Source organism: Streptomyces sp. NBC_00631, assembly GCF_045206895.1.
Taxonomy (GTDB): Bacteria; Actinomycetota; Actinomycetes; order Streptomycetales; family Streptomycetaceae; genus Streptomyces.
In genome coordinates this window covers 3,880,145-3,937,815 of record NZ_CP107734.1, presented here as the reverse complement: position 1 = coordinate 3,937,815, position 57,671 = coordinate 3,880,145, and the positions used below count along the sequence as shown (strand labels likewise).

Genomic DNA, 57,671 nt, shown 5'->3' with positions numbered 1-57,671 from the left:
CGCCGGGCCCACCTCCGAGGAGGGCCCGGCGCTTTCGCGTGCGTGCGTGTGCGCGTGCGGGTGTGCCCGCCGTGCCTACTTGGCGACGCGCACGTCACCGCGCACATCGGCCGCGATCTTCGCCGACTCGTCCAGGGTGTACGTCTTCACACCCGCCGTCGGCTCCACGATGCCGATGGTGCTGTAGTCCGCCCAGATGCACATGTACGCCGTCTGGTCCTTGCCGGTGAGCTGGCTCTTGCCCTTCGCCTGCTGGCACTTCATCACCGCGCCGTCCAGACCGGTGGGCGAGACGGACCGCGCGTCGCCGACCAGCTTCACGTCGTCGTCGGAGGAGCTGTTCGCCTTCATCTGCGCGAAGGTGGTGTCAAGTGCCGCCTGCGGGTCCTTCACCGAGCCGTAGACGCCGAAGAAGGTGAAGTTCTCGGCGGTCTGCGCCTTGGCCACACTCGTCGGGTCGCTGGTGTCGAGGGAGTTCAGGTCGAGTGTCGAGTAGACCGCGCCGACCGAGGTGGCGTCGGTGACACCGGCCTTGGCGAGGTCCTTCGCATCGCTCGAACTGGCCTTCTCCTGCGAGGAGTCGCCGTACCGCTTGTACTTGCCGGACAGCACTGAGGCCGGCGCGGTCAGCTTGTGCGGCCCGTCGTCCTTCAGCGCGCCGGATCCGGTCCCGCCGAGCACGAAGTACGCCCCCACGCCGATCGCCGCCACCACGGCCACCGCCCCGATGATCAGCCCCGTCTTCTTCTTCCCGCCGCCCGGAGCGGGTGGCTGCGGAACGCCGTAGGGAGGCTGGCCGTACGGGGGCTGCTGGCCGTACGGGTTCGGCTGCGGGGGAACGCCCTGCTGCGGGTAGCCGTAGCCCGGCTGCGGGGGCTGCGGCGGCTGACCGTAGGGCCCCTGCTGCGGCGGCGCCGCCGGCGGAGCCTGCTGCGGGTAGCCGTAGCCGGGCTGGGGCGCCTGCGGCGGCCGGCCGTACGGACCAGGCTGCGGCCCGTAGGGTCCCGGCTGCTGCGGCGGCGGCCCGCCGTACGGGCCCGGCTGGTTGTGGCTCATCTCTGGGTTCCCCTCCAGATGCTTATGTGTTCCTGACATCCTGGCTCAGTCACAGGGGACTCATGGCGCGGGTGTGCCCACCGTTACAGAACAAACGCGTTTCGGGACAGCGTCGGGACACCTCTAAACTGAGCCCCGTGACCGAGAATGCTCAGCAGCAGCCCACAGCGCCCAGCACCGAACTGCCGACCCAGTACGCGCCGGCCGACGTAGAGGGGCCGCTGTACGAGAGCTGGGTAGAGCGCGGTTACTTCGCGGCCGACGCCAAGAGCGACAAGCCCGCGTACACCATCGTCATCCCCCCGCCGAACGTCACCGGCTCACTGCACCTGGGCCACGCCTTCCAGCACACGCTGATGGACGCGCTGACCCGCCGCAAGCGCATGCAGGGCTTCGAGTCGCTGTGGCTGCCCGGCATGGACCACGCCGGTATCGCCACCCAGAACAAGGTCGAGCAGCAGCTCGCCGAGGAGGGCAAGTCCCGTCAGGACCTCGGCCGGGAGGCGTTCGTCGAGCGCGTCTGGCAGTGGAAGGAAGAGTACGGCGGCAGGATCCTCGGCCAGATGCGCCGGCTCGGCGACGGTGTCGACTGGGACCGCGAGCGCTTCACCATGGACGAGGGCCTGTCCAAGGCCGTCCAGACCATCTTCAAGAAGCTCTACGAGGACGAGCTGATCTACCGCGCCGAGCGCATCATCAACTGGTGCCCGCGCTGTCTGACGGCCATCTCGGACATCGAGGTGGAGTACCAGGAGGACGACGGCGAGCTGGTCTCCATCAAGTACGGCGAGGGCGACGAGACGCTGGTCGTCGCCACCACGCGTGCGGAGACGATGCTCGGTGACACGGCGGTCGCCGTCCACCCGGACGACGAGCGGTACCGGCACCTCGTCGGCAGGCGCATCAAACTGCCGCTGACCAACCGCACCATCCCGGTCGTCGCGGACACCCACGTCGATCCGGAGTTCGGCACGGGCGCCGTCAAGGTCACCCCGGCCCACGACCCGAACGACTTCGCGATCGGCCAGCGCCACGGCCTGGAGTCCATCACTGTGATGGACGAGCGCGCGGTCATCACCGTCCACGGCCCCTTCGAGGGTCTGGACCGGTTCGAGGCGCGCTCCGCGATCGTCGCGGCGCTGCGCTCGCAGGGCCGGATCGTCGCCGAGAAGCGGCCGTACGTCCACAGCGTCGGCCACTGCTCGCGGTGCAGCACCACCATCGAGCCGCGGCTGTCGATGCAGTGGTGGGTCAAGGTCGGCCCGCTGGCGAAGGCCGCCGGTGACGCGGTCCGCGACGGCCGGGTCAGGATCCACCCCGAGGACATGTCGAAGCGGTACTTCGACTGGGTCGACAACATGCACGACTGGTGCATCTCGCGCCAGCTGTGGTGGGGCCACCGCATCCCGGTCTGGTACGGCCCCGAGGGCCAGGTCGTCTGCGTCGGCCCCGACGAGGAGCCGCCGGGTACCGAGGCGGAGGGCTGGAAGCAGGACACCGACGTCCTCGACACCTGGTTCTCCTCCGGCCTGTGGCCGTTCTCCACCCTCGGCTGGCCCGAACAGACCGCGGACCTGCGGAAGTTCTACCCGACGGACGTCCTGCTGACCGGCCACGACATCATCTTCTTCTGGGTCGCCCGGATGATGATGTTCGGCCTCTACGCCATGGACGGCGAGGTCCCCTTCAAGACCATCGCGCTGACCGGTCTGGTCCGTGACGAGCGCGGCAAGAAGATGTCGAAGTCCTTCGGCAACGTCGTCGACCCGCTGGACTGGATGGACAAGTACGGCTCCGACGCAGTCCGCTTCACCCTGGCCCGCGGCGCCAACCCGGGCACCGACGTGCCGATCGGCGAGGAGTGGGTCCAGGCGTCCCGCAACTTCGCCAACAAGGTCTGGAACGCGACCCGCTTCGCCCTGATGAACGGCGCCACGGTTGACGGCCCGCTCCCGGACCCGTCGGAGATGTCGGCGACGGACCGCTGGATCCTCTCCCGTCTCAACAAGACGGTCGCCGAAGTCGACGCGTTCTACGACGACTTCCAGTTCGCGAAGCTCTCCGACTCGCTCTTCCACTACGCGTGGGACGAGGTCTTCGACTGGTACGTCGAGCTGTCCAAGACCACCTTCCAGGCGGGCGGCCGGGGCGCCGAGGTCTCGCAGCGCGTCCTGGGCGAGGTCCTGGACGTCACCCTGAAGCTCCTCCACCCGGTCGTCCCGTTCGTCACGGACACCCTGTGGACGACGCTGACCGGCGGCGAGTCGGTCGTGATCGCGCAGTGGCCGTCCGACAGCGGCTTCCGTGACGAGGCGGCGGAGAAGGAGATCGAGGCCCTCCAGTCCGTCATCACCGAGGTCCGCCGCTTCCGCGCCGACCAGGGCCTGCAGGCCGGCCAGCGGGTCCCGGCGCGCCTCACCCTCGACGGCACGGCCCTCGCCCCGCACGAGGCCGCCATCCGCCAGCTGCTGCGCCTCCAGCCGGAGGGCGACGCCTTCGCGGCGACGGCCACCCTCCCGGTGGCCGGTGCCACGGTGGCCCTCGACCTGTCCGGCACCATCGACGTGGCGGCGGAGCGCAAGCGTCTGGCCAAGGACCTCGCCGCCGCGGAGAAGGAGAAGGCCCAGGCGACGGCGAAGCTGGGCAACGAGGCGTTCCTGGCGAAGGCCCCGGACAACGTGGTGGACAAGATCCGCACCCGGCTCGCCAAGGCCGACGACGACATCGCGCGCATCCGGACCCAGCTGGACCGCCTTCCGCAGGCGTAGCCGAAGCGGCGCCCTCGCAGGCGTACCGAGGCGTTCTCGCAGGCGCCCGGCGACCCCTTCCCACGGGGCTGCCGGGCGCCTGCGCGCAGCGTCCCGCCCTACAATCCAAAAGTAGGAACATGACCTTAATGTTCCGTTTTGGTGCTTTGTGGCGGAGGGAACGCCCACATGCAGCGCAGGGGCCGAACGAGGACACCTCCGCACCGGGGGCTGGTCCCCCTGACGACTGTCGCGGGCGCCCTGCTCGCCGTGCTGATGGGCCTCGTCTTCCTCATGCTGGTGCTGGCCATCCAGGACGCCCGGCACTCCCTGCTCTCCGCCCGCAGCGGCCGGCCGGCCCTGGACCAGGTCGGGGTGGTCCAGGGGACCGTCCTCGACATGGAGGGTGGCCAGCGCAGCTACGTCATCACCCGGCAGGACGAGTTCCTCACGCCCTGGCGGGCCGCGAGGGCCGCGTTCCCCGCGCAGGCACAGCGGCTCGTGGAGGTGAGCACGTCCCCCGCCCAGCGGCAGCTCGCCCGGCAGATCCAGCGGGCCGGGCAGTCCTTCGTCGACGACTACTCGGTCCCGCTCGTGGCCGCGGCCCGGCGCGGCGACCCCGACGCCGCCAGCACGGCACGGACGCTGGAGGGCAAGCAGCGGCTCGACGCGCTCCGCGCCCAGCTCTCCCGCTACCTCCGCGACGAGCGCCTCGCGATCAACCAGCGCGAGAACGCGCTGGAGGCCCGGATGCGGACGCTGACGATCGCCGCGTCCGCCGGCGTCGGCGTGGCCGTCCTCCTGATCGTCGGCTTCGGCGCCTATGTCACCCGGGTGATCGTCTGGCCGGTGCGCAGGATGGCCCGGTTCGCGACCCGGCTCGCCGCCGGGGACCTGGGCGCCCGGGTACCGCTCTCCGGGCGCCGGGAGATCGGGCAGCTGGAGGCGGCGTTCAACACCATGGCCGGCTCGCTGGAGAAGAGCCACCGGCGGCTGCGGCTGCTCTACGACGCCGGTACCGCCGTCGGCAACACCCTGGACATCGGGCGGACCGCGGACGAGCTGGTGCGGGTGGCCGTGCCCCGCTTCGCCGACTTCGTCACCGTCGACCTGGAGGAGTCCGTGCTGCTGCTCGGCGAGGAACCGACGGCCAGCGAGACCGTCCTGCGGCGCGTCGCCCGGGGCGGCCTCCGCGACGACTCCCCGCTGGACGCGGCCGGCGCTCTGATCGCCGTGGAGCCGCCGCCCGGGGTCGCCCGGAACCCGCGCACCGGCGCGGCTCTCATCGCCGATCTGCGGGCCGCCCGGGGCGCGGCCTTCCCCGACGCGCTCCACACCGACCGGCTCCTCGACTACGGGATGAGCTCGCTGATCACCGCGCCGCTGTCGGCCCAGGGCGTCCTGATGGGCGTCGTCGTCTTCTGGCGCACCCGGGACTCGCCGCCGTTCGAGGAGGACGACCTGTCCGACGCCCGGGAACTCGCCGCGAGGTCCGCGACCGCCATCGACAACGCCCGGCGCTACACCCGGGAGCGCGAGACCGCGCTGGCGCTCCAGCGCAGCCTGCTGCCGCACGTCCTGCCCGACTGCCCGAGCGTCGACTTCGCCTACCGCTACCTCCCCGCCGGCACCCGCGCCGGCGTCGGCGGCGACTGGCTCGACGCGATCCCGCTGTCCGGCACCCGGGTGGCCCTGGTCGTCGGGGACGTCGTCGGCCACGGCATCCAGGCCTCCGCCACCATGGGCCGGCTGCGCACGGCGGTCCGCACCCTCGCGGACGTCGACCTGCCACCCGACGAACTCCTCACCCACCTGGACGACCTGGTCCTGCACCTCGACGACGGCGCCGGGGAACAGGCCGGTGAGGTCGGTTCGACCTGCCTGTACGCCGTCTACGACCCGGTCTCGCGCCACTGCTCGCTGGCCAGCGCGGGCCATCCGCTGCCCTTCGTGATCTCTCCCCGGGGGACGGTGGAACCGGCCCCCGGCCAGGCCGGACCGCCGCTCGGGCTCGGCGGGCTGCCGTTCGAGACCACCGACCTCGTCCTTCCCGAGGGCGCCACCCTCGCCCTGTTCAGCAACGGCCTGGTGCACTCCCGCGACCTCGACCTGAGCCACGGTCTCGACCGGCTGCGCCGCGCGCTGGCGGCGTCCGGGGAGGGGGAGTCCCTGGAGGCCGACTGCGACCGGGTGGTGGCCGCGCTGCGCACCGGCGAACCCGCGGACGACGTCGCCCTGCTGCTCGCCCGCACCCGTGCCCTGCCCGACGACCAGGTGGCCACCTGGGAGATCCCCGCGGACCCCGAGCAGGTCGCGCACGCCCGGACCCTGACCACCGGCCGGCTCGGCGCGTGGAAGCTGGACGAGCTGTCGTTCACCACCGAGCTGGTGGTCAGCGAACTCGTCACCAACGCCATCCGCTACGGCGGCTCCCCGATCCGGCTGCGGCTCATCCGCGACACCCGGATGCTGATCTGCGAGGTCTCCGACGGCAGCAGCACCGCCCCGCATCTGCGGCGGGCCCGGGTCTTCGACGAGGGCGGCCGGGGGCTGCTGCTGGTGGCCCGGCTCACCCGGCGGTGGGGGACCCGGCAGACCGCCGCGGGCAAGACGATCTGGTGCGAGCAGGCGCTGCCGGTGACCGACGCGTCCACGCGTTCACCGGGCTCCGTAGACTGGTGACGTGAGTGATCTGCCTCCGCACGACCCGCATGAGAGCTTCGACGAGCACTTCGACGACATCGTCGAGGCCGAGACCGACCGTGACCCCGACCTGGCGGTGATCGAGGCCGGCAGCCGGACCCTGCGCAGCCACGGCGGCCCGCAGCAGGCCGACGTCCCCGGCCGCCCCGAGGACCCCGAGGTCGACCTGGCCCTGCGCGAGGTCGAGGCGGAGCTCGCCACCCGCTGGGGCGAGACCAAGCTGGAGCCGTCGGTCAGCAGGATCGCCGCGCTGATGGACGTCCTGGGCGATCCGCAGCGGTCGTACCCCTCGATCCACATCACGGGCACGAACGGCAAGACGTCCACCGCCCGCATGATCGAGGCGCTCCTCGGCGCCTTCGACCTGCGCACCGGCCGCTACACCAGCCCGCACGTGCAGTCGATCACCGAGCGCATCAGCCTCGACGGCGCCCCGGTCTCCGCCGAGCGGTTCATCGAGACGTACCAGGACATCAAGCCGTACATCGAGCTGGTCGACGCCCGGCAGGAGTACCGGCTCTCCTTCTTCGAGGTGCTCACCGGGATGGCGTACGCGGCCTTCGCGGACGCCCCCGTGGACGTCGCCGTCGTCGAGGTCGGCATGGGCGGCTCCTGGGACGCCACGAACGTCATCGACGGCGACGTCTCCGTCGTCACCCCCATCGACCTCGACCACACCGACCGGCTCGGCGGGACCACCGCGGAGATCGCCGCCGAGAAGGCCGGGATCATCAAGCAGGACGCCACCGTGATCCTGGCCCAGCAGCCGGTGGACGCGGCGCAGGTGCTGCTGAAGAAGGCCGTCGAGGTGGACGCCACCGTCGCCCGCGAGGGCCTCGAATTCGGGGTCGTCGCCCGCCAGGTGGCCGTCGGCGGCCAGCTGCTGACCCTGCGCGGCCTCGGCGGCGAGTACGACGAGCTCTACCTGCCCCTGCACGGCCCCTACCAGGCCCACAACGCGGCCGTCGCGCTCGCCGCGGTGGAGGCGTTCTTCGGGGTCGGCGCGCAGCGCCCCGAGCCCCTGGACATCGACACGGTCCGCAAGGCCTTCGCGGCCGTCTCGTCCCCGGGCCGCCTCGAAGTCGTACGGCGCTCTCCCACCGTCGTCCTCGACGCCGCCCACAACCCGGCCGGAGCGCGGGCCACCGCCGAGGCCGTCGGCGAGGCCTTCGACTTCAGCCGGCTGATCGGAGTGGTCGGGGCCAGCGGCGACAAGAACGTCCGGGGTGTCCTGGAGGCCTTCGAGCCGATCTTCGCCGAGGTCGTGATCACCCAGAACTCCAGCCACCGCGCCATGGACGCGGACGAGCTGGCCGCGATCGCCGTCGAGGTGTTCGGCGAGGACCGCGTCCAGGTCGAGCCGCGGCTGCCCGACGCCCTGGAGGCCGCGATCACGCTGGCCGAGGAGGAGGGCGAGTTCGCCGGCGGCGGGGTGCTGGTCACCGGCTCCGTCATCACCGTGGGCGAGGCCCGACTGCTCCTCGGGAGGGGCTGACCATGCGCACGCTCTGTTCCTCCACCCTGATCGGCGAGTTCTTCGTCATCGGCTTCGCCGCCCTGGTCGCCATGAAGGACCCCGGCCTGTCCACCTCCACGGTGTGGCTGGTCAGCGGCATCGCGATGCTCCTGTGCGTGGCCCTGTGCGGGGTGATCAGCCGCCCCGGCGGCGTGGCCCTCGGGTGGGCCCTGCAGATCGCCCTGATCGCGTCCGGGATCTTCGTGCCGACGATGTACTTCCTGGGCGCGGTGTTCGGAGGGCTGTGGTGGGCGTCGGTGCACTACGGCAGGAAGATCGACGAGGCGAAGGCCCGCTTCGCGGCACAGAGCACCCAGGACAGCCCGTCGGGGGTGTGAGGGCGAAGGCCGGCCGGTGCCACGAATCAGCCCGTCGGGGGTGTGAGGGCGAAGGCCGGCCGGTGCCACGAATCAGCCCGTCGGGCGTGTGGGGGCGAAGGCCGGCCGGTGCCACGAATCATCCCGTCCGGCGTTTGAGGACGAGGCCGTTCAGGCCGAAGCGGGGGTCCGGGGGCGGCAGCCCCCGAAGGCGGCCGCACCGCCGACCTGCACACTGTGTAACGGACGCTCAGACCAGCCCTGTAGCCTCTCCTCACCGCACCCGGCCAGTACCGAAGGAGCTCTCCCGTGACCCAGCGCACCCTCGTCCTGCTCAAGCCCGACGCCGTCCGTCGGGGCCTGACCGGCGAGATCATCAGCCGTATCGAGCGCAAGGCCGGCTGGCAGATCACCGCGCTGGAGCTGCGTACCCTGGAGCGCGCCACGCTGGAGCAGCACTACGGCGAGCACGTCGGCAAGCCGTTCTACGAGCCGCTGGTCGAGTTCATGTCCTCCGGTCCGGTCGTCGCTCTCATCGTCGAGGGCGAGCGGGTCATCGAGGGCATCCGCGCGCTGGCCGGCCCCACCGACCCGATCGCCGCCGCGCCCGGCTCCATCCGCGGTGACTTCGGCGTCATCGTCCGCGAGAACCTGATCCACGCCTCCGACTCGGAGGAGTCCGCCGAGCGCGAGGTCAAGATCTTCTTCCCGGGCCGCGCGTAGCCCTCCGGGGTCCGCGACAGGCCCGTACGGAGTTTTGGTGGATGTTTTTGACGTGGTGTCAGCCCATTGGGCCGTATGACCTGGGGCGGCCGGATGATTTCGGCCGTCCCTCGGCATATGCGTGCCGATCGGGGGAACGAGTGGCCCCGTTGGCCCGTCTCCACAAGCGAGGCGGCCCGGTACGTGCTGACAATGGCGAAGACCCTCGCGCAGTGTTCGTGCAGGCGCGTCTACGATGGAAGCCTTCACGCCACAGCACCCACTTCGCCGACCTGAAATGCCCTCAAAAGCTCCCGGGAAGGCCAGACGAATCCTGATGGGGAACTCAATGTCGTTCATTGGCCGTGACATGGCTGTCGACCTCGGGACCGCCAACACGCTGGTGTACGTCAGGGGTCGCGGGATCGTACTCAACGAGCCGTCCGTTGTCGCGATCAACACGAACACCGGTGGAATTCTGGCGGTCGGCGCGGAGGCGAAGAAGATGATCGGGCGCACGCCCGGCAACATCGTCGCCGTGCGCCCGCTGAAGGACGGCGTGATCGCCGACTTCGAGATCACCGAGCGGATGCTCCGCTACTTCATCCTGAAGATCCACAAGCGGCGGTATCTGGCCCGTCCGCGTGTCGTCGTGTGTGTGCCCTCCGGTATCACCGGTGTCGAGCGCCGCGCCGTCATCGAGGCGTCCTCGCAGGCCGGTGCCCGCCAGGTGCACATCATCGAGGAACCCATGGCGGCCGCCATCGGCTCCGGACTGCCGGTCCACGAGGCCACGGGCAACATGGTGGTGGACATCGGCGGTGGCACCACGGAGGTCGCGGTCATCTCGCTCGGCGGCATCGTCACCGCCCAGTCGATCCGCGTCGCCGGTGACGAACTGGACAACGCGATCATCCAGCACATCAAGAAGGAGTACAGCCTCCTCCTGGGTGAGCGGACGGCCGAACAGATCAAGATCACGATCGGTTCGGCGTACGAACTCGACTCCGACGAACACACCGAGATCCGCGGCCGGGACCTGGTGTCCGGGCTGCCCAAGACCGTGGTCATCTCCGCCGCCGAGGTCCGCAAGGCGATCGAGGAACCCGTCAACGCGATCGTCGACGCCGTCAAGACGACCCTCGACAAGTGCCCGCCGGAGCTGTCCGGCGACATCATGGACAGGGGAATCGTTCTGACCGGCGGCGGAGCACTGCTGCGCGGTCTGGACGAGCGGCTGCGCCGCGAGACCGGCATGCCCATCCACATCGCCGAGGACCCGCTGGACAGCGTGGCGCTCGGTTCCGGCAAGTGCGTCGAGGAGTTCGAGGCGCTCCAGCAGGTCCTGGACGCCCAGCCGCGCAGATGACGCAACTCTTCGATTCCGCCGTACGAGATGATCTCCTCTCGTGCGGCGGATCGTTGATATGGAGGCATAGGCTCGCACCGAGCGAGTCCCCCCACCCACCGACAAGCCTCCGCACCCCCCACATGCTTCACAAGCTTCCGCAACCAAGCCCGCAAGTTCCTATTGAGGAAGGCACGGCCGCCGCACGTGAGGGACACGAAAGAGAGCCGGCTGCTCCTGGTGCTGCTGATCGCCATCGCGTTCGCGCTGATCACGGTGGACATCCGAGGTGGCAGGAACTCCCCGGTCGACGGCGCCCGGCAGGCCGCGGCCGCGGTCTTCGGCCCGATCGAGAACGGCATGTCGACGGTGGTGGACCCGGTCGGAAACGCCGTCTCCGCCGTCCGTGACTCCGGCGAACGGCACGACCGGCTGGCCCGGTTGGAGAAGGAGAACGCCGCCCTCAAGGCGAAGCTCGGCAGCGACGACCGCAACCGCAGCCGTCTCAAGCAGCTCGACACGATGCTGAACATCGCCGCCGAGGGCCAGTACGGCATCAAGGGCGCCCAGGTCATCGCCATAGGGTCGGCGCAGGGCTTCTCCTGGACCATCACCATCGACGTCGGCTACAACGACGGCATCAAGCGGGACATGACCGTCCTCAACGGCGACGGCCTGGTCGGCCGCGTGACCACCGTCGGCCCGGACGCCTCCACCGTGCTCCTCGCCAACGACCCCGACTTCACCGTCGGCACCCGCATGGAGGGCAGCGACGAACTCGGCTTCGCCTCCGGGCAGGGCGACCGCCCGCTGCGCGTCGAACTCCTCAACGGCAAGGCCGAGGTGAAGAAGGGCGACCGGCTCGTCACCTTCGGCTCGCAGGACGACAAGCCGTTCGTGCCCGGTGTCCCGGTCGGCACGGTCACCGGCGTCGACCCGTCCAACGGCGGCCTCACCCGCACCCTGTACGTCACGCCGTTCGTGTCCTTCACCAAACTCGACATCGTCGGCGTGGTCGTCGAGGCACCGAAGAAGGACCCGCGTGACGAGGTGCTCCCGGCCAAGCCCAGGCCGACCCCGACCCCGACGGTGACCGTCACGGTCACCCCGTCCGCGAGCGCGAGCGGCAACACGGACGCGAACACGGCGTCGGACTCCGGCACCGACTCGGGCACGGACGCGACCGACACCAACGACCAGCAGCGGTAGGAGCTGAATCCCTTCATGCGTGTCAACCGGCTCCTGCTCTCCTCCGCCCTGGTCGTCGTCGCCCTGGTCATCCAGGTGAGCGTCCTCGCCCGCCTGCACCTGCCGGGCGCCGTCCCCGACCTCATGCTGCTCACCGTTCTCGGCCTCGCCATGGTCTACGGCCATGTGGGCGGCGCCCTCGTCGGCTTCGGCGCCGGGCTCCTCGCCGACCTCGCCCCGCCCGCCGACCACGCGGCCGGCCGCTACGCCCTGGTCCTGTGCGTCGTCGGCTACTTCGCCGGCCTCATCAAGCCGGAGAACGGCCGCCTGAAGTCCGCGACCGGCCCGATGCTCGTCGTGGTCGCCGCCGCCATCGGCTCCACCCTGCTGTACGCGGGTGTCGGCGCCCTCGTCGGCGACACCGCCGCCCGGCACGTCGGCATGACCAGCCTGCTGATCACGGCCGCCCTCTACGACCTGCTGCTCGCCCCGTTCGTGGTCCCCGGCGTCATGGCCCTGGCCCGCCGCGCCGACAACGACCCGCTGGCCGAGGCCAACTCCGGCGGCAAGGCGGGTGACATCTCCTCGGGCTGGATCTCCTCCGGCACCGGAATGCGCATCGGCGGCCAGCGCGGCGGCCTCGGCGGCCTCAAGGCCAAGGCCCGCACCCGCACGGTCCGCGTCGGCCGCATCAAGGGGGTCAAGCGCCTGTGAGCAGCAGGGAGTTCACCCGAACGGGTACACCGGGCCGGAACGCGGCCTCACAGGTCCATCGTTCATCATTCGTACGCGCAGGCGCCTGTGTGCAGGGAGAGGGGGAGGCAGCCCAGTGACCAACATTCCCGAGACCGGTCGGACCCCACGGGTCCAGATCCGTCTCGTCGTCATCCAGATCCTCGTGCTCTCCCTGCTCGGCACCCTCGGCGGCCGCCTGTGGTACCTGCAGATCCGCGAGGGCGCCGCGTACCAGAAGGAGGCCTCCGGCAACCACGTCCAGCAGGTCGTCGACCCCGCCGTGCGCGGCTCGATCCTGGACGCCCGCGGAGTCCCCCTCGCGGACAACGAGACCCGGCTGGTCGTCTCCGCCTCCCGCACCGACCTGCTCAAGCAGAAGGACGACGGCAAGGCGGTCCTGACCAAGCTCGCGGCCGTCCTCGGCATGAAGCCCGAGGAGGTCATGCAGAAGGTCCGCCTCTGCGACGCCAAGACCCCCCAGCCCTGCTGGAACGGCTCGCCGTACCAGCCGATCCCGATCACCGACGAGGCCACCGCCAAGCAGGCCCTGCAGATCCGCGAGCGCTCCGAGGACTTCCCCGGCATCACGGCCGAGCCCGAAGCCGTGCGCCGCTACGCGAGCCCCGGCAAGTCCAACACCGCCCAGGTCCTCGGCTACCTCTCCCCGGTCACCGACGACGAGATCGAGCAGGCCAAGGACACCTCCTCGCCCTACCTGCGGTCCGACATGGTCGGCCGCTCCGGCCTGGAGCGGGAGTACGACAAGGAGCTGCGCGGCAAGGCCGGCGTCACCCGCTACGAGGTCGACAACCTCGGCCGCGTCATCGGCAAGGCCAAGTCCGATGCCGCCGAGTCCGGTTCCAACCTCGTCACCAGCATCGACTCCCGGGTCCAGCGGGTCGCCGAGTACGAGCTGGACAAGGCGATGAAGGCCGCCCGCCAGCAGTACGACAGCATCACCCACGAGAACTACAAGGCCGACTCCGGCGCCGTCATCGTGATGGAGGCCAAGACCGGCCGGATCGTCGCCATGGCCTCCGCCCCGACCTACGACCCGAACGTGTGGGTCGGCGGCATCTCCGCCAAGGACTACAAGGCCCTCACCGGCAAGGACTCCGACTACCCGCTGCTGAACCGGGCCATACAGGGTCAGGCGGCCCCCGGTTCGACGTTCAAGGTGGTCTCCACCGCCGCCGCGGTCAACGCCGGCTACGCCTGGGACGGCGGCTACCCCTGCACCAGCTCCTACTCGGTGGGCGGCCAGGTCTTCAAGAACTTCGAGGGCGAGAACTTCGGCGACATCTCCCTGGGCCGCGCCCTGGAGGTCTCCTGCGACACCGTCTTCTACGGTCTCGCCGACCGCGAGTGGAAGAAGGACGGCGGGATCAACCCGAAGCCGGGCGAGCCGAAGGACTACTTCTTCAAGACCGCCCACCAGTTCGGCCTCGGCAAGGAGACCGGCATCGACCTGCCCAACGAGGTCACCGGCCGGGTCCCGGACCGCCAGTGGAAGATCGACTACTGGAAGGCCAACAAGGACGCCTGGTGCAAGTCCGGGAAGAAGGACGGCACCTACGTCGAGAAGATCGAGTACGAGAACTGCCTCGAAGGCAACAAGATGCGCGAGGGCGACGAGATCAACTACTCCATCGGCCAGGGCGACACCCTCGTCACGCCGATACAGGAGGCGATGATCTACGGCGCCGTGGCCAACGGCGGCACCGAGTACCAGCCGACCATCGGCAAGGCGATCATCAGCGCCGACGGCAAGACCGTCCAGGAGATCAAGCCCAAGGTGGTACGCAAGCTGCCGGTCACCCAGGCCACCCTCAAGGGCATGGACGAGGCCTTCGCGGGCGTCATCACGCGCGGTACGGCGGCCTGGAAGTTCGGCGGCTGGCCGCAGGACAAGATCGCCCTGCACGGCAAGACCGGTACCGCCGAGGTCTACGGCAAGCAGACCACGTCGTGGCTGGCCACCTACAGCAAGGACTACACGGTCATCATGACCATCGCCCAGGCCGGTACCGGTTCGGGTGCCTCCGGTGAGGCGGTCCGCAACATCTACAGCGCGCTGTACGGCGTGTCGGCCGACGGCTCCGTCGACAAGTCGAAGGCGCTGCTCTACACCCCGCAGAAGGGCCTGCCGAAGGTCCGCACGGACGGCACGATCGACTCTCCGAAGGTCTCCAAGGACCCGGCGAAGGACTTCCAGGTCTTCTCCCAGCAGGGCGACAAGAACACCGACAACGGGCAGACCCCGGCCGCCACCACGGCCTCACCGTCCACGGGCAACCGCACCACCCGCAGGCGGCCGCGCAGGAGGGGAAGCCGGAGGATCCTCACATGACCGGCGTGAACAGCTTCTCCGTCTCCGGGTACGGCCCGGCACGCCCCGGCTGGACCAGGGTCTTCGCCCGCGACTCGCTGACCCGCCGCCTGGACTGGCCGATGCTGCTGGCGTCGGTCGCCCTGTCCCTGCTCGGCTCCGTGCTGGTGTACTCGGCGACCCGCAACCGCACCGAGATCAACCAGGGCGACCAGTACTACTTCCTGGTCCGGCACCTGATGAACACCGGCATCGGGCTCGCCCTGATGATCGGCACCATCTGGGTCGGCCACCGCCAGCTCCGCAACGCCGTGCCGATCCTCTACGGCCTCTCCCTGCTGGGCATCCTCGCGGTGCTCACCCCGCTGGGCGCCACCATCAACGGCAGCCGCAACTGGATCGTCCTCGGCGGGGGCTTCTCGCTGCAGCCCGCCGAGTTCGTGAAGGTCACGATCATTCTGGGCATGGCGATGATACTGGCGGCGCGGGTCGACGCCGGTGACAAGAAGTACCCCGACCACCGCACCGTCCTGCAGTCCCTGGGCCTGGCCGGGGTCCCGATCCTGATCGTGCTGCTCATGCCCGACCTCGGCACGGTCCTGGTCATGGTGACCATCATCCTCGGCGTGCTGCTCGCCTCCGGCGCCTCCAACCGCTGGGTCTTCGGCCTGCTCGCCGCCGGCGTGATCGGCTGCGTCGCCATCTGGCAGCTGCACATCCTGGACGAGTACCAGATCGCCCGCTTCGCCGCCTTCGCCAACCCGAGCCTCGACCCGTCCGGCGTCGGCTACAACACCAACCAGGCCCGCATCGCGATCGGCTCCGGCGGCCTGACCGGCGCGGGCCTCTTCCACGGCTCGCAGACCACCGGCCAGTTCGTCCCCGAGCAGCAGACCGACTTCGTCTTCACGGTCGCGGGGGAGGAGCTGGGCTTCGTCGGCGCGGGCCTGATCATCGTGCTCCTCGGCGTCGTCCTGTGGCGCGCCTGCCGTATCGCCCGCGAGACGACCGAGCTGTACGGCACGATCGTCGCGGCGGGGATCGTGGCGTGGTTCGCGTTCCAGGCGTTCGAGAACATCGGCATGACCCTCGGCATCATGCCGGTCACCGGCCTTCCGCTGCCGTTCGTGTCGTACGGCGGCTCGTCGATGTTCGCGGTGTGGGTGGCGGTGGGGCTGCTGCAGTCGATCAGGGTGCAGCGGCCGATGTCGGCATAGCCGGAGCGGGCCGGGGAACCCGCCGGGGGTGAAGGCACCGGTCACGGCGTCTTCACCCCAGCCGCATTCTCCGTTTCCCTCCGATTCATCCACCTCGCCGTCTGCCCCCGCGGCGGCCGAACCACTACATTCAGCTCATGGCCGACACGAAGCGTGAAATCGAGCGCAAGTACGAGTCCGACGACAGTGGCCTGCCCGATCTGACCGGCGTCGCGGGCGTGGCGAGCGTCCTGGACAAGGGCACCACGGAACTCGACGCGACCTACCACGACACCTCGGACCTGCGGCTGGCCGCGGCCGGAATCACCCTGCGCCGCCGCAAGGGCGGCAGCGACGCCGGCTGGCACCTGAAACTGCCCGTCGCCCCCGGCGTCCGCGACGAGATCCACGCCCCGCTCGCCGACACCGTGCCCGACGAACTCGCCGCCCTCGCCCGCTCCCGGGTCCGTGAAGGACAGCTCGTCCCGGTGATCCGGCTGCGCACCACACGCGACGTGCGGAACCTCGTGGACGCCCGGGGCCGGCTGCTCGCCGAGGTCAGCGTGGACCGCGTTCGCGCCGAACGGCTCTTCGGCGGCGAGGGAACCGCCCAGTGGACCGAGATCGAGGTCGAACTGGCCGACGGCGGCGACCCGGCCTTCCTCGACAAGGTGGAGAAACGGTTGGGCAAGGCGGGCGTACGGCCTTCCGACTCCCCGTCGAAGCTGGCCCGCGCCCTCGCCGAGACCAAGGGCGGCAAGCCGCACCCCGCCCCGGCCCCCGGCAAGCCCGCCACCGCGGGAGACCACGTCCTCGCCTACGTCCGCGCCCAGCGGGACGCCATCGTCGCCCTCGACCCGGCCGTCCGCCTGGACACCGAGGAGGGCGTGCACGACATGCGGGTGGCCACCCGCCGTCTGCGCAGCACGTTCCGCTCCTTCGGCAAGGTGCTCGACCGGAAGATCACCGACCCGGTCGCCGCCGAACTGAAATGGCTGGCCGGCGAACTGGGCCTCGGCCGCGACCTGGAGGTCCTCGCCGAACGCCTCACCGGCTCCCTCGCCGACGTTCCCCCCGCCCTGGTCTCCGGCCCCGTGCACGACCGGCTCCAGGCCTGGGCCGACGCCGGTGAGCGCGGCTCCCGGCACCGGCTGCTCGGCGTCCTGAACTCGCGGCGCTACCTCGACCTCCTCGACACCCTGGACGCCCTGATCGCCGACCCGCCCCTGCTCAAGGCGGCCGCCAAGAACCCCGAGAAGGTGCTCACCAAAGCCGTACGCAAGGACTTCGGCAAGGTCACCGACCTGATCGAGGCGGCCATGGCCGAGCCCCCCGGCCACGACCGCGACCTCGGCCTGCACGAGACCCGCAAGAAGGCCAAGCGCACCCGCTACGCGGCCGAGGCGGCCCGCCCCGCCCTCGGCAAGCCGGCCAAGACCATGACCAAATTCATGAAGTCCCTCCAGAGCATGCTCGGCGACCACCAGGACAGCGTGATGGCCCGCGAGACCCTGCGTGAGCTGTCCGCGGTGGCACACGCGGCGGGGGAGAGCGCGTTCACGTACGGGCTGCTGTACGGCCGTGAGGAGCGGCGGGCGGCGGCGGTCGAGGCCGAGACACCGCACGCCTGGAAGAGCATCACGGCGAAGGCGCCGGTGTGATCCGGGCGTACGGGGGAGGCCGCCGACCGGGTTAGGCTTGATGGTCACCCTCCCCCAGCCACCGGCCGGGGGTTGCCCCCAGCCACCTCACAAAGGTCCGCGAGATGCCTGCCGAAGCCGCCTCCCAGGTCGCTGAGTCTGTGTTCCCGCAGCTCGAAGCTCTGCTCCCGCACGTGCAGAAGCCGATCCAGTACGTCGGCGGAGAGCTCAACTCCACGGTCAAGCCGTGGGAGGCCTGCGACGTCCGCTGGGCGCTCATGTACCCGGACGCCTACGAGGTCGGCCTGCCCAACCAGGGCGTCATGATCCTCTACGAGGTGCTCAACGAGCAGGAGGGCGTCCTCGCCGAGCGCACGTACAGCGTGTGGCCCGACCTGGAGGCGCTGATGCGCGAGCACCGCGTCCCCCAGTTCACCGTGGACAGCCACCGCCCCGTGCGGGCGTTCGACGTGTTCGGGCTGTCCTTCTCCACGGAGCTGGGCTACACGAACATGCTCACGGCCCTGGACCTGGCCGGCATCCCCCTCCAGTCGCGCGAGCGCTCGATCGACGACCCCATCGTGCTGGCCGGCGGCCACGCCGCCTTCAACCCGGAACCGATCGCGGACTTCATCGACGCGGCGATCATCGGCGACGGCGAGCAGGCCGTCCTCGACATGACGAAGATCATCCGCGAGTGGAAGGCGGAGGGCCGCCCCGGCGGCCGCGAGGAGGTCCTCCTCCGCCTCGCGAAGACCGGCTCCGTCTACATCCCGGCGTTCTACGACGTCGAGTACCTCCCCGACGGCCGCATCGCCCGCGTGGTCCCCAACAGGTCGGGCGTCCCGTGGCGCGTCTCCAAGCACACCGTCATGGACCTGGACGAGTGGCCGTACCCCAAGCAGCCCCTCGTCCCGCTCGCCGAGACCGTCCACGAGCGCATGTCCGTCGAGATCTTCCGCGGCTGCACGCGCGGCTGCCGCTTCTGCCAGGCCGGCATGATCACCCGCCCGGTGCGCGAACGCTCGATCACGGGCATCGGCGAGATGGTCGACAAGGGCCTGAAGGCCACCGGCTTCGAGGAGGTCGGCCTGCTCTCCCTGTCCTCCGCTGACCACTCGGAGATCGGCGACATCGCCAAGGGCCTCGCCGACCGCTACGAAGAGGACAAGATCGGCCTCTCCCTCCCCTCCACCCGCGTCGACGCCTTCAACATCGACCTCGCGAACGAACTGACCCGCAACGGCCGCCGCTCCGGCCTGACCTTCGCCCCCGAAGGCGGCTCGGAACGCATCCGCAAGGTCATCAACAAGATGGTCTCGGAGGACGACCTCATCCGCACCGTCTCCACGGCCTACGGCAACGGCTGGCGCCAGGTGAAGCTGTACTTCATGTGCGGCCTGCCCACCGAGACCGACGACGACGTCCTCCAGATCGCCGACATGGCGACGAAGGTCATCGCCAAGGGCCGCGAGGTCTCCCGCTCCAACGACATCCGCTGCACGGTCTCGATCGGAGGCTTCGTCCCCAAGCCCCACACCCCCTTCCAGTGGGCCCCGCAGCTCTCCGCCGAGGAGACGGACGCCCGCCTGGAGAAGCTGAGGGACAAGATCCGCGGCGACAAGAAGTACGGCCGCTCGATCGGCTTCCGCTACCACGACGGCAAGCCCGGCATCGTCGAGGGCCTCCTCTCCCGCGGCGACCGCCGCATCGGCGCCGTCATCCGCGCCGTCTACGAGGACGGCGGCCGCTTCGACGGCTGGCGCGAGCACTTCTCCTACGACCGCTGGATGGCCTGCGCCGACAAGGCCCTCGCCCCCTTCGGCGTGGACGTCGACTGGTACACCACCCGCGAGCGCACCTACGAGGAGGTCCTTCCCTGGGACCACCTCGACTCGGGCCTGGACAAGGACTGGCTCTGGGAGGACTGGCAGGACGCCCTCGACGAGACAGAGGTCGAGGACTGCCGCTGGACCCCCTGCTTCGACTGCGGGGTGTGCCCGCAGATGGATACGGCTATTCAAATCGGGCCGACCGGTAAGAAGCTGCTGCCTCTTACGGTCAAGAAGGACGCTGCGACCAGCGGACACGGGCACTGAGGTGAGTGAGGCACCGCGGCGGATCGCTGAGGCTGTGGCGGAGGCCGCAGAGGAGGAGGTGGCCGCAGTGCTGGGCACTCTCGGAGGGCTGCCGGGGCGGCAGAGCCAGGTGGCGGATGGGCCCAGAACGCCGCTGCCGCCGCCTGGGGGCTCGCCGGGGATCCTCTCCGAGGTGGAGTGGGTCTGATCCCGTCGGCTGCCCGAGAACCGCTCTGTGAACTTCTGAGCCCCCTCCTTGATCGAGGAGGGGGCTCGGTCGTGTCTGGATCAGCCCTGGCAGCCGCAGCCGGATGCTGTCCTGGCCGCGCCGGCACCGCTCGGCCGGGTTCCTGGCCATGCCGCAGGCGGCAAAGGCATCCGCGGGAACGCGCCCCTCGGCGGTTCGAAGCCGCTGATCTGATCGAGGCCGGGGCCGACCCCGTACCCGCCGGCGATGTCACCCGAATGGCGCACCATGGCGCGCCACCCACATGGGTGAAGGTCAAGCTGACCAATGCCCCAATTGAGGCAATCCGTGAAAGGGGAACCACATGCGCATTCGACGAATCCTCGCCGCCGTCATCGCCACGGCAGCCCTCGCCGGACTCGGCCTCACAGGCGCAGCCTCCGCCACCGCCGCCAGCCTCACCCCGGGTGAGTGCGAGCAGGGCGGCGATCATCTCGGCTGCCGGCTGCCGGCTGCCGGCTGCCGGCTCGAGGCTCGCGGCTCGTCATGATGAGCGGTGGGACGGGCTGGCGCTCGCCTTCGAGGGTGCGCTCGCCCGTGACGAGCGCCTGTTCCAAGTCGCCCTCCCGCGGGCCCCGCCGGGAGATCGCCACGGCGTCGGACCGCGTGCGGGCGGAGGCAGACGCGCCGGTCGTGATCACCTGCGACGAGCCGCCGCTCATGGATCGTTCAGAGCACGAGACAGGTGAGTGGCGAGTGCGTGGAGGATGCCCCGGCGTACTCGCAGCAGGGCCGCGTGCAGCTATTTCCATGCCGTGCGAACCGGTGCTCGGACAATCGCGTCGGACCCGTCAGTGGCCAAGTAGACCCACCAAGGGCCAGATTCCTTCTCGTCAACCTTCCCGATGATCCATCCAGCGTGGTGTCCTTCCTTGTCCTTGCATTCCCAGGGAGTGGCCTGTCCGCCTATGGGTGTATTGGCGCCTCCTCGGAACGTGCATCGAAGAAACTTCCACGGGTCGCTTGGATCCTGTACTTCAAGACCCCAGGGGTCGACCGCCGAGGGCATGTGGCCGTAGCTTGGATCTGACGACAAACGAACCAGAATGATCTTCCTGCTCCACGGGTCTTCAATGCAGCCGACGATATTCCTCGCGGGCCGTACCTCCCAGCACGGATCGTAGAGGTAGTTGCCGCTGCTTTCGTCAATGCACCGGTAGGCCCCCGGGTCCTCGCTCACGATGCTGGATTCCCAGCATTTTCCGTGCGTCCTTGTGCGGGGGTCTTCCGTGAATCCAGCCGCGGGGTGACCTTCCTCGTCGAAGAGTCTGACGTATCGCACGTCGGTCCTCGTGACGCGTGGCGCCTCGGAGGGTGAGAAAAGGGATCCGACTTTACTCGCTATAGCCGTGGAGAATCCCGTGGCAAACACGGTGACCACTGTGACCAGAGCAGTCGAAGTTATGCTTGTCCATAAAAGCCGTCGTCGAACCTGGCGGGGCTGCTGGTGCTGATGTACCCGAACAGGACTTTGGTTCCGGGGGCGTCGTCGTTGACCCGACGGGTTGTTCATATTTCCAGCATGTACCCGTTTATCCGTCGATGGACAGTGGGTTGACTTCAACAGGTCTGCAACAGTGCGTTCAATAATGTCCCCGGGCCCGTCCGACGTCTTCACCGGGGTTCGGCGCGGGCTGGGTGGGCGGCACCGGTTCAGGAGGCCTCGGGGTGATCGTCTGTTCGGTCCAGATGGTTTTGCCGTCGGTCGAGTAGCGGGCTCCCCATGCCTCGGCCAGTTGGGCGACGATGAACAGGCCCCGGCCGCCCTCGTCGGTGGCGCGGGCGTGCCGTAGCCGCGGTGCGGTGGTGGCGCAGTCCGTGACCTCGCAGGTCAGCGAGTGGTCGAGGATGAGGCGCAACTCCAGTGGGGGGCTGCCGTAGCGGAGGGCGTTGGTGACGAGTTCGCTGACGATGAGTTCGGCGTTGAACGCGGGTTCGTCGGCCACCTTCCAGGCGGCGAGCTGACCGCTGACGCATCTGCGGGCCGTGGCGGCGGCGGTCGGTTCGTGGTCCAGGTGCCAGCCGGCGACGCGGTCCGCGGGGAAGGGGCGGGTGCGGGCCAGCAGCAGCACGGGTACGGAGCCCTCCACGTCGGTGCCGGCCGCCAGGCTGTACTGGATGTCGTCGCACAGGTTCTGCAGCGGGCGGTCCGCGTAGTCCGGGGCCGTGCGCAGCGCGCTCCCGGCGCCGGACAGGAGCGTGCCCAGGCCGGGCGTGCCGGGGAAGGCGATCACACTGCCGTGCGGGAGCTGGACGCGGGCGGCGGCGAACGGCGACTTGTCGGTGCTGCCCAGCCAGGGGCCGCTCGGCTCGGGGCAGGTGATCGTGCGGTCCGGACGGACGACGACCGGTGCCGGATGTCCGGCCGTCGCCACGGTGCACGTCAGCGAGATCGGGTCGTACACGGCGTACAGGCAACTGGCCGTCCCCGGCCCGCGACGGCACGGGTCGACCGGCGACAGCGATGCCCGCTCGGCCGCGAGGAACATCGCGGTGTCATTGAGACGGGCCAGGAGATCCTCCGGGTCCAGGTCCATGGCCGCCAGGGAACGGACGACGGTCCGCAACTGCCCCATCGCCGCCATCGCGCGGATGCCGCGGCCGGACACCGCCCCCGCGACCAGCGCGGTCCGGGCGCCCGACAGCGCGATGGTGTCGTACCAGGCCCCGCTGTCTCCTCGGTGGGCGATGCCCGCGGCCTCCAGCCCGGTGTGCGAGGAGGGGTGCAGCGGGAGCATCCGCTGCAGGACCGTCGCGGCCACCGTGTGGGCTCTCGTGTAGCGGCGGGCGTTGTCGACGCACAGGGCGGTGTGGCGGGCCACGTCCCGGCCGAGGGCGACATCGGCGTCGTCGTACCGGTCGGGCGTCCCGCTGCGATACAGGCTCACCAGCCCGAGCACGCCGCCGCGCAGGGCCAGCGGGACGGCGAGCAGGGCATGGGCGCCCGACTCGCGGATGGCCCGGGCGCGGGCCGGGTCGGCCGCCAGCCACGGCAGGCCGGGGCGGAGGGTGACAGCTCGGGGCAGGAGGTCGGCCAGGGCCTGGCTGAAGGGGGTCGGGGAGGGCAGGCTCCGTATGTCTCCCACCGGGTGGGCCTCGGGCGGATGCGCGCCGGCCACACTGCGGAAGGCCGCCCGCCGCAGGGCCACACCGGGCGGCAGCGGCGAGGCCGGCGGGGCGTCGCCCCGGATGACGGAGTCCACCACCTCCACGACCGCGACGTCGGCGAAGGCCGGCACGAGCACCTCGGTCAGCTCCTGGCAGGTCACCACCACGTCCAGGGTGCTGCCCACCCGCTCCCGCACCGTGTCCAGGATGCCCAGGCGCCTGCGGGCCCGCTCCCGGTCGGTGACGTCCACGGCGGTGAGGGCCACCCCGACCACCGCGCCGCGCGGGTCGTTCAGGCGGAACGCCGAGATCTCGTACTGGCGTTCCTGGCCCTGGTGGGCGGGAGGCCGCGCCCGCAGCACCCGGCCGCGCACCGGCACACCGGTGTCCAGCACGTCGCGTACCAGGGCCTCGGCCACTTCCTCCTCGACCACGTGGTGCGATGCGGGGAAACGGCGTCCGACGACCTCGTCGGCGGGTGTGCCGTGCATGGCGGGCGTGGCGGTGTTGACCCGCAGCACCCGAAGGTCGCCGTCCAGGACGGTCAGGCCGACCGGGGACTGGGTGAACAGGGCGTCCAGTATGACGCCGTCGGCATCTCGCGTGCCGCTGCCCGCGTCGCTGCCCGCGCCGGGGCCGGCGACAGGGTCCGCCATGTCAGTCACCTCCAGCGCCGCCCGGCGACGGCCCGCCCCGAGCCGCTTCCGGGCGTACCTCCTCACGGTCCTCCCCGCCGGTCCTCCCCGCGTTCCTCCTCACGCTTCTCCGCGCCTTCCTCCGTACCTTCCCCCTTACGGTCTACCCCGACATTTCCGGCGTGGCGACCGGATCCCTTCCGGTATCGGGTGTGCCCTGGCAGCCCGGGCGGGCCCGGATGCCGTTGGGCCGGGCGGGTGACAGACTGAGGTTTCGGAGACGGGTGGCCGCGGCGGCGAGTTCGGCCCGCTCGCCTGGCCGGTCGTGGGCTACCACCCCTCGTCCGCGACGCCATCGGCTCCTTCGGACGGGAGGAGAAGACAGCGACGTTCGACCTCGACGCTCCCCTGTACGCCCATGCCGTGCTCACCGCCGGCGAGTTCGTCGGCCGCCGAGTTCATCGGCCGCGGGGTCGGCGGGGCCGGCGGGGGCTCCCGGTGACGGCCGGCCGGGCCCACGAGGTGGGCGGTGCCGGCGGACGTGGAGGCGGTCATGCCTGCTGAGCTGAGCGGAGCGCACGGCGAACTGGCCGGACAGACGGTCGTCGTGGTGGGCGGCAGCGCCGGCATCGGCCTGGAGACGGCGCGGCAGGTGCGGGCCGCCGGCGGTGACGTGGTGCTCGTGGCGCGGAACGCCGAGCGTCTGCGGCGGGCCGCGGACGAGCTGCGCCCGCTGGGCACGGCCGTGCTCGACGCCCAGGACACCGCGCACCTGGAGCGCTTCCTCGGGGAGCTGCCCGGGCGGGTCGACCACGTGCTGGTGACGGCGGGCAGCCCGTCGTACACCCCGCTCAGCGAACTCGATCCGACCGACGCCGCCCGGGACTTCGGCGGGCGTGTCGCGATGGTGCTGGCGGTGGCACGGGCCGGCCGGGAGAAGGTCAGGGCCGGGGGAACGCTGTTGTTCATCGGTGGGACGGGCGGCCGGCGGCCCGCGCCCGGGATGGCCGTGGCGGGCGCGGTCACCGCGGCGCTGCCGGCGCTCACCGCCAACCTGGCACTGGAGGTCGCCCCGGTCCGGGTCAACCTCATCGCGGCCGGGTTCGTGGACACGCCGCTGTCCGCCACCCTCCTCGGCGACCAACTGGAGGCGAGGCGCGAGGAGTTGCGCAAGACGCTGCCGATCGGCCGGGTGGTCGGTCCGGCGGACGTCGCCGCACTCGCCCTGCACATCATGGTCAACGGCGCCCTCACCGGCGCCACTTACGACATCGACGGCGGCCAGCAGCTGCTCGCACACTGACCGCGGCCCGTAGTCCTCTTTTTCCACGAGACGGGAGGCGCAAGCCATGGACATGAAACTGGAGGTCGTCGTGGTGCCGGTCGCCGACGTCGACCGGGCCAAGGACTTCTACACCACGCTGGGCTGGCGGCTCGACGCGGACATCGCCGGCGACGGGGACTTCCGGGTGGTGCAGGTGACCCCGCCCGGCTCCCCGGCCTCGGTCATCTTCGGCTCGTCGGTCACCGGCCAGGCTCCCGGCTCGGCCCAGGGCCTGCACCTGATCGTCGACGACATCAAGACCGCCCACGACGAACTGGCCCAGCACGGCGCCGACCCCAGCGACGTGTTCCACGACGCGGGCGGAATCTTCCACCACGCCGGTTCCGACGCCCGGGTGGCCGGGCCCGACGGCAGTTACGGCTCCTTCCTGTCGTTCAGCGACCCGGACGGCAACGGCTGGCTCCTCCAGGAGGTCACCACCCGGCTCCCGGGACGGCTCGACCCCGCGGTCACCACGTTCTCCTCGGCCGACGACCTGGCGGCCGCCCTGCGCCGGGCCGCGGCGGCGCACGGTGAACACGAGGCACGCATCGGCGCCGAGGACCCGGACTGGCCGAGCTGGTACGCGCGGTACCTGGTGAGCGAGCAGGCCGGGACCGAACCGCCCACGTGACCAGGCGCGAGGCATGCGCTCCGACCTGCTGTGACGTACCCCACGGACTCTTGTCGTCACCCGGTCGCCGTACCTAAATTCGGATATATGTCCGAGAAAGATGCCTCCCGTCCCACCGAGCCGGTCGAGTTCTCCGTCGACCTCACGGGTCACGAGCTGACCCGCCGCGCGCACGTCATGGCGGCGCTCGGCGACGACTGGGACCCCGTCGAGATGGTGCGGGGCGAGGAAGAGGCGTACGACATGCTGTACTCCGGCCTCGATCCGGAACAGCAGCGGCTGTACGACACCCTCGTCGCCGCCGGTGTCCTTCCGCTGCGCGGGGACGGTGGAACCACCCGCGAGGGATGAGGACGTCCCGGCCGGCGGGAGGGTGGACGGGCCGGAAGGGCGGAAGGGCGGGCGGGCCAGGGCTGACGGCAGAGCCGGCCGCGTCGCGCGGTTCATCGAGCCCCTGCCCGTCGAGCCCGGCAGCACGGTGCGGCACGACTGAACTGGGCCTGGCCCAGCTCGGCTGGACGCTGCTCCCGGCGCTCGCGCTGCCGGCACTGTGGGAGCTCGGCACGTTCCTCGCCCGTTGGAACGGCAGGCCCGCGCCGCGGACATGACGTGCCGTCGACCGCAAGCGACGTCCGAGCGCCGCGGACGAAACCGTGACACCACCGCCATGGAAGCCGCACCGGACCGGCCGCACAATCAGGAGAACCGAACACCGGCGGACAGCGGGGGAGCTGGCGGGCATGGAACTGGAACTGGGGTACGACCTGCTCGGCGGCCGGCTGCGCAGCATCGGGGAGGTCGAGATCGGCTACGGCCGGTGGGGCGGCCGGCCCCGCGCGCTCGGGCCGTATCCGCTGGAGTACGACATGCTCGGCAGCCGGCTGCGCCGGATCGGCGACGTCGAGATCGGCTACGGCCGCCTGGGCAGCGTTCCCCGAACGTTCGGGACCTGGGACGTCGACTGCTCCGCCTGGTCCGGGATCCCGCGGCGCATCGGGCCGTACCCGATCGACCACCCCAGGCTCAGCGGCCGGGTGCGGGGGATCGGCCCGCTCTCCGTCGAGTACGACCTGCTGGGCGGCCGGCCCCGCCGCGTCATCCTGCCCGCCGGGCTGTCCGCCCTCCCCGACGACCTGCTGCGCGTCCTCTTCCTGGTCCTGCACCTGCAGACCGAGCGCAACCGGAGGAACTCGTCCTCGGCCGCGTAGGCGCACAGCCGCCGAGCCGCCGAGCCGCCGAGCCGCCGAACCGACAAGCCGCCGTGCCGCACAGTCGCCCCGCCACACAGGCGAAGGCCCGCCGGACGGTTCCGGCGGGCCTTCGGGGTGACTGCGGGTCAGACGGCGGCCGCGTACTTCGGGTTGACGCCGTACTGGTTCTCCTCCGGCTTGCCGTCGGAGGCCAGCCAGACGAGCACGAAGATCCAGCCGACCAGCGGGATGATGCCGACCAGGATCGCCCAGCCGGAACGGCCGGTGTCGTGCAGCCGGCGGACCGCGACACCGAGGCTCGGCAGCAGGACCGCGAGGTCGTAGATCGCGGCGAGGGCGGAGAAGTGAATGGCCGCGCCGACGGCGATGAGCACAATCGCGATGATCGTGTTGATCAGCGTGAACATCCAGTATTCCTGCCGACGCGCGCGTCCGCTGAACACCACGTACTTCTTCAGTACATCCAGGTACCAGTTCATTACTCGTCCCCCCGGGGATCAAGGCTTGATTGGTTCCCCAGCAAATCAAGCCGACGTGGCCGGTTCCATTCAGATTGGCGTGTGCGGGTCAACCGTTATCGTCTCGCCGCCGTACGGTGATCAAGGGGGTCGACAGCAATGCGCACGGTACGCGATAACGTCATTCCGGCCATGGACATGGAGAAACAGCAGACGCAGCACCCCGAGGGGTGCCTGGTCGTCGCGATCCGGATCCCCGTGCGGATCCTCGCGTTCCTGGTGGTGCTGCCGGTACGCCTGCTCTGGGACGCCCTCGCCGCCGTCGCACGGTTCCTGTGGCAGTACGTCCTCGCCCCCGCCGGCCGCGCCCTCGCCCGCGCCGTCGGCCTGCTCCTGCGGGCCCTGCTCGTCGTTCCGCTGATCTGGCTGTACCGCCACCTGCTGACTCCGCTCGGCCACGGCCTTCTGTGGCTCCACGCGCGCGTGCTCACCCCCATCGGCCAGACGCTCGTACGGCTCCTCACACCCGTCGTGGCAACCCTCGTGAAAGCCGTCGCCTGGGCGGCCGGACAAGTCGCCCGGGCGGCCGGGAAAATCGCCGTAGGCCTGTACTGGACCGCGCGCGTGCTCCTCGTCCTGCCCGCCCTCTTCCTGTGGCGCCGGCTCCTCGCCCCGGTCGCCCGCGTCCTCGGTATCGTCCTGCGCGAGACCGGGGAGGCCCTCGGCCACGCCTGGCAGGCCGCCGGACATGTCGCACGTGCCGTCGGACGGGTTCTCGGGACCCTCTTCCGGTGGATCTTCATGGAGCCCGCGCGCTGGGCGTACCGACGTGTCCTCACTCCGGTCGGACACGTCGTGCGCGACCTCGTCCTGCGCCCCGCCGCCCAGGCCGCCCGCGCGATCGGCCGGGCCGCCCGTGTGATCGGGGAAGCCGTCCGCCAGGCCCGCGCCGACCTCCGCCGCGCCCTCTTCGGCGCTCCCGCCCGGCCGGCACCCGTGAACCGACGGGAACCTGTCGGCCGCGACACACGTACTCTTGACGGATAGAGCAGTACGCAGCCGTACGGCCGACACGCCACCACGGCTGTGCAGCAAGAGCAGCACGAGAATCACGAAAATCACGCGATTCACGAGAACCACGAAGGACTGACGACACTGGGCAAGCGACAGCCCGAAGGCCCGCCGCCGGCACCCGCGGTGCAGCGCATCCGACTGCGCTACACCAAGCGCGGCCGCCTCCGGTTCACCAGCCACCGTGACTTCCAGCGCGCCTTCGAGCGTGCGCTGCGCCGCGCCGAGGTACCGATGGCGTACTCGGCGGGGTTCACACCGCACCCGAAGGTGTCGTACGCCAATGCCGCACCCACCGGCACGGGCAGCGAGGCGGAGTATCTGGAGATCGCGCTCACCGCACCCCGCGACCCGGAGCGGCTGCGCGCCCTCCTCGACGAGTCCATGCCCGCCGGGCTCGACATCGTCGACGCGGTCGAGGCACACACGTCCGGACTGGCCGACCGGCTCACCGCCTCCGTGTGGGAGCTGCGGCTGACCGGCCAGGACCCCGCGGAGGCCGAGAAGGCCGTCGCGGCGTTCAACGCCACCGAGTCCGTCGAGGTCCAGCGCACCACCAAGAACGGCGTCCGCACCTTCGACGCCCGCCCCGCCGTCGTACAACTTGAAACACAGAGTGAAACGGCTGATAGGCCGACCGACCAGCCCTGTGCGATACTGCGGCTGGTTGTTCGGCACGTGACGCCTGCCGTACGACCCGACGACGTCCTGTCCGGTCTCCGCGCCGTGGCCGACCTGGCGCCGCCGGTCCCCGCAGCGGTGACCAGGCTGGCGCAGGGGCTGCTCGATGAAGAGACCGGCACGGTGACCGACCCGCTCGCGCCCGACCGCGAGGCAGCCGAGGCCCTCTCGAAGGCCGAACCGACTGCCGCCGCGCCGGCGCCGGCGTAAGGAAGGTCCCGCGAAGGACGTACGTCGTAGCGCCGCCCTCGTACTCGGGAGCCACCTGGGTCGGGCAGCGCACCGACCAGAAGACTTTCGCCAGGCCGTCCGCGACAAGGCGTACGGAACCGGCGAGACCATGACACAGAGAGCTCCTGTGCGGCGCCCGCGCCCCACACGGCGGCACCGCGCACAGCGCGAGCCGCGGACGTCACCGGCGGTCGCTCGACAGATCGACGCCGGAACAGGCGCGGCGCCCGGGAGCCTGACGGGAGAAACGCCCGCATGCTCGAACCGACCGAGCCCACCGAGGGCTCCGAACAGACCACCCCCAGCGACACCCTGCCGCCGCGCAGGCGTCGCCGTGCCGCGTCCCGCCCCGCGGGACCGCCTGCCGGAACCGAGGCCGTGGCCGAGACCACCGCACCGGCCATAGCGGCCGCCGAGACACCTGAGACGGTCGAGACCGGCGAGGCTGCCGAGGAGGCCGCGCCCGCTCCGCGTACGCGTCGCCGTGCCGCCCGTCGGTCGTCCGCGCCCGCCGGTGTTCCGGCGCCCACCGCTGCCGAGGCCGCCACGACGGTGCCCGCCGCCGACGTCGCCGCGCCCGCCGGGACCACGGCCGAGGCCGACACCGCCGCCGAGAGCGGCGAGGAGGCCACCCCGCGCCGGACCCGCCGCCGCGCCTCCGCGCCCGCCGGGGCCCCGGCCGCCGTGGCCGAGACCGCACAGGACGAGACCCGGACGACCGCCGAGGCCACCGAAGCCCCTGTCGCCGCCGAGGTCTCCGAGACCCCTGAGACGGTCGAGACCGCCGAGGCTGCCGAGGAGGCCGCGCCCGCTCCGCGTACGCGTCGCCGTGCCACCCGCCGGGTGTCCGCGCCCGTCGGCGCCCCGGTCCCGGCGCCCGCCGAGACCCCCGAAGAGGTCACGCCCGCCGCGGCCGTGCAGACGCCCGAGACGGACGAGGCAGCCGAGGCTGTCGAGGAGGCCGCGCCCGCTCCGCGTACGCGTCGCCGTGCCACCCGCCGGGTGTCCGCGCCCGTCGGCGCGCCCGAGAACCCGGCCGCCGAGACGGTCGTGACCGAGGCCCCCGCTGCCGAGGAGCCGCAGGCCCAGGCCGCCGCCCAGACCCCGGCCGTCGAGACCGTCGAGGCTCCCGAGGCGCCGCGCCGTAGGCGCCGTGTCGTGCGGCAGGCCGCCACCGGGTTCTCCGAGCCCGCCGCGGCCGCCGCCGTCGAGGAGGAGGAGTCGCAGCGCCGGCCCGCCCGGCCCGCCGTCGCCGTCTTCCAGGCGCCCGTGTTCACGGAACCGAAGTTCCAGACACCGGAGCGCGCCGCCGCCGAAGCGGCCGCCGAGGCCGCGGGCGACGAGGAGCCCGAGGAGTTCGCGGCCGCCCCGGCTTCCCCCGCTGCCTCCGCTGCCACGGCGTTCGCCGCTGAGCCGGCCGAGCAGGCCGACGCCGGTTCGCGCCGCCGTCGCCGCCGCCGGGGCGCGGTGGAGGAGGCCCCGGTCGCCGAAGCCGCCGTCGAGGAGGAGGCCGAGGAGCCGGAGGAGTCCGTCGAGGACACCGCCGACGGCGACGACGAGACCGAGGAGTCCGGCTCCCGCCGACGCCGCCGTCGCGGTGGCCGTCGCCGCCGTCGCGGTGACGCCGCCGACGGCGACGCGGACGGCGAGACGGACGAGCTCGCCGCCGAGCAGGCCGAGCAGGACGCCGAGGACACCGCCGAGCAGGAGGAAGAGGACGACGAGGAGGCCCACGACGAGGCCGGCCTGTCCTCCTCCTCCAGCAGCCGCCGGCGCCGTCGGCGTCGCCGGCGCGCCGGAGACACCCCCGACACCGAGCCCGGCGAGGGCGACCCGGAGCGCACGGTCGTCAAGGTCCGCGAGCCCCGCGAGCCCCGCAAGCCCTCCGAGCCGTCCGACGAGGTGCAGTCCATCAAGGGCTCGACCCGTCTGGAGGCCAAGAAGCAGCGCCGCCGCGAAGGCCGCGAGCAGGGCCGCCGACGCGTCCCGATCATCACCGAGGCCGAGTTCCTCGCCCGGCGCGAGGCCGTCGAGCGCGTGATGGTCGTACGCCAGTACGGCGACCGCACCCAGATCGGCGTCCTGGAGGACGGCGTGCTCGTCGAGCACTACGTCAACAAGGAGCAGTCGACCTCGTACGTCGGCAACGTCTACCTGGGCAAGGTCCAGAACGTGCTGCCGTCGATGGAGGCCGCCTTCATCGACATCGGCAAGGGCCGAAACGCCGTCCTGTACGCCGGTGAGGTCAACTTCGAGGCGCTGGGCATGGCCAACGGCCCGCGGCGCATCGAGTCCGCCCTGAAGTCGGGCCAGTCCGTTCTCGTCCAGGTGACGAAGGACCCGATCGGCCACAAGGGCGCGCGCCTCACCAGCCAGGTCTCCCTCCCGGGCCGCTACCTCGTGTACGTCCCCGAGGGCTCGATGACCGGCATCAGCCGCAAGCTGCCCGACACCGAGCGCGCACGTCTGAAGACCATCCTCAAGAAGATCGTCCCCGAGGACGCGGGCGTCATCGTGCGCACCGCCGCCGAGGGCGCGAGCGAGGACGAACTGCGCCGCGACGTCGAACGGCTCCAGGCGCAGTGGGAGGACATCCAGAAGAAGTCGAAGAACGGCGGCAGCTCGAACGCGCCGTCACTGCTGTACGGCGAGCCGGACATGACCGTCCGGGTCGTCCGCGACATCTTCAACGAGGACTTCTCGAAGGTCATCGTCAGCGGTGACGAGGCCTGGGAGACCGTCCACGGATACGTCGCGCACGTTGCCCCCGACCTCGCCGGCCGGCTGTCGAAGTGGACCTCCGAGGTCGACGTCTTCGCCACCTACCGGATCGACGAGCAGCTCGCCAAGGCCCTGGACCGCAAGGTCTGGCTGCCCAGTGGCGGTTCGCTGGTCATCGACCGGACCGAGGCGATGGTCGTCATCGACGTCAACACCGGCAAGTTCACCGGCCAGGGCGGCAACCTCGAAGAGACCGTCACCAGGAACAACCTGGAGGCGGCCGAGGAGATCGTCCGCCAGCTGCGGCTGCGCGACCTCGGCGGCATCATCGTCATCGACTTCATCGACATGGTCCTGGAGTCCAACCGGGACCTGGTGCTGCGGCGCCTGCTCGAATGCCTCGGGCGGGACCGTACGAAGCACCAGGTGGCCGAGGTGACCTCGCTGGGGCTCGTCCAGATGACCCGCAAGCGCGTCGGGCAGGGCCTGCTGGAGTCCTTCTCCGAGACCTGCGTGCACTGCAACGGCCGTGGCGTCATCGTCCACATGGAGCAGCCCGGCTCCGGCGGCGGTGGCGGCGGCAAGCGCAAGAAGCGCGGGCGCGGCGGTGACGGACACGAGCACGACCACGACGTGCACGAGACGCACGAGGTCGTGTCCGACGGGGCCGTCGAGCACGCCGAGGCCGTCCAGGCGGTCGAGACGGCGGCGGAGATCGCGGCCGAGGCCGCCGAGCCCGTCGCGCTGCCCGCGCCCGACTTCGCGCCGGACGAGGAGCTGTACAGCAGCGTCGCAGAGGCGGAGGCCGCGGCCGGCCGCGGCCGTGGCCGCCGCCGGGCGAGCCGCCGGGCCTCGGCTCCGGCCGGCGCGCCCAAGGGCCGCACGGCACGCACCGGTACCGAGACCGCGGGGACGGCCGTCGGCGCTGCCGGGGCCGAGGCGCCGACCGCACAGGACGTACCGGCCGCCTTCGAGGCCGAGCGTCCGGTGCTGCCGGAGCCGGCCGCCGAGGCGCACGCCGAGCCGGTCGCCGCGGAGGACCCGGTGGTCGAGGCCGCCGCGGCTCCGGCCGCCGAGGAGACCGCGCCCAAGGGCCGCACGCGCCGGCGTGCCACCCGGAAGGTGTCGGCGCCCGCCGGTTCCCCGGCCGGGGCCGAGGCGGCCGTGGTGACGGTCGTCGCGGACAGCGCCCCGGCGGCGGACACGTCGGCTGAGACGCCGGCGGAGACGGCGCCGGAAGCGGTCGCGGAGTCCGAGGCGGCCGCGCCCGCCGAGAGCGCCGCTCCGGCCCGCCCGCGCCGCCGTGCGGTGCGCAAGGCCACCGCGCCGACCGCGTCCGAGGAGGCGGCCGTCGTGGTCGTGCCGTCGGCGGAGACGCCTGCGGCCGCCGAGGCTCCCGCCGAGGCCGCTGGGTCCGAGGCTGCCGAGGAGACCGTCGAGGAGGCCGCCCCGGCCAAGAAGACGGCCCGCAAGACGGCCGCCAAGAAGACCGCGGCGAAGAAGACGGCCGCCAAGAAGACCGCTGCCAAGAAGACGGCCGCGAAGAAGACGACGGCCAAGAAGGCGGCCAAGACCGCCAAGACGGCCGCCGCCAAGTCGACGGCGAAGAAGACCACCACGGTCGCCACCGCCTCAGACGAGGGCTGACACCAGGGCGAGGGGCCGGTCCACGTGACCGGCCCCGCGCTGTGCGGGCCCTGGTCCGAGTGACCGGCCCCACACCCCCGGGGCCCGGTTTGACCCCCTCGGCCACTGCCCCGTAACCTTGACCGTCGGCGTGTCCATGGATATGAGGACGCGCCACATCCCCGTAAACCTCTTCCTCCGGAGCACAGGGTGTTCCGGAGAGGCCGCCCGCGTTCGTCGGGCGGCTGGACTGCGGGGGTGCCGTTCCCGAGCGAGAGAGTGAGATCCGCGTGTACGCCATCGTGCGCAGCGGTGGTCGCCAGCACAAGGTTGCTGTCGGCGACATCGTTGAGGTTGACAAGATTTCCACCGCCAAGGTTGGCGACACGGTCGAGCTCTCGACCCTGCTCGTTGTCGACGGCGACGCTGTGACCAGCGACCCGTGGGTGCTGGCCGGCATCAAGGTCCAGGCCGAGGTCGTGGACCACCACAAGGGCGTCAAGATCGACATCCTTCGCTACAAGAACAAGACCGGCTACCGCCGTCGTCAGGGCCACCGCCAGCAGTACACGGCGATCAAGGTCACTGAGATCCCCGCGGCTGCGAAGTAAGGGACTGAGGAGAGATGGCACACAAGAAGGGCGCATCGTCCACCCGTAACGGTCGTGACTCCAACGCTCAGCGCCTCGGCGTGAAGCGCTTCGGTGGTCAGGTCGTGAACGCGGGCGAGATCCTGGTCCGCCAGCGTGGCACCCACTTCCACCCGGGTGCGGGCGTCGGCCGTGGCGGCGACGACACGCTGTTCGCGCTGCAGGCCGGTTCGGTGCAGTTCGGCACCCACCGTGGCCGCAAGGTCGTGAACATCGTTCCGGTCGCCTGAGTCTGCTGATCTGCTGATCCACTGACTCAACGGCTCAGACCGAACGTTTCGCGAGGCGGACCTCACTTCCCGATCGGGAAGGCGGGTCCGCCTTTCGCGTGTTGACATTGGTATTACCCCGTAAGTAACTGGAGGCACTGCACCATGACCACCTTCGTGGACCGCGTCGAGCTGCACATCGCCGCGGGTAACGGAGGCCACGGCTGCGCCTCCGTGCACCGGGAGAAGTTCAAGCCGCTCGGCGGCCCCGACGGCGGCAACGGCGGCCGGGGCGGCGACGTCATCCTGACCGTCGACCAGTCCGTGACGACTCTCCTCGACTACCACCACTCCCCGCACCGCAAGGCCACCAACGGCAAGCCCGGCGAGGGCGGCAACCGGGCCGGCAAGGACGGCCAGGACCTCGTCCTGCCGGTGCCCGACGGCACGGTGGTGCTGGACAAGGCCGGCAACGTCCTCGCCGACCTCGTCGGCCACGGCACCTCCTACGTCGCCGCCCAGGGCGGCCGCGGCGGCCTCGGCAACGCGGCTCTCGCCAGCGCCCGCCGCAAGGCCCCCGGCTTCGCGCTGCTCGGCGAACCCGGGGACCTCGGGGACATCGTCCTGGAGCTGAAGACCGTCGCCGACGTGGCCCTGGTCGGCTACCCGAGTGCCGGCAAGTCCTCGCTGATCTCGGTGCTGTCCGCGGCCAAGCCGAAGATCGCCGACTACCCGTTCACCACCCTGGTCCCCAACCTCGGCGTGGTGACGGCCGGTTCCACCGTCTACACCATCGCCGACGTGCCCGGGCTCATCCCGGGCGCCAGCCAGGGCCGGGGCCTCGGCCTGGAGTTCCTGCGCCACGTCGAGCGGTGCAGCGTCCTCGTGCACGTCCTGGACACCGCGACCCTGGAGTCCGAGCGCGACCCCGTCTCCGACCTCGACGTCATCGAGGAGGAGCTCAAGCAGTACGGCGGTCTCGGCGACCGGCCCCGGATCGTCGTCCTCAACAAGATCGACGTCCCTGACGGCAAGGACCTCGCCGAGATGGTCCGCCCCGACCTGGAGGCCCGCGGCTACCGCGTCTACGAGGTGTCCGCCGTCGCCCACCTGGGACTGCGCGAGCTGTCGTTCGCGCTCGGCGAGCTGGTCGGCCAGGCCCGCGCGGCCAGGCCCAAGGAGGAGGCGACCCGGATCGTCATCCGGCCCAAGGCCGTGGACGACGCCGGCTTCACCGTCACCCAGGAGGACGACGGCCTCTTCCGGGTGCGCGGCGAGAAGCCCGAACGCTGGGTCCGCCAGACCGACTTCAACAACGACGAGGCCGTCGGCTACCTCGCCGACCGCCTCAACCGCCTCGGCGTGGAAGAGCAGTTGATGAAGGCGGGCGCCCGGGCCGGCGACGGCGTCGCCATCGGCCCCGAGGACAACGCCGTCGTCTTCGACTGGGAACCGTCCATGATGTCCGGCGCCGAGATGCTCGGCCGCCGCGGCGAGGACCACCGCTTCGAGGAACAGCGGCCCGCCGTGCAGCGCCGCCGCGACCGGCAGGCGGAACGCGACGAGTCCCTGGGCGAGTACAGCGACTTCGACCCGTTCGAGTGAGGCCGGCGGCGTCCCCGGTTCCCGGGCATCGCTGACCTGCTGCCAGACCTCTCAGACCCGTTGCGGCCGGAACCCGTTTCCCGGCCGCAACGGGTTTTCTGTTGTCCACCTGGTTGTCATGCGCACGCACATCCGTGTTCGGCGGACGGGCCGGCAAGCCGTGGGAGCTTCCGAAGGCCAGACCCTCCAAGAGGCCACTGCCGCAAGGGAGTCCGCGCATGACCGGAGCACCATCGCCCGACCGACGCCGCTTTCTGACCACCGGTGCCGCCGTCCTCGGGGCCGCCGCATCCGCCCAGCTCTGGCTGCCCTCCGCCGCCCGGGCCGCCGAAACCCCGCTGCCCGACAACGTGTTCAGCCTCGGTGTCGCCTCCGGCGACCCGCTGTCCGACGGCATCGTGCTCTGGACCCGGCTCGCCCCCGCCCCCCTGAACGGCGGCGGCATGCCCGACGAGACCGTCCCCGTCGAATGGGAGATCGCCGAGGACGAGCGCCTCCACAGGGTCGTCCGCCGCGGCACCACCCACGCCCGCCCCGAGTACGGACACAGCGTCCACGTGGACGTACGAGGACTGCGCCCCGGCCGCGCCTACTGGTACCGCTTCCGCGCCGGCGGCCGGATCTCCCCGACCGGCCGCACCCGAACCGCCCCCCACCCGCACGCCAAGGGCGGCTCCCTGCGCATGGCCCTCGCCTCCTGCCAGAACTGGCAGCACGGCTACTTCACCCCGTACGCCGACATGCTCGCCCAGGACCCCGACGTCGTCCTCTTCGTCGGCGACTACATCTACGAGTCCACCCCGTCCTCCGCCGGACCCCGCCGCCACGAGGGGACCGGAGAGCCGTACACCCTGGCGCAGTACCGCAACCGCTACGCCCAGTACCGCAGCGACCCCGACCTCGCCGCCATGCACGCGAACGCGCCCTGGGTGGTCACCTTCGACGACCACGAGGTCGACAACGACTGGGCCGGCGAGGTCCCCCAGGACCCGGACAAACAGACCCACGACGCGTTCGTCGCCCGCCTGACCGCCGCCTTCCAGGCCTACTACGAGCACATGCCGGTCCGCGCCACCGCGATCCCCACGGGAGCGCACATCCAGATGTACCGCCGTCTGGAGTTCGGCCGCCTCGCCCGGCTCAACGTTCTCGACACCCGCCAGTTCCGCAGCGACCAGGTCACCAGCCAGGCCGCCGCCGAGGACCCCTCCCTCACCATGCTCGGCGCCGAGCAGAAACAGTGGCTCCTCGACGGACTGCACCACTCACCGGCCCGCTGGAACCTGATCGCCTCGCAGATCATGATGGCCGAGACCGACATCGCGCCCGGCGACGGCAAACTCTGGTACTACGACGCGTGGGACGGCTACCAGGTCGAGCGCAACGCGCTGCTGGAGGAGTTCGGCACCGTCCGCAACCCTGTCGTCCTCAGCGGCGACCGCCACCTCACCATGATCAGCGACCTGAAGAAGGACTTCGCGGACCCTTCCTCGAACGTCGTCGGCACCGAGTTCGTCGGCACCTCCATCTCCAGCAACGGCGACCAGGACCAGGCCGCCTTCCACGCCCAGTGGGACCCGCTGAAGGCCGACAACCCGCACTGGAAGGTCATCGACGCCCACCGCGGCTACCACCTCTTCGACATCCGCCGCGACGGCATCGACGCGCGCGTGCGTGTCGTCGACACCGTCGTCAGACCGCAGGCCACCGCGAGCACGCTCGCCACCCTGCGCGTCGAGACGGACGAACCAGGCGTACAGGTCGTCTGACGTACGAAGCGGGCCCTCCGAAAGTCAATTTTTTATAACGAGAGCCTGGGACTCATCTGTGTCCCAGGCTCCTCTCAGGTGAACCTAAGGTAAACGTCTTACCTTCCGTTAACCATGGAGACGGACTGTACGAGAGGCGAAGCCCCGGTGAACAACGCCCCCACAGGCTCCACGAGCCCCACCGGTTCCCTTGCCGCCCTGCCCGCCGGCACCCGGCTGCTGCACATCGGCCCGCACAAGACGGGTACCACGGCCATCCAGGGCGCCCTGTTCGCCGCGAAGGACAGACTCCCCGAACACGGTGTGGAGTTCCCGGCGACCACCCGGCACCCGATGGAGGCCGCCCTCGCCGCGTGTGCCCGGCCGGCGATGATGGGCGACACCGCGCCCACCGAGAAGCACTGGACGCGGCTGCTCAAGCAGGTCGAGGCCACCGGCCCGCGCACCTCGGTGATCAGTAGCGAGTTCTTCGCCGACGCCCCCGACGACGAGACCGTCGCCCGCATCGTCGAACAGCTCGGCGGCGAACGCGTCCACGTCCTCGTCACCCTCCGCCCGCTCGCCAGGATCATGCCCTCGCAGTGGCAGCAGTACGTGCAGAACGGACTGCGCATGGGCTACGAGGACTGGCTGGAGCACATGCTCCGCAAGGCCCCCTACGAGAAGCCCAACCCCAGCTTCTGGCACCGGCACCGGCACGACCGGCTCGTCGAACGCTGGGCCCGCGCGGCCGGTGCCGACCGGATCACCGTCGTCGTGGTCGACGACCGGGACCGCGAGGGCCTCATGCGTACTTTCGAAGCCCTCCTCGGACTCCCCGAAAATCTCCTCCAGCCCGTCCCGGACACGGCGAACCGCTCCCTCACTCTCGCCGAGACCGAAATGCTGCGAAAGCTCAACGTGGAATTCCGCGGCAATGGACTCCCCGACGAGCTGTATTCCAGGCTCGTCCGCAACGGCGCCGTCATGCATATGAAGAACTCGTGCAGCCCCACCGCCTCCGACGTGAAGATCTCCACCCCCGCCTGGGCCGTCGAGGCCGCCGGCCGCATCGGCGCCGAGATGGTGGAGCGCATCGCCACCATGGGCGTCCGCGTCATCGGCGACCCCGCCCTGCTCCACACCCTGCCCGCCATCCCCGCGCAGCCGGGACCGCCCGCCGCCGAGGCCCGCATCGCCCCGGAGGTCGCCGCTCAGGCCCTGTACGGCGCGCTGGCCGCGGCCGCCGCGGCACCGGTACGCCACACCGCGGAGGCGAAGGCCCGCACCGTGCACCAGACGTCGTCGAAGGAACTCGTACGGGTCCTGGGGCACCGATGTCTCAAGAAGCTGCGCCGACGGTGAGGTGCCGGCAGGGCGTGTCACAGGGGGTGGCTTAGCTCGGCCAAGCCGTCCCTCCAGCACGGCGTAGCGCTGCTGAGACGTGCCTCATGTCACGCACAGCAATCGAAATGTGCTGTGTAGTTACTCACAGCAAATTCGCGGAACTCTTCCCACGGTCCGCCGGGCGGCGCCCATCACCAGCGATGCAAGGTGAATGAAAGGTTGCGGGCACATATGCAGTGGACGGCGCTCACCTTGCACAGCGGTAACCGGAAGTGGGACCATTTCCTGGTTCCCTGATGCCCCAAGGTAGGTCACCTGTGTCCCAGCACATAGCCAAGCCCCGAACCACCGCAGTGATCCTGGCCGGTGGCACCGGCCAGCGGGTGGGTCTGTCGATCCCGAAGCAGCTGCTGAAGATCGCAGGCAAGGCCGTCATCGAGCACACCCTGGCCACCTTCGAGAAGGCCGACTCGATCGACGACATCATCGTGCTGATGGCACCGGGCTACGTCGCGGACGTCGAGAAGATCGTCGCCAAGGCCGGGCTCACCAAGGTCAAGAAGGTCATCGAGGGCGGCAACACGCGGAACGAGACCACCGAGCGCGCCATCGAGGCCCTCGGCGAGGGCCTGGCCGAGGGCGAGGACCTCAACGTCCTCTTCCACGACGCCGTACGCCCCCTGCTGTCGCGGCGCGTCATCGACGACTGCGTGACCGCACTGGAGCGCTACCAGGCCGTCGACGTCGCCATCCCCTCCGCCGACACCATCATCGTCACCCGCACCCACGGCGAGGACGGCGAGTTCATCACCGAGATCCCGGACCGCTCCCGGCTGCGCCGCGGCCAGACCCCGCAGGCGTTCAAGCTGTCCACGATCAAGCGGGCCTACGACGTCGCCGCAGGCGACCCCAACTTCCAGGCCACCGACGACTGCACCGTCGTCCTCAGGTACCTGCCGGACGTGCCGATCCACGTCGTCGCCGGCGACGAGTACAACATGAAGGTGACCCAGCCCGTCGACGTCTTCATCGCCGACAAGCTCTTCCAGCTCGCCTCCACCGCCGCCCCCGAGCAGAACGGCGAGGAGGCCTACCGCGAACTCCTCACCGGCAAGACCGCGGTGATCTTCGGCGGCTCGTACGGCATCGGCAAGGACATCGCCGAACTCGCCGAGTCCTACGGAGCGAACGTCTACGCCCTCGGCCGCTCCACCACCGGCACCCACGTGGAGAACCCGGAGGAGGTCGACGACGCGCTCTCCAAGGCGTACGCCGAGACCGGCCGCATCGACTACGTCGTCAACACCGCGGGCGTGCTGCGCATCGGCAAGCTCGCCGAGACCGACAACGCCACCATCGAGGAAGCGCTGAAGGTCAACTACCTGGCCCCGGTGCAGATCGCCCGTTCCAGCTACAAGTACCTCGCCGAGACCAAGGGCCAGCTGCTCCTCTACACCTCCAGCAGCTACACCCGCGGCCGCGCCGAGTACAGCCTCTACTCCTCCACCAAGGCCGCCATGGTGAACCTCACCCAGGCCCTGTCCGACGAGTGGGCCGGCGACGACGTCCGCGTCAACTGCATCAACCCCGAGCGCACCGCCACCCCGATGCGCACCAAGGCGTTCGGCCAGGAGCCGACGGGCTCCCTGCTCTCCTCCGAGGCCGTCGCCCGCACCTCCCTCGACGTGCTGCTCTCCGAACTCACCGGCCATGTCATCGACGTCCGCCAGCAGGACCCGATGGCGGCCGCCGGCCAGGCCTCCGGCTTCGAGCAGGCCCTGGCCAGTGTCCTGGACCGACAGGACGGCGTGGCATAATCAACAGACATTAGTCATCTGTAATTCAGGCCTCTGTGGGTTGCGCGTTCGCAAATCATTCACAGGGGCCTGAAGCCGTAAAAACCCAGATCGACCACCTGCCAGATCGTCCGCAAGGTCAGATTCCGGCCTTTTTGTCAGCAAAAGGTTCTCCGTGATATCCACCGCTATTCGCGTCGCCCGGGTGGGCAGCGCGGCCGAGCTGGCCGCGGCGGCACTCATGATGCTGGGCTTCCCGGCCCTCATGGTCGCCGCACTCGTCCCGAGCATGTACGCCTTCGCGGCCGCGGCCGCCGTCACATACCTCGCGGACCACTACCTGCACCGCAAGGGCAGCTACCTCGTCAACCGCCTGAGCAAGGTCCGGGCCGGGCTGTCGATCCGCTTCCTGATCCGGCAGCTGCTGCTGATCCTGCTGCTGGCCCGGATGGACCTCTCGAACGGCCTGATCTTCTACGGCGCGATCGCCTGCTTCATCGCCTTCTACGGCCTGCAGGCCCCGCACGGCGCACTGGTCACCCTGATCCGTAACCGCCGCCGGATGCCGGTCGCCACCCGCAACGTCGACCTGAAGTCCCGCATCCGCATCCCGGACGCCCCGGCGCGCGGCCTGCTCGACCGCTCCGCCGAGAAGATGCTCCACCTCGACCTCGCGGCCGTCGTCGGCCTGCTGGTCTCGGCGGTCACGGACAGCGCGGTCGCCGGTTTCATCGGCATCGGCACCACCCTGGCCCTGGGCTCCCTGTACGTCCTGGTGCTGACGCCGTACGTGCGCGGCCGCAAGACCCCGCCGGACGCCGACACCGTGCTGGCCGCCGTCGACGACTGGCTGGCCGAGTACCAGCCCGGGACCGTGCTCTACTTCTCCGGCTCCAAGGACTCCGCCTACCAGGTCAACATGTGGTTGGAGACCATGGAACAGCTGGAGTCCCGCCCGCTGATCCTGCTGCGCGAGCGGGTCATCCTGCAGAGCCTCGCCCCGACCGCCGTCCCCGTCATCTGCGTGCCCGGCGGCGTGCACCTGATGAACATGGACCTCTCCACGGTCCGCGTCGCCCTCTACGCGGCCAACGTCGGCAAGAACATCCACCTGCTGCGCGTCCCCACGATGAAGCACGTCTTCATCGGCCACGGCGACAGCGACAAGCTGGCCAGCGTCAACCCGTTCAGCAAGGTCTACGACGAGGTGTGGACCGCGGGCCGCGCCGGCCGCGACCGCTACGCCATCGCCGACGTGGGCGTCCGCGACGACGACATCGTCGAGGTCGGCCGCCCCCAGCTCGCCCCCATCCAGAGCTGGCAGGGCGTTCCCGACGGCCGTATCCCCACCGTGCTCTACGCGCCCACCTGGGAAGGCTGGGACGGCGATCCCGGGAACACCTCCCTCGTGCTCGCCGGCGAGAACATCGTGAAGAAGCTGGTCAAGGCGGACCCGCCGGTCCGCGTCCTGTACAAGCCGCACCCCTTCACCGGCACCGTCAGCGCCGAGGCCGGCGCCGCCCACCGGCGCGTCACCGCCCTCGTCCAGAAGGCCGCCACCGCCCGCGCCGCCGACGCCCGCTTCGCCGCCGATACGGCCGCCCAGGCGGCGGCGAAGGCCGAGCTGACCCGCATCGAGACCCGCCTGGCCGAGCTGGTCGGCACCGGCGACGACAAGCGGGACGAGGCCGAGGCCAGCCGGGACGACGTCGTCGACCTGAACAAGCACGAGGAGATCGCCCGGCTGCGCGCGGACTGGAACGACTTCTACTGGCAGGCCCTGCCGTCGTACCAGCACGCCGTCATCACCGGCGCCGAACCCCGGCTGTACGACTGCTTCAACGTCTCCGACGCGATGGTCTCCGACATCTCCAGCGTGGTCTCCGACTTCATCGCGAGTGGCAAGCCGTACGCCGTCACCGACTCCGCCGGCGTCGGCGTGGAGGAGTTCAAGCGGGCGAACACCGCTGTGCGCGCCGCCGTGATCCTCTCCAACAGCGCCAAGGAACTCGGCGGCCTCCTGGACGCCGTACGCGACCCGTCGGCCGATCCGCTGGCCGCGGACCGGGACGAGCTCAAGCACTACCTGCTCGGGCCGGACGAGCCGACCTCCATCGACCAGTTCAACGGCGCCGTGGCCGCGCTCGCCCGCAAGGCCGAGACCCGCAACCTGGGCCAGGAGGCCCGGATCGCGGCCGGTGACCCCGAGGCGGCCGAACTCGCCGAGGCGCTGCCCGGCGGAAAGCCGCGGCCGACCGCCGGCGAGGCGGAGGGCGCGGCCGCCGGCTGACACCCGCGCCGACGCTCGCCAAGACCGCGAACGGGCTCGCTCCAGGGGATCTCCCCGGGACCGAGCCCGTTCTGGCTTTCCCGGAGACGCGCCTTCTCTTACCTCTGCTTAGTAGTGAGCGGATTTCTTCTTACCCATGCTTCGCCGTTCGGCTTGAGCAGCTCTTACCGCACGTCCGTACTGTCCGGTGTAACCCGCTGTACACCACCCGGCTGTGCGTTCGTCATGTGAGCTGGGCCACTGAGTGCGTACTCCAAGGCAACCAGTCGCGTCGATCAGTCATCTAAGACGTTGCGATCGAGGTGACGCAGGGGGAACGCACCATTGACTAGGGGGAAACGTGACCGTCGTTGCGCAGCCTGATGTGACCGTGATCATCGGGGCGTACGAAGCGATGCCGTACCTGGTCGAGTGCCTGGCCTCCGTCGAGCGTCAGACCCTCGACCCGGCCCGCATGGAGGTCATCGCCGTCGATGACGGCTCCACCGACGGCACGGGGGAGTACCTGGAGGAGTTCGCGGCCCGCGCCGCCATGCCGGTGACCGTCATCCGTCAGGAGAACTCCGGCGGCCCCAGCGGCCCGCGCAACGTCGGCCTCGCCAAGGCGGCCGGCCGCTACGTGTTCTTCCTGGACGCCGACGACCGCCTCGGCGACGAGGCCCTGGAACGCATGGTCGCCATGGCCGACAGGAACAGCACCGACGTCGTCCTGGGCAAGGTCGAGGGGATCAACCGCAAACCCCCGCAGTCGATGTGGGGCAAGAGCCTCGGCCGGACCGACGTCTTCTCCTCCAACATCAAGTTCACGCTCAGCGCCCAGAAACTCTTCCGCCGTGCCCTGCTGGACCAGCACGGCATGCGATTCGACGAGTCCCTGTGGACCGGCGAGGACGCGCTGTTCACCATGGAGGCCTACCTGCGCGCCGACGGCGTCTCCGTGGTCGCCGACTACCCGTGCTACTACCTCGTCGGCCGCGAGGACGGCAAACACGTCACCAAGAGCGGCAGCTACACCCTCCGCTTCGACTCCGCGCGCGCCCTGATGAACCTGATCGCCGAGATGGTCCCGGCCGGGCCGCGGCGCGACAGCCTCATGGTCCGGCCGTTCAAGGTCACGCTGCTCCCGCAGTTCGGCCCCAAGTTCCTCAAGGACACCGACGAGGTACGGCAGCACAAACTGGAGCTCGCCAAGCCCCTCATGGACGCGCACTGGAACCCCGAGGTGGCCCGCCGTCTCAAGGTCCACGAGCGGCTCCAGCTGCACCTGGTCGCCGTCCGGCGCACCGAGCTCCTCCCGGACGTCGTCGAGTTCGTGCGGGCCAAGAAGCAGCCCGCCCCGGTCCTGGAGAAGCGCGGCACCTGCGTCTACCTCGGCTACCCGCACTTCCGTTCCAAGGCGGCCGGCGTCCCCGACTGGATCTATCTCGCCGAACCCCGCGAGGCCCGCGCCGTCCAGGGCTACCGTGAGGAGGCCGCCAACACCTTCCTGCGGCGCGCCATGCGCAAACTGCGGCGGTCGCTGCCGTCCCGGGACGTGAAGGCGGCGGCCGCCTGACCCGGCTGCGTGGCTATCCGCCGGAGCCCAGCGCCCGGCGGATCGGCCGGCCCACGGCCCGCCGGGCCCGCCGGTAGACCGAGGCCGGCGGCACGGTGGCCGCCTTCGCGGCACGGGCCCCGGCACGCGCCAGTTCCTTCTCCAACCGGGCGTTCTCCAGCGACAGTTCGTCGATACGGCTGTGCAGCCAGCCGAACCGCGAGGTGAGTGAGGCGACGTCCGCGTCGTTCCACGGGCGGATCCCCGCCGGGAACGCCAGCGTCCGCATCCGCTCCTCGAAGGCCGCCCCGCCGTCGCCGTGCGTGAAGGTGTTCTCCAGCCCGTTCCTGTCGAGGAACCCGGTGAACCGCTCGAAGCGCTCCCGGTGACCGCCGACCAGTCCGCCGAAGTCGGCCTCCGCGTACAGCTTCGCCGGGTCCGCCGACTCGGGGTCCTTGACCGCCTGGTCCAGCCGCCGGTGCGGGATCTCGAAGTAACGGCACAGTTCCAGCGTCCGCGAGTCACCGCACAGCACGGTGGCCGGCGTGCCGGCCAGCAGCGCCGCGATGTTGCCGTGGATGCGCGAACCGAAGGAGAAGTCGAAGGAGCGCAGATCGTCGATCCAGGTGACCGGGTCGACGTAGACCCGCACCTTGTCCTCCCGGAACATCGGATGGTCCGGGTGGGTCGGCATCCCGGTCACCGCGGCGTTCGGGTCCGACAGGTCCCGCCAGTGCAACTGCCGTGCGTCACTGAGGTTCTGGCCGACGAAACGCAGGTGCGGATAGCGCTCGTGGGTGCGCTTGATGATCCGGTCCAGGCCCTGCGCGCGTACGGCGCTGTGCGAGCCGTTGATCGCGATCCGTGACTCCGCCGTCAACTCCAGCGCCTTCTTGTGCACCGGGAGCCGCTCCCCGTACATGAACAGCGAAGGGCAGCCGATGACCTCGACGTCCTTGAATCCCATGCTCCGCAGGTACTGCTCGGTGAACTCGCCCCGCACGCCGATCGACGCACTGCGCTCCAGCACGGCCGCGCAGAACTCCCGCACGGTCGGCTCCATCCGCTTGAGCCGTTCCGGGTTGTAGCTCACCCCGGTCTGCGCGCCGACGCCGAGCACGACCACCGGGATGCTCAGCTTCGAGATCAGCCGGGTCATCCGCTTCAACGCGCTCTCGAAGGACGGCCGGAAGGCGTTGGCGAGCGGCACGACGAAGGCGTCGTACTCCTCGTTGATGCGGGCGGCGGCGGAGACGTCCGAGGGCATGCCGTTCGAGACGATCTCGGTGCCCGGCGTCTCAAGGATCTTGTGAGCGGCATCGCTGAAGATCAGATTGCCCGAGTTGGTGGCGATGACGTCCCGGTGCAGGGCCTCCTCGACGGTGACGACGTCGTAGGGACTCTTTCCCGACCTGAGGAGGATGCGCTTCATGCGGCGATCTTTAGATGACACAAACTTCAAATTAACTTTGAGTTCGTTTCGATTTCCATAGACAGTCAACACAACCTTTTTGCCATGTGCGGCACGTACGCATACCGTCACGCACTGTTCTGCCTGTCTTCGGTCGATCGCCTTTCCATCACCGTTCCGCGGCGTGTCCGGAGGCTGGACGGCGGGCCTGGCGCCGGTCCCCTTCGCGTAGATTGCTGCCACGCGCAAGGAAGTGGGGACAGGACGTGGCAAGGGCTAGGCAGGCCGTCGGCGAGGCCCGCAGGATCGTCGTCAAGGTGGGCTCCTCCTCGCTGACCACCGCCTCGGGCGGCCTGGACGCCGACCGGGTCGACGCGCTCGTCGACGTTCTGGCCAAGAGCCGCAGCGGAGGAGAGAGGGAGATCGTCCTTGTCTCCTCCGGTGCCATCGCCGCCGGACTCGCCCCGCTCGGCCTGCGCCGCCGCCCCCGGGACCTGGCCCGCCAGCAGGCCGCCGCCAGTGTCGGCCAGGGCCTGCTCGTCGCCCGCTACACCGCCTCCTTCGCCCGCTACGCCATCCGCGTCGGACAGGTCCTGCTCACTTCCGACGACATGAGCCGCCGCGCCCACCACCGCAACGCCTCCCGCACCCTCGACAAGCTGCTCGCGATGGGCGCGCTGCCGGTCGTCAACGAGAACGACACCGTCGCCACCGACGAGATCCGTTTCGGCGACAACGACCGCCTCGCCGCCCTCGTCGCCCACCTCGTCCACGCCGACCTGCTGGTCCTGCTCTCCGACGTCGACGGCGTCTACGACGGCGACCCCAGCAGGCCCGGCACCTCGCGGATAGCGGAGGTGAGGAGGCCCGAGGACCTCGCGGGCGTCGAGATCGGCAGCGCCGGGAAGGCGGGCGTCGGCACCGGCGGGATGGTCACCAAGGTGGAGGCCGCCCGGATCGCCGCAGCCGCGGGCATCCCGGTGGTCCTCACGAGCGCCGTGCACGCCGCCGACGCGCTCTCCGGCGCCGACACCGGCACCTGCTTCCACCCCACCGGCAAACGGTCCGCAGACCGCCTCCTGTGGCTTCAGCACGCCTCCACCCCGCAGGGCTCGCTCACCCTCGACGACGGCGCCGTCCGCGCGGTCGTCGAGGGCCGCAAGTCGCTGCTGCCGGCCGGGATCGCCGCCGTGGAGGGCGAGTTCGCGGCCGGCGACCCGGTCGAACTGCGCGACACCGACGGACACGCGGTGGCCCGTGGGCTCGTCAGCTTCGACGCCAAGGAGATCCCCCAGCTGATCGGGCGTTCGACCAGGGAGCTGGCGCGGGAACTGGGCCCCGCGTACGAACGCGAGGTCGTACACAGGGACGACCTGGTGATCCTGCACCCGTAAAACGGGGTGCAACGACGGACCCCGGTGGGGGACGTTCCGTAAAACCGCCACACGAACCCTTGCGGCCTGCTCAACTTTGTCTCAGGACCACGTTTCGCACGAGCACAGCTGAAGGAGGCCGTCGTGAGACGAGTGCGCCCTGGGGCTGCGGCCTCCCGCGGTGCTCTGACGAGCGTCTCGGCCGGGGACACCTACGAGGAGCCGCAGGACCTGCCGCGCCTGTGGCACGTCACCCTCAGCGTGCGAGGTGGGGAGGTCCCCCTGCCGGAACTGCGCCGCGGACTCGAACAACTGGCGCACGACCACCCGTTCCTGCTCACCAGCCGCTACGCCTGCGACCACGCCGAGATCCGCTACTGGGAGGAGGCCCGCGACCTCCACGACGCCGCCGCCGTCGCCCTGCGCCTGTGGGGCGAGCACCGCCAGACCGCCGGCCTGCCCGCCTGGGAGATCGTCGGCCTGGAGGTCATCGACCGCGCCACCTACCACCAGCGGATCGCCGAGGGCTACGGTCCGCCGCCCGCCACACCGGTCGGCATCCACCCTTTCTGACACCGCCCCCGGCACCGGTCGGTATTCACCCGTTTTGGGCCACGTCTCGCGGTGTGGGATGACGCGTGAACGGCCGGCCGGGGCGCACTACCCTTCCCTCATGACCACGCTCTCGCCGTACGACGCCATGTCCCCGGTCACCCAGGCCGCCTACCGCGCCAAGGCCGCCGCCGCCGACCTCGCGCCGCTGCCGCGGGCCGTGAAGGACGACGCGCTGCTCGCCGTCGCGGACGCCCTGGAGGTCCGTACGAGCGAGATCGTCGAGGCCAACGCCAAGGACATCGCCAAGGCACGCGAGAACGGCACCAGTGAGGCGATCATCGACCGCCTCACCCTCACCCCCGAGCGGGTCCGTGCCATCGCCTCCGACGTCCGTGACGTGGCGAAGCTGCCCGACCCGGTCGGCGAGGTCGTCCGCGGCTCCACCCTCCCCAACGGCATCGACCTGCGCCAGGTCCGCGTCCCGCTCGGCGTCGTCGGCATCATCTACGAGGCCCGCCCGAACGTCACCGTCGACGCCGCCGCCCTCTGCCTGAAGTCCGGCAACGCGGTCCTGCTGCGCGGCTCCGCCTCCGCCTTCGAGTCGAACACGGCGCTGGTGCGGGTCCTGCGCGACGCCGTCGGCGGCGCCGGGCTGCCCGCCGACGCGATCCAGCTGGTGCCCGGCGAGGGCCGCGAGTCCGTCCACGAGCTGATGCGCGCCCGCGGCCTCGTCGACGTCCTCATCCCGCGTGGCGGCGCCTCCCTGATCCAGACCGTCGTCATGGAGTCGAAGGTCCCGGTCATCGAGACCGGCACCGGCAACTGCCACGTCTACGTCGACGCGCACGCCGACATCGACATGGCCATCGACATCCTCATCAACTCCAAGGCGCAGCGGGTCAGCGTCTGCAACGCCGCCGAGACCCTCCTCGTCCACCAGGACATCGCCTCCGAGTTCCTGCCGCGTGCCCTGGACGCCCTCGCCGACGCCGGCGTCACCGTGCACGCCGACGAACGCGTCCTCGCCTACGCCAAGGACTCCAAGGCGACCGTCGTCGAGGCGATCCCGGAGGACTGGGAGACCGAGTACCTGTCGTACGACATCGCCGCCGCCGTCGTCGACTCCCTCGACCGGGCCGTCGAGCACATCCGGCTGTGGACCTCCGGGCACACCGAGGCCATCGTCACCACCTCGCAGCAGGCCGCCCGCCGCTTCACCCAGCTGGTCGACTCCACCACCGTCGCCGTGAACGCCTCCACCCGGTTCACCGACGGCGGCCAGTTCGGCTTCGGCGCCGAGATCGGCATCTCCACCCAGAAGCTGCACGCCCGCGGCCCCATGGGCCTGCCGGAGCTGACCAGCACCAAGTACATCGTCACCGGCGACGGCCACATCCGCCGCTGACACGCGTGCCTCGTGCGAGGGCGCCCCTGCCGCGGGGGGCGCCCGGAAGGCCGTACGCGCGCCGTAGGGCGCGCGGAGGGGCGTACGGGCCTTTGGACCGGCGTGAGAGGCGTCTCACCGGGCCTATGAATTTCCATACCGTCTGCCCAAATTGACCCCCCAGGTCTACTCTGGATCCGTGCCGGAGGACGTGGGGGGCACGCCGTTTTCCGACGGCTGGGACCCCGACGACGACCATGACCACGGAATGTCGGACGAAGAGTTCGACGCCGTGGTGTTCGACGAGGCCTTCGTGAAGGCGGCCGTGGTCCACGAGCCGACCGCCGTCGAACGCCTCCTTGCCGCCGCCCAGGCCAGAGCCGAGGCCTCCGAGGCCGAGGCCCGCCGCGCCCACGCCAGAGGCGAGCGCTACGACGACGGCTACGGCACCGACGGCCCCGAATTCGGCCACGCCGGCGAACTCGACGACCTGGACGACAGCGACGTACTCGAAGACGGGTACGGCGCCGCCGGGACGTACGGCAAACACGTCCGCTGGCACCGCCCCGTCGCCTGGATGCTCGCCCTCGTCATGGGTGTCGGCATGGTCGCGCTCGCCTTCGCCGCGGTCTACCGCGGAGCCTCGTCGGGCGGCAGCCGCGACCAGGTGCCCAGGCCCCCGTCCACCGGCCAGGAACAGGGCAGCGCGGCGGCACCCTCGGTGTCCGCCGACTACTCCCAGCCCGCCAAGCCGGCGGCCTCCGCGCTGCCGCGCACCCCCTGACCGGCCGCGGCCGCCCTGGTGGCAGTCCTGGTGAGAACCTGTCAGAAGTTGTCGTGTAGCAGGGCGTTTACCTGAGGCTCCCGAGACCTACTCTGAAAGTATGGGCGGGCCAGGAGACCCACCTGAGGGGACACCCGAGGGCGGCCCCGTGGGTGGTGAGGACGAGTACCGATCCGTCGTCTTCGACGAATCGTTCGTCCGCGCTGCCCGCCTCCAGGAGTCCTCCGCACGCGAACGCATGAGCGACCACGCGCCCGCCGTACGCCGCCGCCCGCCACTGCGCCGGGGCCTCACCCGGCAGGCCCTCATCCTCGTCGTGCTGATCCTGGTCGCCTTCGGGACCGCGATCTACATGGGCGTCCGCCACCCCTACGGCACCGACGACGCCCAGCAGCCCGTCGAACCCCTGCGCATGACCGTCATCCCGCTCTCCCCGCAGGGCGAGGTACCCGGCGCCGCCGACGCCGAGACCCTGTTCGCACACAGCCCGGCCGCGCAGTACGAGGTCGGCGCCGAGGGGATACCGCTGCCGGCCGCCCGGAGCACCGCCCACTTCTCCGACAGCCAGGTGGTCACCGCCCTGACCACGGCCAAGGACTACCTCGTCCGCTCCTCGCTCTACCCCGAGGTCCTCGACAGCAGCGAGGTGCGGCCCGCGCGGGCGCTGCTCGACCCCGGTCAGCTCGACCAGTTCGACCAGAGCGTCGACCACCCCACGGCGGACGGCCGGCACGCCCCCACCGGATGGCTGATCCGTTTCGACCCCACCCGCGCCGAGCTCGCCGACCCGAAGATCCGCGTCCAGGGCAACCTGACGGCCGCCGAGACCGACCCGGCCACCCTGGAGGTCACCGCCGACCACACCTTCGTCTACGCGCTGCGGCCCACCGGCGCCCCGGCCGGCGCGCAGGTCTCCCTGTTCACCGTCCGCCGCGAGCTGACCTTCCGCTTCGACCGCGACGACCTGCGCCTGCACCAGACCCAGCTGGTCGTCTCCTACGTCCAGGCGGGCCCGCTGTCCTGCGCGGAGGACGCCGCCGACCACCTGCACCCCCTGCTGGCCGGGCAGACGGCCAAGGCGGGCGGCCCGGCGGGCACGGACCCGTTCGCCACGGACAACGCCACCGCCCTGTGCGGGACGCTGGCCGCGGCGGCCGAACCGAAGGTCTGACAGCTACTCCTCGCCGCCCTGCGGGGGAGTGTCCTGCGGCGGCGCGTCCTTCGGGGACGCGTCGTTCGGGGACGCGTCGTTCGGCGGCGCGCTCGTGAACCCCTCGAAGCCGCGCCTGACCCGGCCGCCCAGACCGCCCGCCCCGCCCGCGATGTCCGTGACCAGCTTCATCAGCGGGTCCTTGGAGCTCTTCACATCGCCGGCGTAGCTCGCCGCGGACTCCTTGAACGAGTCGCTGACCGAGGTGCCCTTGTCCTCGGTGCGCCGCGGGTAGTGACCGTCCATGATCCGCTGGTGGTCGCGGGACTCGGCCCACTTCTTCAGCTCGGCCGCGCGGACCGTGGTGAAGGGGTGCGAGCGCGGCAGCACGTTCAGGATCTTCAGCACCGAGTCGCGCAGGTCACCGCCCGCCTCGTACTCCTCGGCCTGCTGCAGGAACGCGTCCACGTTCATCTCGTGCAGGTGGTTGCCGCCGGCTATCTTCATCAGCCCGCGCATGGAGGCCCGCACGTCCTGGCCCACCAGCAGACCCGCCCGGTCGGCGGACAGCTCCGACTTGCGGAACCACTCCCGCAGGGCCGTCACGATCGCCAGGATCGCCAGGTTCCCCAGCGGGATCCAGGCGACCTTGAGGGCGAGGCTGGTCAGGAACAGCAGGATCGTCCGGTACACCGAGTGACCGGACAGCGCGTGCCCCACCTCATGACCGACGACCGCCCGCATCTCCTCCTCGTCGAGGAGCTCCACCAGACCCGTGGTCACCACGATGATCGGCTCGTCCAGCCCGATGCACATCGCGTTCGGCTGCGGATCCTGCGTCACGTACATCGGCGGGACCTTCTCCAGGTCCAGGATGTAACAGGCGTCCCGCAGCATGTCGTTCAGGTGTGCGAACTGCTGGTCGGAGACCCGGACCGAGTCGGACAGGAACAGCAGCCTGAGGCTGCGTTCCGGAAGCAGCCCGCTGAGCGCCTTGAACACCGCGTCGAAGCCGCTCAGCTTCCGCAGCGCCACCAGCGCCGAACGGTCCGCCGGATGCTCGTACGCACGCGAGGAGATCCCCGGGAACCGCCTGCGCTGCCTGCTCGGCACGCGCTCGTGCCCGTTCTCCTCGTGGCCGTCGTCGGACATGTCATCCCCCAGGTGCGTGAGTGCCCACTGTGTGCCCCCGAAGCAGGGCCCAGCCTAGGCGGAGATACCGTGGACGGGCAGTACAGCCGAAGGAGTCCTCATGGAGCACCACCCCCGGGCCGCCTGGCTCGCCCAGGCCGCGAGCGCCGCCCAGCAACAGGGCTCGGGCGATCTGCTCCGGGTCGTCCTCGTCGTCATGTTCGTCGGCTGCGCACTGACCGCCTGGTTCCTGCTGCGCGGGTACAAACAGAAGGACGACTGAGCCGCCGGGATCGTTCCGGACGTCGGCCCGACGGAGGAGTCGGCGTGATCGCCGCCGGGCCGCCCGCATACGATGAGCCGACATCTTTATCCCGTCCACACGCGATAGGTCCTGCCGCAGATGATGAATCTTCACAGCGCCGCTGCCCAGTTCGTCACCCTCGCCGCCGAAGGCGAGGAGCACGGCGGCAACCACAACAGCCTCAACCCGGCCGTCACGGGCGGCAGCGCCTTCGTCATCCTGCTGCTCCTGCTGTGGATCACCACCCGCTTCAACCGCGACCGCTGAGCCGGACGCCGAGCCCGGCACCGGTCCTCCGGGCGGGGCCCACGGACCGGGCCGGTAGGGTCTGCACGCATGGGAGAGCAGGACATGCCTACCGGTCCGGCGAATGACGAGGCCGACCACGCCGACGACACGGTGACGACCCCGCGGTACACGCCGGCGGGTCCCGCGCACACCGGCAAACGCCGCCTCGGCGTCATGGGCGGAACGTTCGACCCGATCCACCACGGCCACCTCGTGGCGGCCAGCGAGGTCGCCGCCCAGTTCCACCTCGACGAGGTGGTGTTCGTGCCCACCGGGCAGCCGTGGCAGAAGACCGCCCGCGCCGTCTCACCGGCCGAGGACCGCTACCTGATGACGGTCATCGCGACCGCGGAGAACCCGCAGTTCTCCGTCAGCCGCATCGACATCGACCGCGGCGGCCCCACCTACACCGTCGACACCCTGCGCGACCTGCGCGCCCTCAACCCCGACACCGACCTGTACTTCATCACCGGCGCCGACGCGCTCGGCCAGATCCTCACCTGGCGGGACTCCGAGGAACTCTTCTCCCTGGCCCACTTCATCGGCTGCACCCGGCCCGGCCACCATCTGACCGACCGCGGTCTCCCCGAGGGCGGCGTCTCGCTGGTGGAGGTTCCCGCGCTCGCCATCTCCTCCACAGACTGCCGTGCGAGAGTCGCCAAGGGCGACCCCATCTGGTACATGGTGCCCGACGGAGTCGTGCGCTACATCGACAAGCGCGAGCTGTACCGCGGCGAGTGAGCCGAGAGGGGCACCGGTGAACGACCGATACGACGCGGGCTACGGAAACGACCAGTACGAACTCGTCGGCTACGACGAGTACGGACAGCCGGTGTACCGCCAGATCCCGGCGCAACAGCAGCAGACCTACGACCCCTACGCGGGCCGGCAGGGTCAGGGTCAGGGCTACGGCTACGACCCGTACGCCGGCGGCGCACAGCAGGCCGCGCCGTCCTACGACACCGGGCAGCAGGCGCCCGTCCACGACACGGGGCAGCAGCCGGCCACGCCCGCGTACGACCCGTACGACCCGTACGGCACCGGCGGCCACGCCGCCTACGACCCCTACGGACAGGCGGCCACCAGCGGCCGGCAGCCCCGGGTCGCCGAACAGACCGCGCACATCCCCCAGCAGGCCGGACCGGCCGACCAGTCCGCCGCTCCCCGGCAGGACGGCAACCAGTCCGCCGCTCCCCGGCAGGACGACGGCGAACGGGACTACCACACCGGCCAGTTCTCGTTCGTCGAACAGCCCGACGGTGACTCCGAGGACGTCATCGACTGGCTGAACTTCACCGAGAACCGCACCGAGCGCCGCGAGGAGGCCAGGCGCCGCGCCCGCAGCCGCATGATCGCCCTGGTCGTCGTCCTCGCCCTGGCCGCCACCGGCGGCGTCGGCTACCTCTGGTACGCCGGGAAACTCCCCGGCCTGTCCTCCTCCGGCACCAAGGCCGGCACGACGACCTCCGCGGCCGCCCAGAAACGCGACGTGATCGTCGTCCACCTGCACAACACCGGCGGTGGCGGCACCTCGACCGTGCTGCTCGTGGACAACACCACCACCAAGCAGGGCAGCACCGTCCTGCTGCCCAACTCCCTCGCCCTCACCGACGACGACGGCACCACCACGACCCTCGCCAAGTCCGTCGACGACGACGGCTCCTCCGGCACCCGCGACCAGCTCGACACCGTCCTCGGCACCAACATCGAGGGCACCTGGCGCCTGGACACCCCCTACCTGCAGAACCTCGTCGAACTCGTCGGCAACATCGACATCGACACCAACGCCGACGTCCCCGACCCGGACGCCAAGAAGAAGAGCGAGGAGCCCCTGGTCCACCAGGGCAAGGACCAGACCCTCGGCGGCAAGGCCGCCGTCGCCTACGCCACCTACCGCGCCTCCGGCGAGGCCCAGAACGCCCAGCTGGAGCGATTCGGGCAGGTCATGCAGGGCGTGCTGCGCAAGATGTCCTCCGACGCCTCCGCCGCGACGACCACCGTGCAGACCCTCGCGCAGATCCTCGACCCGTCCCTCACCGACAAGGACCTCGGCACCTTCCTCGCCAAACTCGCCGACCTCGCCAAGGGCGGCGACTACAAGACCGCCCTGCTGCCCGTGCAGAGCGACGGCACCCTCAGGGCCCAGACCAGCTCCAGCGTCGTCAAGGACATCCTCGGCGGCACCGCCAAGAGCCCGTCGGCGGGCTCCGCGGTCCGCGTCTCCGTCCAGAACGCCACCGGCGTCAAGGACGACACCGAGAAGGCCCGCGTGGTCCTCGTCAACGGCGGCTACACCTTCCTGGAAGGCGGCACGGCCGCCGGCACGCAGGCCACCTCCAAGGTGCTGTACTCCGACGCCGCCGACAAGGAGAACGCCACCGAGGTCGCCAAGACCCTCGGCCTCGCCACCGGCGCCGTCCAGAAGGGCACGGTCGGCTCGGGCGCCGACGTCTCGGTCGTCCTCGGCCAGGACTACAAGCCGTCCTCCTCCTGAACAATCGGCCCTCGCACCCCACGTGACGCGGTAATCACGTGGGGTGCGCCCGGCGGTCCGTGAGACCCTTGAGGTCAAACGACCGCCGAGGGAAAGCCACGTAGTGACCGCAACCGACCGTTCCATCGAGCTCATCACCGCCGCCGCCCAGGCGGCCGCCGACAAGCTCGCCCACGACGTCATCGCCTACGACGTCAGCGACGTCCTGTCGATCACGGACGCCTTTCTGCTGGCCTCCGCGCCCAACGACCGCCAGGTCAAGTCGATCGTCGACGAGATCGAGGAACGCCTGCAGAAGGAACTCGGCGCCAAGCCGGTGCGCCGCGAGGGCGACCGTGAGTCCCGCTGGATCCTGCTCGACTACGTCGACATCGTCGTCCACGTCCAGCACAGCGAGGAGCGCGTCTTCTACGCCCTGGAGCGGCTGTGGAAGGACTGCCCCGAGATCGAGCTGCCGGCCGACGCCAAGGCCACCCGCGGCAAGGCGGCGGAGCACGCCAGGCTGCAGGCCGCCGACGACACCGGCGAGCCGGACGGGGAGTGGTGATGAGCGCCACAGGCGAGGTGACCGACCATCGGGGCCGCGGCCGCCGCATCATCCTGTGGCGGCACGGACAGACCGCCTGGAACGTGGAGCGCCGCTTCCAGGGCTCCACCGACGTCGAGCTCACCGAGACCGGCATCGGCCAGGCCCGCCGCGCGGCCCGTCTGCTCGCCTCCCTGGGCCCGGACACGATCGTCTCCTCCGACCTGCGGCGGGCCGCTGACACGGCCGCCCAGCTCGCCGCCCTCACCTCCCTCGACGTGATCCTCGACGAGGGGCTGCGGGAGACCTACGCGGGCGTGTGGCAGGGCCTCACCCACGAGGAGATCATCGCCCGCCACGGCGACGAGTACGCCGCCTGGAAGCGCGGCGAGCCGGTGCGCCGCGGTGGCGGCGAACTGGAGACCGAGGTCGCCGACCGGGCCGCCCCCGTCGTGCTCCGGCACGCCGAGAAGCTCCCCGAGGACGGCACCCTCGTGGTGGTCAGCCACGGCGGCACCATCCGCACCACCATCGGCCGCCTCCTCGGCCTGGAATCACAGCACTGGGAGAGCCTCGGCGGTCTCACCAACTGCTGCTGGTCCGTGCTCGGCGAAGGCGCCCGCGGCTGGCGGCTCCTGGAACACAACGCCGGCACCCTCCCGGAGCCCGTCCTCGGCGACGACGACTGAGGATCCGCCGGCCACCTGACCTCGCCGGGACCAGGATTTCACTTTCCGGCAGGTCGCAGGCTAAAGTTCTTCTTGTTCGCCCCGCCGAGCGGAAAGACGGGAAGAACGCAAGGGGCTATAGCTCAGTTGGTAGAGCGCCTGCATGGCATGCAGGAGGTCAGGAGTTCAATTCTCCTTAGCTCCACAGATCGACACTCCACACACTGCCGAGTTGTCAAAAACCGGTGATGAGAATCCCGTCCTCTTCAGAGGGCGGGATTTCTTGTGTTCCAGTCCCGGATGATCTCGGTGATCTCCTCCTCCACCGGCCACAGCCGCTGCCTGCGCTCCCGCAGCGACGCCGTCTGCTCCCGAGACCGTTCGTCCTCCGGCGTGTAGACCACGATCCGTGCCTCCGGCATCCCCGTCGATCGACAGCGACTGCGACGTCATCCGCAGCTCGCCCACCGCCTCATGACGGAACGTCTTCACCCGCGGCCCCGGCTGCGCCACCGCCCCGTTCGCCCACAACTGGGCGAATTACTGGCTGGCCTGGGACAGCGCCGCCCGTATGAAGACCTCCCAGGCGGGCTCGCCGACATGTCCGCCGTAGGAGGACCGCAGGGTCGCCACCATCACCGGCAGTTCACGCCCCCGGTGCACCACCGGGCAGGCTTCCTCCGAGACCGTGAACAGCGTCCACAGCACGTTTCGGCACGCCGGTCCGCACGGTTTCCGGCACCAGGAACAGATCCCGGTAGGCGGCGTTGGCGGCCAGCACGTCGTAGCGCGAGGTGTACACCACCGCCATCAGCGGTTCGAGCGCGTCGAGGATGCCCTGCACCTCCGCGCCGACCGACCGGGACAGCCCCTCCGGCACCGGGGCGAACGGCACCTCCGCCAGCCGGTACAGATGCTCCCG

The 57,671-nt window shown here is 70.7% G+C and carries 46 protein-coding genes, 1 tRNA gene and 1 pseudogene (1 of these 48 cut by a window edge); 40 read left to right on the top strand and 8 right to left on the bottom strand.

What is annotated here, in order from left to right:
- Positions 1-75 precede the first annotated feature (75 nt).
- Positions 76-1,056 (bottom strand): hypothetical protein, encoded by a 981-nt coding sequence (locus tag OHB00_RS17980; protein WP_406435915.1) that lies wholly within the window; start codon positions 1,054-1,056, stop codon positions 76-78.
- Positions 1,057-1,193: 137 nt separating this feature from the next.
- Here OHB00_RS17980 and OHB00_RS17975 point away from each other — a divergent pair, with 137 nt between their 5' ends.
- From OHB00_RS17975 to OHB00_RS17915, 13 genes are all read left to right on the top strand, one after another.
- A complete protein-coding gene (locus OHB00_RS17975) occupies positions 1,194-3,824 on the top strand; it encodes a valine--tRNA ligase (RefSeq protein WP_406435914.1) in 2,631 nt (876 codons plus the stop codon).
- 168 nt (positions 3,825-3,992) lie between these two features.
- Complete coding sequence (locus tag OHB00_RS17970) at positions 3,993-6,485, top strand: SpoIIE family protein phosphatase (protein ID WP_406435913.1); 2,493 nt, start codon at positions 3,993-3,995, stop codon at positions 6,483-6,485.
- A 1-nt stretch (position 6,486) separates the two neighbouring features.
- Positions 6,487-8,001, top strand: coding sequence for a bifunctional folylpolyglutamate synthase/dihydrofolate synthase (locus tag OHB00_RS17965; RefSeq protein WP_406435912.1), 1,515 nt, complete (start codon positions 6,487-6,489; stop codon positions 7,999-8,001).
- 2 nt (positions 8,002-8,003) lie between these two features.
- The gene (locus OHB00_RS17960) at positions 8,004-8,360 is read left to right on the top strand and encodes a DUF4233 domain-containing protein (RefSeq protein ID WP_406435911.1); all 357 of its coding nucleotides are present in this window, start codon (positions 8,004-8,006) and stop codon (positions 8,358-8,360) included.
- A gap of 288 nt (positions 8,361-8,648) precedes the next feature.
- Complete coding sequence (ndk, locus tag OHB00_RS17955) at positions 8,649-9,062, top strand: nucleoside-diphosphate kinase (protein ID WP_406435910.1); 414 nt, start codon at positions 8,649-8,651, stop codon at positions 9,060-9,062.
- A gap of 328 nt (positions 9,063-9,390) precedes the next feature.
- Positions 9,391-10,410 (top strand): rod shape-determining protein, encoded by a 1,020-nt coding sequence (locus OHB00_RS17950; RefSeq protein ID WP_046734341.1) that lies wholly within the window; start codon positions 9,391-9,393, stop codon positions 10,408-10,410.
- Between the two features lie 186 nt (positions 10,411-10,596).
- A complete protein-coding gene (mreC, locus tag OHB00_RS17945) occupies positions 10,597-11,598 on the top strand; it encodes a rod shape-determining protein MreC (RefSeq protein WP_406435909.1) in 1,002 nt (333 codons plus the stop codon).
- Positions 11,599-11,613: 15 nt separating this feature from the next.
- The gene (gene mreD, locus OHB00_RS17940; RefSeq protein ID WP_406435908.1) at positions 11,614-12,291 is read left to right on the top strand and encodes a rod shape-determining protein MreD; all 678 of its coding nucleotides are present in this window, start codon (positions 11,614-11,616) and stop codon (positions 12,289-12,291) included.
- Positions 12,292-12,406: 115 nt separating this feature from the next.
- Positions 12,407-14,662, top strand: coding sequence for a penicillin-binding protein 2 (gene mrdA, locus OHB00_RS17935; RefSeq protein WP_406435907.1), 2,256 nt, complete (start codon positions 12,407-12,409; stop codon positions 14,660-14,662).
- Complete coding sequence (rodA, locus tag OHB00_RS17930) at positions 14,659-15,858, top strand: rod shape-determining protein RodA (protein WP_406435906.1); 1,200 nt, start codon at positions 14,659-14,661, stop codon at positions 15,856-15,858. The genes mrdA and rodA overlap by 4 nt, the downstream gene beginning before the upstream one ends.
- A gap of 137 nt (positions 15,859-15,995) precedes the next feature.
- Complete coding sequence (locus OHB00_RS17925) at positions 15,996-17,498, top strand: CHAD domain-containing protein (RefSeq protein ID WP_406435905.1); 1,503 nt, start codon at positions 15,996-15,998, stop codon at positions 17,496-17,498.
- 104 nt (positions 17,499-17,602) lie between these two features.
- On the top strand, positions 17,603-19,576 hold the full coding sequence (locus OHB00_RS17920; protein ID WP_406435904.1) for a TIGR03960 family B12-binding radical SAM protein: 1,974 nt from the start codon (positions 17,603-17,605) through the stop codon (positions 19,574-19,576).
- 530 nt (positions 19,577-20,106) lie between these two features.
- Positions 20,107-20,292, top strand: coding sequence for a hypothetical protein (locus tag OHB00_RS17915; protein WP_406435903.1), 186 nt, complete (start codon positions 20,107-20,109; stop codon positions 20,290-20,292).
- Between the two features lie 252 nt (positions 20,293-20,544).
- Here OHB00_RS17915 and OHB00_RS17910 read toward each other — a convergent pair whose 3' ends face one another.
- The 3 genes from OHB00_RS17910 to OHB00_RS17900 all read right to left on the bottom strand — a co-directional run bounded on the left by OHB00_RS17910 (position 20,545) and on the right by OHB00_RS17900 (position 24,100).
- The gene (locus OHB00_RS17910; RefSeq protein WP_406435902.1) at positions 20,545-21,174 is read right to left on the bottom strand and encodes a hypothetical protein; all 630 of its coding nucleotides are present in this window, start codon (positions 21,172-21,174) and stop codon (positions 20,545-20,547) included.
- 211 nt (positions 21,175-21,385) lie between these two features.
- Complete coding sequence (locus OHB00_RS17905; RefSeq protein WP_406435901.1) at positions 21,386-23,566, bottom strand: SpoIIE family protein phosphatase; 2,181 nt, start codon at positions 23,564-23,566, stop codon at positions 21,386-21,388.
- 309 nt (positions 23,567-23,875) lie between these two features.
- The gene (locus tag OHB00_RS17900; protein ID WP_406435900.1) at positions 23,876-24,100 is read right to left on the bottom strand and encodes a hypothetical protein; all 225 of its coding nucleotides are present in this window, start codon (positions 24,098-24,100) and stop codon (positions 23,876-23,878) included.
- Here OHB00_RS17900 and OHB00_RS17895 point away from each other — a divergent pair.
- The 4 genes from OHB00_RS17895 to OHB00_RS17880 all read left to right on the top strand — a co-directional run bounded on the left by OHB00_RS17895 (position 24,099) and on the right by OHB00_RS17880 (position 26,711).
- On the top strand, positions 24,099-24,848 hold the full coding sequence (locus OHB00_RS17895; protein WP_406435899.1) for an SDR family oxidoreductase: 750 nt from the start codon (positions 24,099-24,101) through the stop codon (positions 24,846-24,848). The two genes, OHB00_RS17900 and OHB00_RS17895, sit on opposite strands and share 2 nt — an antisense overlap.
- Before the next feature lie 46 nt (positions 24,849-24,894).
- Positions 24,895-25,503 (top strand): VOC family protein, encoded by a 609-nt coding sequence (locus OHB00_RS17890; RefSeq protein WP_406435898.1) that lies wholly within the window; start codon positions 24,895-24,897, stop codon positions 25,501-25,503.
- Positions 25,504-25,590: 87 nt separating this feature from the next.
- Complete coding sequence (locus OHB00_RS17885; protein ID WP_406435897.1) at positions 25,591-25,854, top strand: DUF6400 family protein; 264 nt, start codon at positions 25,591-25,593, stop codon at positions 25,852-25,854.
- 389 nt (positions 25,855-26,243) lie between these two features.
- Positions 26,244-26,711, top strand: a complete 468-nt coding sequence (locus OHB00_RS17880; protein ID WP_406435896.1) for a hypothetical protein — start codon at positions 26,244-26,246, stop codon at positions 26,709-26,711.
- Between the two features lie 128 nt (positions 26,712-26,839).
- Here the strand turns inward: OHB00_RS17880 and OHB00_RS17875 are convergent, their stop codons facing one another.
- The gene (locus OHB00_RS17875; RefSeq protein ID WP_406435895.1) at positions 26,840-27,193 is read right to left on the bottom strand and encodes a DUF805 domain-containing protein; all 354 of its coding nucleotides are present in this window, start codon (positions 27,191-27,193) and stop codon (positions 26,840-26,842) included.
- A gap of 171 nt (positions 27,194-27,364) precedes the next feature.
- Here OHB00_RS17875 and OHB00_RS17870 point away from each other — a divergent pair, with 171 nt between their 5' ends.
- The 11 genes from OHB00_RS17870 to OHB00_RS17820 all read left to right on the top strand — a co-directional run bounded on the left by OHB00_RS17870 (position 27,365) and on the right by OHB00_RS17820 (position 44,702).
- Complete coding sequence (locus tag OHB00_RS17870; protein WP_406435894.1) at positions 27,365-28,219, top strand: hypothetical protein; 855 nt, start codon at positions 27,365-27,367, stop codon at positions 28,217-28,219.
- Positions 28,220-28,369: 150 nt separating this feature from the next.
- Positions 28,370-29,134 (top strand): TIGR03936 family radical SAM-associated protein, encoded by a 765-nt coding sequence (locus OHB00_RS17865; RefSeq protein ID WP_406435893.1) that lies wholly within the window; start codon positions 28,370-28,372, stop codon positions 29,132-29,134.
- Between the two features lie 276 nt (positions 29,135-29,410).
- Positions 29,411-33,523 carry a ribonuclease E/G gene (locus OHB00_RS17860; protein ID WP_406435892.1) on the top strand — a complete coding sequence of 1,371 codons (4,113 nt, stop codon included), beginning with the start codon at positions 29,411-29,413 and terminating at the stop codon, positions 33,521-33,523.
- A gap of 269 nt (positions 33,524-33,792) precedes the next feature.
- On the top strand, positions 33,793-34,113 hold the full coding sequence (rplU, locus tag OHB00_RS17855) for a 50S ribosomal protein L21 (RefSeq protein WP_007381993.1): 321 nt from the start codon (positions 33,793-33,795) through the stop codon (positions 34,111-34,113).
- Positions 34,114-34,127: 14 nt separating this feature from the next.
- On the top strand, positions 34,128-34,382 hold the full coding sequence (rpmA, locus tag OHB00_RS17850) for a 50S ribosomal protein L27 (protein ID WP_010041940.1): 255 nt from the start codon (positions 34,128-34,130) through the stop codon (positions 34,380-34,382).
- A gap of 144 nt (positions 34,383-34,526) precedes the next feature.
- Positions 34,527-35,966, top strand: coding sequence for a GTPase ObgE (gene obgE / locus OHB00_RS17845; RefSeq protein WP_406435891.1), 1,440 nt, complete (start codon positions 34,527-34,529; stop codon positions 35,964-35,966).
- A gap of 218 nt (positions 35,967-36,184) precedes the next feature.
- A complete protein-coding gene (locus OHB00_RS17840; RefSeq protein WP_406435890.1) occupies positions 36,185-37,735 on the top strand; it encodes an alkaline phosphatase D family protein in 1,551 nt (516 codons plus the stop codon).
- A 114-nt stretch (positions 37,736-37,849) separates the two neighbouring features.
- Positions 37,850-39,079, top strand: a complete 1,230-nt coding sequence (locus tag OHB00_RS17835; protein WP_406435889.1) for a hypothetical protein — start codon at positions 37,850-37,852, stop codon at positions 39,077-39,079.
- A gap of 299 nt (positions 39,080-39,378) precedes the next feature.
- Positions 39,379-40,878 carry a D-ribitol-5-phosphate cytidylyltransferase gene (locus OHB00_RS17830; RefSeq protein ID WP_406435888.1) on the top strand — a complete coding sequence of 500 codons (1,500 nt, stop codon included), beginning with the start codon at positions 39,379-39,381 and terminating at the stop codon, positions 40,876-40,878.
- A 154-nt stretch (positions 40,879-41,032) separates the two neighbouring features.
- Entirely contained in the window at positions 41,033-43,147 is a 2,115-nt protein-coding gene (locus tag OHB00_RS17825; protein ID WP_406435887.1) for a hypothetical protein, read from the top strand.
- Between the two features lie 394 nt (positions 43,148-43,541).
- On the top strand, positions 43,542-44,702 hold the full coding sequence (locus tag OHB00_RS17820) for a glycosyltransferase family 2 protein (RefSeq protein ID WP_406445830.1): 1,161 nt from the start codon (positions 43,542-43,544) through the stop codon (positions 44,700-44,702).
- A gap of 13 nt (positions 44,703-44,715) precedes the next feature.
- Here OHB00_RS17820 and OHB00_RS17815 read toward each other — a convergent pair whose 3' ends face one another.
- Entirely contained in the window at positions 44,716-46,113 is a 1,398-nt protein-coding gene (locus tag OHB00_RS17815; RefSeq protein ID WP_406435886.1) for a polysaccharide pyruvyl transferase family protein, read from the bottom strand.
- Between the two features lie 245 nt (positions 46,114-46,358).
- Between OHB00_RS17815 and proB the strand changes: the two genes are divergently transcribed.
- The 5 genes from proB (at position 46,359) to OHB00_RS17790 (ending at position 51,359) form a co-directional block, all read left to right on the top strand.
- Positions 46,359-47,486, top strand: coding sequence for a glutamate 5-kinase (gene proB / locus OHB00_RS17810; RefSeq protein WP_406435885.1), 1,128 nt, complete (start codon positions 46,359-46,361; stop codon positions 47,484-47,486).
- A gap of 123 nt (positions 47,487-47,609) precedes the next feature.
- Positions 47,610-48,038: a hypothetical protein gene (locus tag OHB00_RS17805; protein ID WP_406435884.1), complete on the top strand. Its 429-nt coding sequence runs from the start codon at positions 47,610-47,612 to the stop codon at positions 48,036-48,038.
- 100 nt (positions 48,039-48,138) lie between these two features.
- Complete coding sequence (locus OHB00_RS17800; RefSeq protein ID WP_406435883.1) at positions 48,139-49,425, top strand: glutamate-5-semialdehyde dehydrogenase; 1,287 nt, start codon at positions 48,139-48,141, stop codon at positions 49,423-49,425.
- Between the two features lie 151 nt (positions 49,426-49,576).
- Positions 49,577-50,188: a hypothetical protein gene (locus tag OHB00_RS17795; RefSeq protein WP_406435882.1), complete on the top strand. Its 612-nt coding sequence runs from the start codon at positions 49,577-49,579 to the stop codon at positions 50,186-50,188.
- Between the two features lie 100 nt (positions 50,189-50,288).
- Complete coding sequence (locus OHB00_RS17790; protein WP_406435881.1) at positions 50,289-51,359, top strand: hypothetical protein; 1,071 nt, start codon at positions 50,289-50,291, stop codon at positions 51,357-51,359.
- A 3-nt stretch (positions 51,360-51,362) separates the two neighbouring features.
- On the opposite strand, the gene OHB00_RS17785 is transcribed toward OHB00_RS17790, so the two are convergent.
- A complete protein-coding gene (locus OHB00_RS17785; RefSeq protein WP_406435880.1) occupies positions 51,363-52,490 on the bottom strand; it encodes a M48 family metallopeptidase in 1,128 nt (375 codons plus the stop codon).
- 100 nt (positions 52,491-52,590) lie between these two features.
- Between OHB00_RS17785 and OHB00_RS17780 the strand changes: the two genes are divergently transcribed.
- From OHB00_RS17780 to OHB00_RS17750, 7 genes are all read left to right on the top strand, one after another.
- Complete coding sequence (locus OHB00_RS17780; RefSeq protein ID WP_406435879.1) at positions 52,591-52,752, top strand: hypothetical protein; 162 nt, start codon at positions 52,591-52,593, stop codon at positions 52,750-52,752.
- Between the two features lie 120 nt (positions 52,753-52,872).
- Positions 52,873-53,040: a hypothetical protein gene (locus OHB00_RS17775; protein WP_406446378.1), complete on the top strand. Its 168-nt coding sequence runs from the start codon at positions 52,873-52,875 to the stop codon at positions 53,038-53,040.
- Between the two features lie 69 nt (positions 53,041-53,109).
- Positions 53,110-53,802, top strand: a complete 693-nt coding sequence (nadD, locus tag OHB00_RS17770; protein ID WP_406435878.1) for a nicotinate-nucleotide adenylyltransferase — start codon at positions 53,110-53,112, stop codon at positions 53,800-53,802.
- 16 nt (positions 53,803-53,818) lie between these two features.
- Positions 53,819-55,555, top strand: coding sequence for a LytR C-terminal domain-containing protein (locus OHB00_RS17765; RefSeq protein WP_406435877.1), 1,737 nt, complete (start codon positions 53,819-53,821; stop codon positions 55,553-55,555).
- Positions 55,556-55,658: 103 nt separating this feature from the next.
- A complete protein-coding gene (gene rsfS / locus OHB00_RS17760) occupies positions 55,659-56,102 on the top strand; it encodes a ribosome silencing factor (protein ID WP_406435876.1) in 444 nt (147 codons plus the stop codon).
- Positions 56,102-56,770, top strand: coding sequence for a histidine phosphatase family protein (locus OHB00_RS17755; protein ID WP_406435875.1), 669 nt, complete (start codon positions 56,102-56,104; stop codon positions 56,768-56,770). The genes rsfS and OHB00_RS17755 overlap by 1 nt, the downstream gene beginning before the upstream one ends.
- A 111-nt stretch (positions 56,771-56,881) precedes the next feature.
- Positions 56,882-56,954 (top strand) — tRNA-Ala (locus OHB00_RS17750).
- Between the two features lie 61 nt (positions 56,955-57,015).
- Here the strand turns inward: OHB00_RS17750 and OHB00_RS17745 are convergent.
- Positions 57,016-57,671: pseudogene (locus tag OHB00_RS17745) on the bottom strand (helix-turn-helix transcriptional regulator); it runs 256 nt beyond the window's last position.

What these genes read in the sequence shown, in the direction of transcription:
- OHB00_RS17960 (WP_406435911.1), top strand. Translation starts at nt 8,004, where the DNA reads ATGCGCACGCTCTGTTCCTCCACCCTGATCGGCGAGTTCTTCGTCATC.
- OHB00_RS17815 (WP_406435886.1), bottom strand. Translation starts at nt 46,113, where the DNA reads ATGAAGCGCATCCTCCTCAGGTCGGGAAAGAGTCCCTACGACGTCGTC.
- OHB00_RS17885 (WP_406435897.1), top strand. Translation starts at nt 25,591, where the DNA reads ATGTCCGAGAAAGATGCCTCCCGTCCCACCGAGCCGGTCGAGTTCTCC.
- OHB00_RS17755 (WP_406435875.1), top strand. Translation starts at nt 56,102, where the DNA reads ATGAGCGCCACAGGCGAGGTGACCGACCATCGGGGCCGCGGCCGCCGC.
- OHB00_RS17915 (WP_406435903.1), top strand. Translation starts at nt 20,107, where the DNA reads ATGCGCATTCGACGAATCCTCGCCGCCGTCATCGCCACGGCAGCCCTC.
- OHB00_RS17800 (WP_406435883.1), top strand. Translation starts at nt 48,139, where the DNA reads ATGACCACGCTCTCGCCGTACGACGCCATGTCCCCGGTCACCCAGGCC.
- OHB00_RS17880 (WP_406435896.1), top strand. Translation starts at nt 26,244, where the DNA reads ATGGAACTGGAACTGGGGTACGACCTGCTCGGCGGCCGGCTGCGCAGC.
- OHB00_RS17895 (WP_406435899.1), top strand. Translation starts at nt 24,099, where the DNA reads ATGCCTGCTGAGCTGAGCGGAGCGCACGGCGAACTGGCCGGACAGACG.
- OHB00_RS17790 (WP_406435881.1), top strand. Translation starts at nt 50,289, where the DNA reads ATGGGCGGGCCAGGAGACCCACCTGAGGGGACACCCGAGGGCGGCCCC.
- rodA (WP_406435906.1), top strand. Translation starts at nt 14,659, where the DNA reads ATGACCGGCGTGAACAGCTTCTCCGTCTCCGGGTACGGCCCGGCACGC.
- OHB00_RS17925 (WP_406435905.1), top strand. Translation starts at nt 15,996, where the DNA reads ATGGCCGACACGAAGCGTGAAATCGAGCGCAAGTACGAGTCCGACGAC.
- obgE (WP_406435891.1), top strand. Translation starts at nt 34,527, where the DNA reads ATGACCACCTTCGTGGACCGCGTCGAGCTGCACATCGCCGCGGGTAAC.
- OHB00_RS17840 (WP_406435890.1), top strand. Translation starts at nt 36,185, where the DNA reads ATGACCGGAGCACCATCGCCCGACCGACGCCGCTTTCTGACCACCGGT.
- OHB00_RS17890 (WP_406435898.1), top strand. Translation starts at nt 24,895, where the DNA reads ATGGACATGAAACTGGAGGTCGTCGTGGTGCCGGTCGCCGACGTCGAC.
- OHB00_RS17820 (WP_406445830.1), top strand. Translation starts at nt 43,542, where the DNA reads ATGCCGTACCTGGTCGAGTGCCTGGCCTCCGTCGAGCGTCAGACCCTC.
- OHB00_RS17900 (WP_406435900.1), bottom strand. Translation starts at nt 24,100, where the DNA reads ATGACCGCCTCCACGTCCGCCGGCACCGCCCACCTCGTGGGCCCGGCC.
- OHB00_RS17785 (WP_406435880.1), bottom strand. Translation starts at nt 52,490, where the DNA reads ATGTCCGACGACGGCCACGAGGAGAACGGGCACGAGCGCGTGCCGAGC.
- OHB00_RS17920 (WP_406435904.1), top strand. Translation starts at nt 17,603, where the DNA reads ATGCCTGCCGAAGCCGCCTCCCAGGTCGCTGAGTCTGTGTTCCCGCAG.
- OHB00_RS17835 (WP_406435889.1), top strand. Translation starts at nt 37,850, where the DNA reads ATGGAGACGGACTGTACGAGAGGCGAAGCCCCGGTGAACAACGCCCCC.
- OHB00_RS17775 (WP_406446378.1), top strand. Translation starts at nt 52,873, where the DNA reads ATGATGAATCTTCACAGCGCCGCTGCCCAGTTCGTCACCCTCGCCGCC.
- OHB00_RS17875 (WP_406435895.1), bottom strand. Translation starts at nt 27,193, where the DNA reads ATGAACTGGTACCTGGATGTACTGAAGAAGTACGTGGTGTTCAGCGGA.
- OHB00_RS17970 (WP_406435913.1), top strand. Translation starts at nt 3,993, where the DNA reads ATGCAGCGCAGGGGCCGAACGAGGACACCTCCGCACCGGGGGCTGGTC.
- OHB00_RS17950 (WP_046734341.1), top strand. Translation starts at nt 9,391, where the DNA reads ATGTCGTTCATTGGCCGTGACATGGCTGTCGACCTCGGGACCGCCAAC.
- OHB00_RS17780 (WP_406435879.1), top strand. Translation starts at nt 52,591, where the DNA reads ATGGAGCACCACCCCCGGGCCGCCTGGCTCGCCCAGGCCGCGAGCGCC.
- OHB00_RS17980 (WP_406435915.1), bottom strand. Translation starts at nt 1,056, where the DNA reads ATGAGCCACAACCAGCCGGGCCCGTACGGCGGGCCGCCGCCGCAGCAG.
- rpmA (WP_010041940.1), top strand. Translation starts at nt 34,128, where the DNA reads ATGGCACACAAGAAGGGCGCATCGTCCACCCGTAACGGTCGTGACTCC.
- OHB00_RS17905 (WP_406435901.1), bottom strand. Translation starts at nt 23,566, where the DNA reads ATGGCGGACCCTGTCGCCGGCCCCGGCGCGGGCAGCGACGCGGGCAGC.
- nadD (WP_406435878.1), top strand. Translation starts at nt 53,110, where the DNA reads ATGGGAGAGCAGGACATGCCTACCGGTCCGGCGAATGACGAGGCCGAC.
- OHB00_RS17860 (WP_406435892.1), top strand. Translation starts at nt 29,411, where the DNA reads ATGCTCGAACCGACCGAGCCCACCGAGGGCTCCGAACAGACCACCCCC.
- mreD (WP_406435908.1), top strand. Translation starts at nt 11,614, where the DNA reads ATGCGTGTCAACCGGCTCCTGCTCTCCTCCGCCCTGGTCGTCGTCGCC.
- OHB00_RS17870 (WP_406435894.1), top strand. Translation starts at nt 27,365, where the DNA reads ATGGACATGGAGAAACAGCAGACGCAGCACCCCGAGGGGTGCCTGGTC.